We start from the raw sequence: 57,671 nt of genomic DNA on the forward strand, positions 1-57,671 counted from the left end.
AATCGGTGCTGAAGCCAGAATTGAAGCGCGGTTTCGAATATTCTGACTGCTGGGTCGACGATGCTCGCCTGGTGGTACTCAACGCCCAGGAAGTCGAAAAACGTGGCGGTGAAGTCCGTACCCGTACCAAGGTGACCCGCGCATGGCGTGAAAACGGGCTGTGGATGGTGGAAGCGGTTGACGTCGACAGCGGTAAAACCTTCACCTGGCGTGCCAAGGGCCTGGTGAATGCCACTGGCCCATGGGTGAAACACTTCTTCGATGATGGCCTGAAGCTGAAATCCCCTTACGGTATCCGCTTGATCAAAGGCAGTCACATCGTGGTACCGCGTGTGCATGACCAGCCGCAGTCCTATATTCTGCAGAACGAAGACCACCGTATCGTCTTTGTCATCCCATGGAACGATGAGTTCTCCATCATCGGTACCACCGACGTGGAATATCATGGCGATCCAAAAGACGTGAAGATCGACGATAACGAAATCAACTATCTGCTGAAAGTGTATAACGACCACTTTAAGAAGCAGTTGGGCCGTGACGATATCGTCTGGACCTACTCCGGCGTGCGCCCGCTGTGCGATGACGAGTCAGACTCGCCACAGGCCGTTACCCGTGACTACACGCTGGACGTGCATGACGAACAAGGTAAAGCCCCACTGCTGTCCGTGTTCGGTGGCAAGCTGACGACCTACCGCAAGCTGGCAGAGCATGCGATGGAAAAACTGGCACACTACTACCCTGGCTGCGGCCCGGCATGGACCAAAAACGGTTCACTGCCAGGTGGCGACATCGGTGGCGATCGCGACAGCTACGCGGCGAAACTGCGTCGTGAACACAGCTGGTTACCTGAGTCATTGGCTCGCCGCTATGCACGCACCTACGGCAGCCACAGCGAGCTGATTTTGGCCGATGCCAAGAGCCTCAGCGATCTGGGGGAAGAATTCGGCCACGGCTTGTACGAAGCTGAACTGCGCTACCTGATCGACAAAGAGTGGGTGGTAGAGTTGGAAGATGCTATCTGGCGTCGTACCAAATTAGGTATGTGGTTGAATGAAGCACAGCAGGCACGGGTCAAAACCTGGCTGGCGGAACACGCGAAAGCGAAAACGCTGTCTCTGGCATCGTAAATCGCTAAACGTAAAAAGGGCCGGATATCCGGCCCTTTTGCATTACAGCTTGATGGGTTTGATGTTCCAGATTTCGTCTGCGTATTCCTGAATGGTACGGTCGGACGAGAAGTAGCCCATATTGGCAATATTCAATATCGCTCGCCGCGTCCAGTCATCCTGATTGCGATACACCTCATCCACCTTATCCTGCGTATCGACATAGCTGCGGTAATCGGCCAGCAGTTGGTAGTGATCGCCCAGGTTCACCAGCGAATCAAACAGATTACTGTAGCGCTTTGGCTCTTCCGGGCTGAAAGCCCCGGTGGCAATCTGGGTCAACGCCTGATGCAACTCGGGATCCTGCTCATAGTAAAGATGCGGGTTGTAACCGTTGCGTCGCAGCTCCTCGACCTGCTCGGCGGTGTTGCCGAAGATAAAGATATTCTCCTCACCCACGTGCTCCAGCATCTCGACATTGGCACCGTCCAGCGTACCTATGGTCAGCGCACCATTGAGAGCGAACTTCATATTACTGGTGCCTGACGCCTCGGTGCCCGCCAGCGAGATCTGTTCAGAAAGATCCGCCGCCGGAATGATCATCTGCGCCAAACTGACACCGTAGTTCGGGATAAACACCACTTTCAGTTGGGCATGCACCCGCGGATCGTTGTTGATCACCTTGGCCACGTCGTTGATCAGGCGGATGATCTGTTTGGCGGCGTAATAAGCCGACGCCGCCTTACCGGCAAAGATCACCACCCTCGGTACCCGTTCAGTTTCCGGATCCTCCAGCAGCCGGTTATACAGCGTGATCACATGCAACACGTTGAGCAGTTGCCGTTTGTATTCGTGAATGCGCTTAATCTGTACATCGAATAACGCATCTGGGTTGACCACCACATTCAGCGTTTTAGCGATGTAAGTCGCCAGTCGCTCCTTGTTCTTTCTCTTGGCAGCCTGCACCGCCTGCAAGAAGCTCGGGTAATCAACATTCGCCTTGATCTCACTCAGCTGGCTGAGATCGGTGCGCCAGGTCTGGCCAATGCTGTCATCCAGCACGGCGGACAGCGGCGGGTTAGCCAACCCAAGCCAACGGCGTGGCGTTACCCCATTGGTTTTATTGCAGAAGCGATCGGGGAAGATACGGGCGAAGTCGGCAAACAGTGACTGCACCATCAGTTCGGAATGCAGCGCGGACACACCGTTAACCTTATGGCTGGCCACCACCGCCAGCCAAGCCATGCGCACCCGGCGGCCATTGGTTTCATCAATGATCGACACGCGTGCCAGTAATTCATTGTCGTCCGGTATCACCTCCTGCACGTGTTTAAGGAAGTGATCGTTGATCTCGAAAATCAGCTGCAGGTGACGCGGCAAAATCCGGCCGATCATATCCAGCGGCCAGGTTTCCAGTGCTTCGCTCATCAGCGTGTGGTTGGTATAGGAGAATACCTGCTCCACCACCGCCCAAGCATCAAGCCAGCTAAATTTATGCTCGTCGATTAACCGGTGCATCAGTTCCGGGATAGACAACACCGGGTGAGTGTCATTCAGGTGAATGGCAATCTTATCGACCAGGTTATCGAAGGTTTTGTGCATCAACCAGTGGCGGTTGAGAATATCCTGCACCGTGGCCGACACCAGGAAATACTCCTGTCGCAGGCGAAGCTCGCGCCCGGAAGAGGTTGAGTCGTCCGGGTACAGTACACGTGATACGTTTTCCGAGTGGTTTTTATCCTCCACCGCCGCAAAGTAATCGCCCTGATTAAATTTGCCCAGGTTGATTTCATTACTGGCCTGCGCACTCCACAGCCGCAGGGTGTTGGTAGCATCGGTATCAAAACCGGGGATCACCTGATCGTAAGCGGTAGCAATGATCTCTTCGGTTTCCACCCACCGCGCCTTGGCACCCTCTTGTTGGATCCGACCGCCAAAACGCACCTTATAACGGGTATTATGGCGTGGGAATTCCCATGGATTACCGTATTCCAGCCAATAGTCTGGCGATTCCATTTGCTGGCCATTGACGATATTTTGTTTGAACATCCCATATTCATAACGAATGCCGTAGCCACGCCCCGGCAATGCCAACGTTGCCAGCGAATCAAGAAAACACGCGGCCAGACGCCCCAGCCCACCGTTGCCCAGACCCGGATCGTTCTCTTCCTCCAGTAAGTCACTCAGACTCAGCCCCATCTCATTGAGTGCATCGTCGATATCCTGATAAATTCCCATCGACAGCAGGGCGTTGGACAACGTGCGGCCAATCAGAAATTCCATCGACAGGTAATACACCTGACGCACATCCTGTGAAAGTTGTGCACGGTTAGAGCGTAACCAACGTTCCACCATGCGGTCGCGCACCGCGAACAGCACGGCGTTCAGCCAATCATGCTGATTGGCGATAGCCGGGTCCTTGCCGACAATAAACATCAACTTATAAGCGATGGAGTGTTTCAGCGCTTCAACACTGACCGTGGGTGAGGTGTAACTAATCGGTGAAGTCATAGCTTTTCGATCCCAAGTTCGTGACTGCCCGTCGCCTTTCAAACCACAGCCGTGTTACCTGCACTCAGTTACGTGGCCCATCCGTGGGCCACACCCCTTAAGGGGCCGCTGCAAGCAGCGTTCAAATCTGTTCCCGACAGATTTGACACCCCAGTGACTGACTAAAGTAAGCGTCTGGGGATGAGTAAGCTGGCCACCTGGCTGCAACTTGAAATTCATAGGGCATTACAATAGGTGTTGATATACCCAAAATAATTGGCGCTGCATCAAGGCGGCAAGGGAACTTATCCCGAATCACTTACACAGGTAAGTGATTCGGGTAAGTGAATGCAGCCAACACTGAGGTAGCGTCAAATATGACGGGAATAAAGCGACAAATATTCCTTTGCCGCGACTTGCCAGCCAAAATCCACGCTCATCGCGTGGCGCTGGACGTGACGCCAATGCTTAGGTCTACTCCACAGCACCATGGCGCGCCGAATGGCGTTGCCCAGTGCGGCGGCATCACAATCATCAAAGACAAATCCGCTGGCGCTGCCATCGGCCAGATTCTCCAGCGCGCAATCGACCACCGTGTCCGCCAATCCACCGGTGCGGCGCACCAGCGGCAGCGTGCCGTATTTCAGGCCATAGAGTTGGGTCAGCCCACAGGGTTCGAAGCGGCTGGGCACCATGATCACATCCGCTCCGCCGATAATGCGATGTGAAAAGGCCTCATGGTAGCCAATCTGAACGCCGACCTGTTCCGGGTAGTCCGCGGCGGCAGCCAGAAACGCCTGCTGCAACACCGCATCACCGGCCCCTAACAGCGCCAATTGGCCGCCTTGCTCCAGCAGTGCAGGCAGCGCTTCCAATACCAGATCCAGCCCTTTTTGGCTGGTGAGACGGCTCACCACCGCAAACACCGGCAGCGACTCGTCCACCTTCAGGCCCATGGCTTTTTGCAGGTGCAGCTTGTTCTTGGCTTTGTTTTTCAAATTGTCGGCGTCATAGCGGGCGGTCAGGCGCGGATCGTGGGACGGGTCCCAAATCTTGTCATCCACGCCATTGAGAATGCCGCTCAACCGCCCTTGCCGCTGGCGTTCTTGTAATAACCCTTCCATGCCGTAGCCGAACTCCGGTCGGGTAATCTCACGCGCGTACGTTGGGCTAACGGCAGTGATGTGGTCGGCGTAATACAAGCCCGCTTTCAGGAATGACATCTGGCCGTAAAACTCCAGACCGTAAACATTGTAGAACGAAGGCGGTAGCCACAATTCCGGTACGTGGTGGGCGGAAAACAGCCCCTGATAGGCCAGATTGTGCACGGTAAAAATGGAACGTGCAGGGTGGCCGTTAGCCGCCAGATAGGCGCAGGCCAGCCCGGCGTGCCAGTCATGAGCATGCACCACCTGCGGGCGCCAGTAGCGATCCAGCCCCTTAGCCAGTTCACAGGCTATCCAGCCCAGCAGGGCAAAACGCCGATGGTTATCGGAATAGGCATTCATGGATTGGTCGTGATATGGGCTGCCTGGCCGCTCGTACAGCCAAGGGGCATCAATCAGGTAGATGCCCACACCGTGGTAGGTACCGTAACGCAGGCCAACGCGACCGGCGAACGAATCGATCTCCGCCACCAGCACCGAATCCGGTATGCCGTTGCGCACGTCAGGAAAAGCGGGCAATAACACCCGAACATCGCCACCTTCGGCGATCTGAGCCGCCGGTAATGCGCCAACCACGTCTGCGAGCCCTCCGGTTTTCAACAGGGGGAACATTTCAGAACATACGTGTAAAACCTGCATTATCACTCCTGAGAATCGGCTAAATTACTCTGGAAAAGCAGGCTTGCCGCTGTTATTAATCCCGCGTTGTGCAAGCCATCAGTCCGTTTATATATGGCGGCAGGTCTACCCTTCGCCTTTAAAACCGCTGTGTTGTTGGCTGTGTTGACTCGCCCCAGTCGCTTACCTGAGTAAACTCCCGGGGCTTCTCGTCCTGGCCACCTAGCCGCGACTAAAAATTCGTTGGGTCGTTATTGCTGCCGACTACCTTAACTCACAACTTTGACAACATTTCGCGCGTGACCAGCACGATGCCGCCTTCTGAACGATAAAAGCGTTTGCTGTCTTCGTCGGCGTTTTCGCCAATCACCATGCCCTCGGGAATATGACAGGCACGGTCGATGATGCAGCGCCGCAGACGGCAGGAACGGCCGACGTTAACGTCGGGCAGCAATACGGTAGAGTCGATGGTGCAGAACGAGTTCACCCGCACTCGCGGGAATAGCACCGAATGCACCACCACCGATCCGGAGACGATGCAGCCACCGGATACCAGCGAGTTCATGGTCATACCGTGGCTACCGGAACGATCTTGTACGAACTTGGCAGGTGGCAACGGCTCCATATGGGTGCGGATTGGCCAGGCGCGATCGTACATATCCAACTCCGGCGTCACGGAAGCCAGATCGAGGTTGGCACGCCAGTAAGCTTCCAGCGTGCCCACATCGCGCCAGTATGGCGGCAGATCGGGGTTGGACGTGACGCAGGACAACGTGAACGGATGTGCCCATGCCGCCTTTTGGGCCGTGATTTTCGGGATCAGATCCTTGCCGAAGTCATGGGTGGAGCCCGGCGTAGACATGTCCTCCTCCAGCAATTGGAACAGGTAATCGGCGTTGAAGATGTAGATCCCCATGCTGGCGAGCGACATATCCGGGTTACCCGGCATCGGCGGTGGATTACTGGGTTTCTCCAGAAACTCGAGGATCAGGTCGTTTTCGTCTACTTCCATCACACCAAACTCGCTGGCCTCCTCGCGCGGCACCGGCAAACAGGCCACGGTACATTGCGCCCCCTTTTCCACATGGTCGATCAGCATGCGCGAGTAATCCATCTTGTAGATGTGATCGCCTGCCAGGATCACCACATACTCGGCCTCGTAACGACGGATGATATCCAGGTTCTGGTATACCGCGTCCGCCGTGCCCTTATACCAGTGCTCGGTACTGAGGCGTTGTTGTGCCGGCAACAGATCGACAAACTCGTTCATCTCTTCATTGAGGAACGACCAGCCGCGCTGAATATGCTGTACCAAAGTATGGGACTGGTATTGGGTGATCACGCCAATGCGGCGGATCCCCGAATTCAGGCAGTTCGACAGGGCAAAATCGATGATGCGGAATTTACCGCCAAAATGAACGGCTGGCTTGGCCCGGGTTGAGGTTAAATCTTTCAAACGCGAACCGCGGCCCCCCGCCAGAATCAGGGCGACAGACTTAATCGGCAGTTGGCGTGCCAACATCAGGGGGTCTTTATTTTCAAACCTAACCATAGCTGACTCCTTTTATTATTTCTTTACCAGCACGCAAATCGAGTGCGCAGCCTGGTTCCAGGCGGGTAAAACCGCCCGCGAATCTTCCTGAGTAAAAGGGGCGACAAGCTGCCAATCGCCGTCGGGCAACGTCATCTCCGCGGCTTGCTGCGTGGCGTTTACCACCACCAGCCAGCGTTGCGACAAGCGGATCTGCAACTGCAGAGCCCCTTGCTCCCACTGTTGTGCGCCGAGCGGTTGCCCCTGCGCGTTCAGCCACTGCACGTTACCGTCGCCTTCCTGCCACCAGCGGTCATGCTGCAGAGCGGGGATTTGTTGACGCAGACGGATCAATGCAGCGGTGTACGTGGTGAGTGAGTCATCTGCCGTGGCCCAGTCGAGCCAGGTGATAGCATTGTCCTGACAATAAGCATTGTTGTTGCCCTGCTGGCTGTGTCCATGCTCGTCGCCGGCCAGCAGCATCGGCGTACCCTGGGACAGTAACAGCGTGGCAAGCAGTGCCCGCTGGCTAGCCCTACGGCGTTGCAAAATGGCGTCGTCGGCAATCGGGCCTTCAACACCGTGGTTATTGCTAAAGTTACGATCACTGCCGTCACGGTTGCCTTCACCGTTCAGTTGGTTGTGTTTGCGGTTAAAACTGACCAGATCCTGCAGGGTAAACCCGTCATGAGCGGTCAGCATGTTGATGCTGGCGTACGGCGCACGCCCGCGTTGGTTAAAATGATCGCTGGAAGCAGCGAAACGTTGGGCGAATTGCCCCAGCGATACGCCGTCCTGCAACCAAAAACGGCGTATATCGTCGCGATAATGATCGTTCCACTCGGCGAAGCGCCCTGGGAATTGGCCTACCTGATACCCACCGGGGCCAATATCCCACGGCTCGGCAATCAGTTTGCAGCGCGACAGCAGATCGTCCGCCAGCATCGCCTGGAACAGCGGTGCATCACGATCAAACGCCGGCGTGCGACCGAGTACGCTGCCCAGATCAAAGCGGAAACCATCAACATGGCATTCGCCGACCCAGAAACGCAGGCAGTCCATCACCCAAGCCACACCTTGCGGCTGATCCAATCGCAGGGTGTTACCACAACCGGTATCGTTCACGTAGCCGCCATCCGGTGTCAGCCAGTAGTAGCCCGGGTTATCAATGCCGCGTAACGACAGCGTTGGCCCGTCGATATCAAGCTCGGCGCTATGGTTGAACACCACGTCGAGGATCATTTCAATGCCGGCTTTGTGCAGCGCTTTAACCGCATCGCGAAACTCACGCAGCGGCGTCATCTCTGTCCGCAAACTGGAATAACGGTTGTCCGGCGCAAAAGGCGCCAGCACGTTATAGCCCCAGTAGTTAATCAACCCGAGGCGCTGCAAACGTGGCTCAGAGCTGTGCTGCTGCACCGGCAGCAGTTCCAGCGCGGTGATGCCAAGGCGCTTGAAATAGGCGATCATTACCGGATGGCCGAGCGCAGCGAAACTGCCGCGCAACACCGGCGGAATATCCGGGTGCTGCAGGGTCAGACCGCGCACATGCGCTTCGTAGATCACCGTTTTCCCCCACGGCGTGGCCGGGGGACGATCATCTTGCCAGTCGTAAACCTCGTCGATCACCACGCATTTCGGCATCAATTCAGCGCTGTCATGCTTATCCGGCCGATCATAACCCCCATGCAGGTAAGGATCGTCCGCCACGGGTCCCTCTACCGCACGGGCCGCGGGATCCAACAACAGTTTATTGGGATTAAAACGCAACCCGTGCGCAGGATCGAACGGGCCATGCACCCGGTAACCGTAACGCTGACCCGGCTTGCCACCCGGTAAGTAACCGTGCCAGATATCGCCGCTCCGCGTCGTCAGCGGCAGGCGGATTTCGCGCTGCTGTTCGTCGAACAGGCACAGTTCCACGCCCGTGGCATGGGAGGAATACAGGCTAAAGTTGATGCCATTACCGTCATAATGCGCCCCGAGAGGCGCGGCGATACCCGGCGTCAGCTCAGTCATGGCGCCTCCCGCAGCAGGTAGATGGTCGCCAGCGGCGGTACGGTCACGCTAATAGAATGCTCGCGGCCGTGATGGCCAGTTTGCTCGGACACTACGCGGCCCTGGTTGCCGGTATTGCTGCCGTGATAATGGTGTGAATCGGTATTGAGAATTTCTCGGTATTCACCGGCGCGTGAAATACCGATGCGATAATGATGGCGCGGGACTGGGGTAAAGTTGCTGACGGCGATCAGTTCATTGCCATGTGCGTCATAGCGGGCAAAGGCAAAAACCGAGTTATCGTGATCATCCACCACCAGCCACTCGAAGCCGTCTGGGCGGTAATCCCGCTCATACAACGGGGCGTGTTGCTGGTAGCAATGGTTCAGATCTCGCACCAGCCGCTGCACACCGTGATGCCAGTTATCTAAGCCTTCCAGCAGATGCCAGTCGAGGCTGCTATCAAAATTCCACTCGCGCCCTTGGGCAAACTCACACCCCATAAACAGCAGTTTCTTGCCTGGGTGCGCCCACATAAAGCCGTAATAGGCGCGCAGGTTAGCGAACTTTTGCCAGGCATCGCCGGGCATGCGATCGAGAATGGATTTTTTACCGTGCACCACTTCATCGTGAGAGATTGGCAGCACAAAGTTTTCGGTGTAGGCGTACAACATGCCGAAGGTCATCTGATTGTGATGATACTTGCGGTGCACCGGGTCACACTGCATGTAGGTGAGCGTGTCGTGCATCCAGCCCAGATTCCATTTGTAGTGGAATCCCAACCCGTTGGATTCCGGCGGCAGCGTTACGCCCGGATAGTCAGTGGACTCCTCCGCCAACGTGACTGCACCGGGGCGCTCCTTACCAAGGGTATGGTTGGTGTAACGCAAGAAGGCGATGGCCTCCAAATTCTCGTTACCACCGTAATAATTTGGCACCCACTCACCGTCGGCGCGGCTGTAGTCACGGTAGATCATTGACGCCACCGCATCGACACGCAACGCATCTATGCCATAACGCTCAAGCCAATAAAGCGCATTGCCCGCCAAATAGTTGCGAACCTCATGCCGGCCATAGTTATAGATCAGGGTATTCCAGTCTTGATGGAAACCTTCGCGCGGATCGGCGTATTCATACAATGCAGTACCGTCGAAGTTCGCCAGACCATAGGTATCGCTGGGGAAATGCCCCGGCACCCAATCCAGGATCACGTTAATCCCTGCCTGGTGTGCGGCCGCCACAAACGCCTTGAAGTCGGCCGGGGTACCGAAACGCCGGGTCGGGGCATACAGCCCCAATGGCTGATAACCCCAGCTGCCGTCAAACGGGTGCTCGTTAATCGGCAGCAACTCAATATGGGTGAACCCCATATATTTAACGTAATCGATCAGCTGTACGGCCAGTTCGCCATAGCTGAGCCAGAAGTTATCGTCGGTGTGACGACGCCACGAGCCAAGATGTACCTCGTAGATCGAAATCGGTCGGTCAAAATCATTCGCACGCCGCCGTTCTGGCGCGTTTTCCACCACCGCAGGTAACGGCGCCACCAGCGACGCGGTATCCGGTCGCATCTGCGCTTCAAAAGCGTAGGGATCGGCCTTCAACTGGGTATTGCCATAGCAATCAATGATTTCGTACTTGTACAACTGCCCGGCTTTCACCCCCGGCAGGAACAGCTCCCAAATGCCGTTTTCACGGCGCAGTCGCATTGGGTGACGTCGGCCATCCCAGAAGTTGAACTCACCGACTACCGACACACGCTGGGCGTTCGGTGCCCAGACCGCAAAGCTGACACCGTCAACGTCATCAAGCGTAGCGAGATGCGCACCCAAGCGTTCATAAGGACGTAAGTGGGTACCTTCGGCCAACAGCCAGCTATCGATATCTTGCAGCAGCGTGCCAAAACGGTAGGGATCGTCGACGATCTGCTGGTGATCGTGCCAGCGGACGTCGAGTTGATAGCGGAACGGGGTTTTGCGGCGTGGGACCGTGGCGCTGAAAAAGCCGCGCTCATCGTCGCAGTTGAGCTGTACCAACCGGCGGCCTGTTTGCTGTTCCAGCAACCAGACTTCACTGGCGTCAGGCAATAGTGCACGTACCTGCAGGCCGTTATCAGCCGCATGCATGCCTAGCAGAGAAAAGGGATCGGCAGAGTTGCCGGAGAAAAGCTGATCAATCACGTCACGATCGGGAAGTACAGGCATAGTCTTCTTCCTAAGATTAAGAGCATGATTTATAAGAGGCCGCGCAAGCCCATCGCCTTTCAGGTTACAACGAAGACGCTGTACCTTGAGATCCACAGGGCATAACGCTTAATCCATAGCCGTTTTGGTTATCATGCAATTCATTCGGTATCTAAAGCGTGATTGCGGTCGGTTATTGATCAATTCTCACCTTCCCGGTCCGAATTCCGCTCTTTATGCTTATTTTTAGCGCTGGTTGAAATTTATCCGCCAGTCCTTTAAGCATAGCTAATGTCAGTTAAAAACATTGCCCATTACCAAGGAAAACTCTTCATTAAGAAAACTGCCAGCCTGACAACGTCTTTGCGCTGCTGCCCGCATGGAGATGTATCGATGTCTGGTGCGCTTTATCTCCTTTACAACGGCATAGACCATAGCGCGCCGAAACGGAGAAAAAGGAAGAAAATAAGGCTTTTGGGGGCTGAAAGAGGCCAGCCCCCGGGAAGTACGGTTCAGGTTACAGCAGGATGCGCAGCATACGGCGCAGCGGTTCAGCCGCGCCCCATAGCAACTGGTCACCCACGGTGAACGCAGACAGATATTCCGGCCCCATATTCAGCTTACGCAGACGGCCGACCGGCGTATTCAACGTCCCGGTTACCGCTGCTGGCGTCAATTCACGCATAGTCAGTTCGCGGTCATTCGGGATCACGCGTACCCAGTCATTGTGCGTCGCCAGCATCTGTTCGATTTCCGGCAGTGAAACGTCTTTTTTCAGCTTCAGGGTGAACGCCTGGCTATGGCAGCGCAGCGCACCAACACGCACGCACAAGCCGTCGACAGGGATCAGGCTACCGCTGTTCAGGATTTTGTTGGTTTCCGCCTGGCCTTTCCACTCCTCGCGGCTCTGGCCGTTATCGAGTTGCTTGTCGATCCACGGAATCAGGCTACCGGCCAGCGGCACACCGAAATTATCGGTGGGTAATTTACCGCTGCGGGTCGCGGCGGTGACTTTACGTTCGATATCCAAAATGGCCGAAGCCGGGTCCTGCAGCTCCTTCGCCACATCGGCGTGCAGCATGCCCATTTGGGTCAACAGCTCACGCATATGGCGCGCGCCGCCGCCGGAAGCCGCCTGGTAAGTCGCCACTGACGCCCACTCAACCAGATCATTGGCAAACAGGCCACCCAGAGACATCAGCATCAGGCTAACGGTACAGTTGCCGCCAACAAAGGTCTTGATGCCTTTATCCAGACCCTGCTGAATCAACGCACGGTTGACCGGATCCAGGATAATAATCGCGTCGTCTTGCATACGCAGAGAAGAAGCTGCGTCGATCCAATACCCTTGCCAGCCAGTTGCACGCAGCTTCGGGTAAATTTCGTTGGTATAATCGCCGCCCTGGCAGGTAATAATAATGTCGAGCGCGCTCAACGCCTCAACATCGTAAGCATCTTGCAGCGTGCCCTGCTGGCCGCCAAATACCGGCGCCGCTGAACCGTGTTGCGAGGTAGAGAAGAAGACCGGGCGAATGGCGTCAAAATCGCGCTCTTCCGTCATGCGTTGCATGAGTACGGAGCCGACCATTCCGCGCCAACCGATGAAACCAACGTTTTTCATAATGACTGTCCTGCCTTGGAGGATGACTGCTATAAGTTGTGTGCAATATCTCTCCACCTTACAAAATGTCGGCGCAGGCGCAAAGTGAATTTATTCGATGGGTGAGCGATTCTCAGCAATCCTTCTTATAGGCAAGGACGCCGTCGGGATGACCGAGGTGTTTTTCAGATCCAGAGGTAATGATGACAGAGATGATTTCAGTCACAGTTTTGCTGTTTTTAATCATGGACCCGTTGGGCAATTTGCCCATTTTCATGTCGGTGCTCAAGCACCTGGAGCCGCGCCGTCGGCGGATGGTGCTGATCCGCGAGCTGCTGATCGCCCTGTTGCTGATGCTGATTTTCCTGTTTGCCGGCGAGAAAATATTGGCGTTCCTCAACCTGCGTACCGAGACCGTGTCGATTTCCGGCGGGATTATCTTGTTCCTGATCGCCATCAAGATGATTTTCCCCTCGCAAGAGGGCGATAGCAGCGGGCTTTCCGCCGGTGAAGAACCTTTCCTGGTGCCGCTGGCCATCCCACTGGTTGCGGGGCCTTCGATTCTGGCATCGTTGATGCTGCTTTCGCACCAGTATCCAAACCACATTTCGTATCTGGTGGGGGCCCTGCTGATTGCCTGGGGGATTTCCGCCGCTATCCTGCTGATGTCTAACCTGTTCCTGCGCCTGCTGGGCAGCAAGGGGGTCAGCGCGCTGGAACGGCTGATGGGGCTGATTTTGGTGATGTTGTCGACCCAGATGTTCCTGGACGGCGTGCGGGCTTATATGAAGTTGTAATGAGGGTACTGGCGCCAGCTCGGCGCCGGTACAAAATGGCAGCCCGGTTTACTGGGCTGCAACACGCCGAATATAAGCGAGCGTATCCGCGACCACAGCGTCCAGCGGTTGATCTATCTCGATCGCCTGCACGTCTTGTTCTTGCTCGTTAGGCTCTTCTAACGTGGCAAACTGGGAAACCAACATCTGTGGCTTGAAGAAATGGCCCTTACGCTGTTTCAAACGCTCCTCAATGACCGCCTTGTCACCCTTCAAATAGATGAAATGCAGGTTGCGGTTGCCTTCACGCAGGCGGTCACGATAGCTTTTTTTCAGCGCGGAACACACTAACAGGGAAACGTCGTTGGTACGCTCCATGGCAAAGATCGCGTCATTTAATGCCGCCAACCAGGGGGCACGATCGTTATCGTCCAGCGCATGCCCGGCCGCCATTTTGTTGATGTTGGCACGCGGGTGCAGGTAGTCGCCGTCCAGCATCGCGGCATTGGCTTCATGAGCGACGGCGTTGGCCACTGCGGATTTACCGCTGCCTGAAACCCCCATCAGAATAAATACGTGGTGCTGTGAATTACTCATATGTCATGCCCTTATGGGATCAGATGTACGTTCCGGCGGCGGGTTACGCCCCCTGCGCCATCAAATGCGCCCCAAACTCCAAAGAATGTCCGACACCCTGGGGGTGCCGGATAACCTCGCTATATACCGACTTGAAAGGCAGCGGATATATTAAACGACCGTCGCCAGCAGCAAACAGCCCACCAGGCCGCAGACTGAGATGATGGTTTCCAACACCGACCAGGACTTGATGGTTTCCATGATGCTCAGGTTGAAGTACTCCTTGAACAACCAGAAACCAGGATCGTTGACGTGAGAGAAAATCACGCTGCCCGACCCAACGGCAATCACCATCAGTTCCGGGCTGACTCCGGTAGTCGCGATCAGCGGTGCGACAATTCCCCCCGCGGTTATTGCTGCCACGGTAGCAGACCCCAACGCCAGACGCAGTGCGGCGGCAATGGACCAGGCCATCAGTATCGGCGAGACGTTGCTGCCTTCCATCAGAGCGGCGATGTATTTCTCTACGCCGCTGTCGACCAGTACCTGCTTGAATGCACCGCCACCGCCGATGATCAACAGCATCATGGCGATAATTTTGATTGAGTCGGTGATGGTACCCATCACTTCATCCATGGTACGACCGCGGTTCAGACCAAAGGTGAAGATAGCGATCAGTACTGCAATCAGCGTCGCCATGACCGGATCGCCGAAGAACTCGGCAAAGCGCAACAGGCTATGGCCCTTCGGCAGCACCATTTCCGCTACCGCACGCAGTGCCATCAGGATCACCGGCACCAAAGAGGTGGCAACGCTGATGCCAAAGCTTGGCATTTCTGCTTCGGTGAAGATTTTTGGGTTATACAGGCCTTCAGGTACGGGCTTGTCGATGCCTTTCAGGAAACGGGCATAGACCGGGCCTGCCAGGATCACCGTTGGAATAGCCAACAGCGTGCCGTACAACAGCGTTTTGCCCATATCCGCATGGAAGATGGTGGCGATCGCCGTTGGGCCTGGGTGCGGCGGCAAGAAACCGTGGGTCACAGACAGCGCAGCCGCCATCGGCACGCCGACATACAGCAACGGCACGCGTGCAGAAGCGGCGATACTGAAGACCAGCGGCAGCAACAGCACAAAACCGACTTCATAGAACAGAGCAAAACCGACGGTAAACCCGGTCAGTACCACTGCCCATTGAATATATTTTTGGCCGAACTTCTCGATAAGCGTAGTGGCAATGCGCTGAGCACCACCGCAGTCCGCCAGCAGCTTGCCGAGCATGGCGCCAAAGCCCATGATCAACGCCAGGCTGCCCAACGTGCCGCCCACGCCGGCCTTGATGGAACCGATCACTTTATCGACTGGCATTCCCTGAGCGATACCTACCGCCAGAGCAACCAGAACCAGAGAGATAAAGCCGTTCAGCTTAAAGCGGATCATCAGCAGCAACAGCAGCGCTACCCCGCCTGCAACAATCACTAATGGCATAATTTTTCTCCAACCTTTTTTATCGCAGACCCTCTTTACGATAGGCCGTAAAGCGCGCGTTTGTTGTATTTTTAGGCTCTTCCCGGTGTTAGAAGACGAGCTGTAGGTGGTGCTGAGGTAAAGGTTCTATCTTGAGCAAGATAACCGCACACTCATTGTTACCGGTATCATGATACCGGTAACAGCATGATTGCCGGAACCGGGGGGCGGGCTAAAATTCGCGTTCTGGGATAGAGATCAAACTTATGAAGGTAACGGGCGGCAAACTTACAGGCAGGAACGAAAACGCGCCAAACGGCGCGCTTTCATCATTAAAATCGTTCAAACATCGGGTTAAACCCGATCAGATGCTGCCGCCGGGGATCACGGTAAAACCGACATCCACCATGCGTGGGCTGACCGTTTCGCCACGCAGGCGAGCCAGCAGGCGTTCAGCGCCGATTTGGCCCATGCGTTCACGCGGCGTCAATACGCTCGCCAGTTTTGGCACCATCACCTGGCCGATATCGTGGCCGTGGAAACCGGCAATAGCCATGTCATTGGGGATCGACAGCCCTTGTCGCTGGCACTCAAAGGTCGCACCGATCGCCAGGTCATCGTTTGTGCAAAAGATACTGTCAATCTGCGGATAATCGCGCTGCGCCTGGCGCAACAGCTCACCACCGGCAGAATAGGACGACGATCGTGCCGTCATGACGCTGTAGGGTTCCAGACCGGATTCGCGCATCGCCTGCTCATAGCCCTGCTGTTTGATAAGGGTACGTTCATCCTGGCGTGCACCGAAGTACACCACGTGCCGATGGCCGTGTGCGATGATTTGCTGGGTCATCTGGCGTGCCGCCTCAAAGTTATTGAAGCCTACGGCCAGATCAATACAAGGTGATACGCAGTCCATCAGTTCGACGACCGGGATCCCCGCAACCTCAATCATCTTCATGGTACGGGGTGTATGGTGCCGCTCAGACAGGATCAAGCCATCAATATTGTAAGACAGCAACGAGGTCAGGCGCTGTTCTTCGCGCTCCGGCAAATAGCCGTAGTGCGCCAGCATGGTTTGATAATTGTGCGCATCAGTGACGCTCTCAATGCCGCGTAGCACTTCGGCGAACACCTGGTTGGTCAACGACGGCAACAATACGCCAATAGCACGGCTGGTTGAGTTGGAAAGGATATCCGGCGCACGGTTGGGGATGTAGCCCAGCTCATCAAGCGCGACGGCAATTTTTTGCTGCAAGGCGACAGAAACCTGATCGGGATTACGCAGATAACGGCTCACCGTCATCTTGGTCACGCCTACCTTGTCTGCGACATCTTGGAGTACCGGCCGTTTTTTCTTCATTATCAATGAACTGGCTAACCGTGAATGGGCGCTCATTTTAGCAAAAAAAAACCGGGGCCGATATTGTTGGTTACTGGGAAGCGGAACGCAAAAAGGGCTCACCTTGTGAGCCCTTGATATTTACCGCTTAATCAGACGGGTGGCAGATCAAACAGCAGGATTTCACTGTCTTCATCGGCATGAATCGACAACTCGGCTTCATCCCACACCGCGAAAGCATCGCTGGTGCCGGCCTGCTGGCCATTAACCACAACCTTGCCACGTACCACCTGGATCCAGACACGACGCCCTGCTTCAATTGGGCACGCCGCCTGTTCGTCTTTATTCAACGCCCAGCGGGACAGTGTCATATCCTGGAACACCTTCAGCGAACCTTCACGCGCATCCGGTGACAACACCAACTGACGGCCCTGTGGCGCATCAAACATGCGTTGTTCATAGCGTGGCTCCAGCCCGACCTGATCAGGGATGATCCAAATCTGGTACAGGTGCAACGGACGATCGTTGTTACCGTTGTACTCAGAATGACGCACTCCGGTACCCGCGCTCATGATCTGGAATTCACCGGCCTGGATCTGCTCTTTGTTGCCCATGCTGTCCTGATGCTCGACCGTGCCGCTCAGCACGTAGGTCAGGATTTCCATGTCTTTATGCGGGTGAGTACCAAACCCCTGCCCTGCATCGATCATGTCTTCGTTGATCACTCGCAGCGCCGAGAACCCCATAAAATCAGCATCGTAATAGTTGGCAAATGAGAAGGTGTGCCAGCTGTCCAGCCAACCATGATTGGCATGACCACGATCTTCTGCCTTACGTAAATAAATCATATTCAACTCTCCTCAATGTTTTTTACAGTCTAGTCCTGGCAGCAGAATAAGAAAGCGTAAAAAACTCATCCCTCTGTTCAAAAAATTAGATGGAGTGGTGAAACCATTGGCAGAGAATTTGTTGAGGGCATGCCGGGCTGAAAACGGGCAAAAAAAAAGCCAGCACCCGAGCTGGCTAAGTAATACTTGGAAGCAATGTGAGCAATGTCGTGCCTTCGCAGTGAGGATATCAAAGGTTGATACTCTCCCCGGAACGCATCGCAATAATAATCATTATCATTCGCACCTGTAAAGCGTTTTTTTAACCAACACGTAATAATATTGACTCGACACAATAAACGGATAAATTCAGAGGTTATTCAACCGGTAAGCCAAAGGAGCAGCGTAATGAGTGAAATCGTAGTTCGTCACGTGGAAACAACAGATGCACAAGCCCTGCATCAGCTTTACTCTCAACCGCAGGCCTACCGTGACACGCTACAACTTCCACTACCGTCAATCGAGCTGTGGCACAAGCGCCTCGCCAATCTCGAACCGGGCACCCACAACCTGGTGGCTTGTATTGATGGGCAAGTCGTCGGCCAACTGAGCGTGATGCTGAACCAGCGCGTGCGCCGCCGCCATGTGGCGACCTTTGGCATTGGTGTCGATAGCCGCCACCACGGCAAGGGCGTTGGCAGCAGCCTGATGAAGGCAATGATCGATCTTTGCGACAATTGGGCGGATATCGAACGCATTGAACTGACAGTATTCACCGACAATCAGGCCGCGATTGCGCTCTACCGCAAGTTCGGCTTTGACATTGAAGGCACCAGCCGCGCCTATGCGATGCGCGACGGCAAACTGGTAGACTCCTATCACATGGCACGCTTTCGCGGTGAACAACAGAAAAACGCATCATCATGAAGGATGCCAAAAGTAGATCAGGGGCGGTATACCGCCCCTTAGCCGTCAGCCGCCGCACCTTTGTACAAACGCTGGCCTGCGTAACGGGTGCTATTGGCATCCTTTCTCCTACTGCACTCTTGGGGGCTGCCATGCCAACCTCTCCTGCCGTACGTACCGGCACCCGTAACCTGATTACCGACGTGCCTGGCCTACGGGTCGGCATCGCCCAAGACAGCCGCGTACGAACCGGCACGACGGTGATCCTGCCGGATCACCCGGCGTTCGCCGCGGTCGACGTGCGCGGTGGTGGCCCTGCCACCCGAGAAACCGATGCGCTGGGAGAGGATAATCTGGTGCAGACCATCGATGCCTTAGTGCTTAGCGGTGGCTCGGTATATGGCCTGGCGGCAGCGGATGGGGTGGCCGCCTGGCTGGGGCAGCAAGGCAGGGGTTACGCCCTTCGTCCAGCACCGGGTGTGCCGGTGTCCCCAATCGTCCCCACCGCCTGCCTATACGATTTAAGCAACGCAGGTGATAAAGACTGGCAGCTCACCCCGCCTTATCGCCAACTGGGGATAGAGGCCGTCGGCAAAGTGGGTCTCGACTTCCCGCTAGGTACCGTTGGCGCTGGCTATGGTGCCATGACCGGCATGGGTAAGCTGAAAGGCGGCCTGGGTTCAGCTTCTATCGTTGCTGCGAATGGTGCTACCGTCGGTGCACTGGTGGCGGTAAACAGCCTGGGCTCCGTCGTTGCCCCGGGCACTCGCGCGTTCTGGGCCACACCTTATGAAATCAACGGTGAGTTTGGCAACGGGGGTGCAGCCGCGCTCGCGCAATTGCACGGTCAGGGCGAAGACTGGATGCCGGAAGCGCCGACAGGCGGTAGAAAGAACACCACTTTGGCCTGTATCGCCACCGATCTGGCCCTCACTCGGGTAGAACTTAAACGCGTCGCGATCATGGCACAGGATGGCATGGCCCGCGCTATCCGCCCACTGCACAGCCCGTTCGACGGCGACGTGGTATTCGCCTTATCCACCGGGCAGCGCAACGTCGAGGGCAGCCGAGAACTGGCGGTGCTGCAAATTGGCGCACTGGCAGCGGATACGTTGGCACGAGCGATAGCCCGTGGCGTTTACGCAGCCACCCCCTGGCCTGGTGAACACGTCACTACCTGGAAAACGCTGAGCTGATACCCATTAAAAAGGGCGCATTGATTGCTCAAGCGCCCCTCGACATTCTCAACCCGGTTAAATACCGGCTGTCTCTTTGATATAACGACGCGCTTTCACCGCATATTCAAACGGGTTAGCCAACGCCGGATCCTGCTCAGCCTCGACCACCATCCACCCTTTGTAACCGCGCTCATCGAGTAATTTAAAGACCGGCAGGAAGTCGATCACCCCATCCCCCGGCACGGTGAAGGTGCCTTTCTTCACGCCGTCGAGGAAGCTCAATTTGTTGGCCTTCACCTCTGCAACAACCTCATCACGCACGTCCTTCAGGTGTACGTGATTAATACGCGGCAGGTATTTTTCCAGTATCGCCATCATCGCCTGCTGGCTGCCTTCCGAATAGTAAGCATGCCCAGTATCAAACAGCAGGTAGACGTCGTCGTTCACCATACTCATGTAACGATCGATCTCTGCGGTCGTCTGGATGCCGGTGCCCATATGGTGGTGCAGGCAGACCTGCATCCCCTTGTCGGCGGCAATTTTTGCCAGTTCATTGTACCCGTCGGCCACCCGCTGCCACTCTTCATCGCTGAAATACGGCTTCTCTTCAAACACCCCTTTGGTGGTGCCCTGAATACTCTTGCTCTGCTCGGAGCAGCCAATCACCTTTGCCCCCATCGCATGCAGGAAATTCATATGGTTAATGAATTCATCGACAGTTTTGTCTTTCAGGCCATCGGCAAAGAAGGTGCTGAACCAGGCATTGCAGATTTGAATGCCGCGAATGTCCAACATCGGCTTCAACACGGCCGGATCGCGCGGGTACTTGCTGCCCACTTCGCTACCGGTGAACCCGGCCAGTGCCATTTCACTGACGCACTGCTGGAAGGTGTTCTCTTTGCCTAACTCGGGCATGTCGTCATTGGTCCAGCCGATCGGGGCGATGGCCAGTTTTACGTTGTCTTTATTCATTTTCAGCCTCAGTAATATACCGTCGTCTTTTAAGCCGCAGGGTATAGAGCCCGTCTGTAGGCTATTTTCACCCGCGCAGCCGGGAAATTATTTACCCAACAGCTCTTTTTCGATGCGCTCTCGGGTCGCTACAGCCTGAGTTTTCATTCTTTCCGGGTAACCAAACAGTGACGTGCAGATAATCGACTCGCCGCCGACCTTAAAGTTGCGGGTCGCAAACGCCATATCACGCAAGGTCTGGAACAAGGTTTCGAAGTCCACCTCCCCTTCGCCGATACCCATATGCTGATGTACGGCAGCGTCTACACCCGGCGGGTTGACGATATAGCGACAGTGTTTGGTATGGTTCATGGTGTCGGCAATCAGCACATGCGAGAGATCCTCACCGGCATATTGCAACATGCCAGCCACGTCACCCTGGCCTTTGTCGTAGTAGAAGGTATGGGGAACGCTGTAGAGGTATTTAACGTGATCGCTACGCAGCGACTTGACGATATCCGCGGTTTCGTTGCTCAGCTCGCAGAAGTCCCATGGGTGTGACTGGATCTCCATGCGGATACCTTCCCGCTCGATAATCGGCAACAGTTCCTCCATTGAGCGATACCACAACTCTTCACAGATTTCCGGCTCATTGGGATTGCCGGCCAGCTCGGTATTGATCACCTGCACACCCATTTCTACCGCGATTTCGATCATCCGACGCCAATTTTTGACTGCCGCCTGACGGCGATCTTCACCCGGGCCAGACCAGCGATAAACGACGATAAACGAGGAGATCTCCACGCCGGTAGCCTTCAGGACGTTTTTGTACTCCGTCATGACCTCACGCCCGGCTTTCGGATGCTTATAGAAAGGATTGATCTGCGGGTGCGGTGACTGCTCAATATATTGATAGCCCCAGTCCGCCACCTGCTGAACCATTTTCGTGATGCCCAGGTCCCTGATGACATCAACATCAAAAGCGATCTTCATGGTCATTCCTCGTTAAACGTGGATACGGCGGTCAGCACACTATTTGTTATAAAACGACGGACGTGGTGGCAAGGTCACAGGGACAATCTCACCGCTGAGCTGCGCGGCTATGCAAGCATCAGCCGTCACCGCCGCCGCATAACCGTCCCAAGCGGAGGGGCCTGTCAGCGAACCTGCCAGGACGTCATTGATAAAGCCTTGTAACTCAACGTCGTAAGCATCAATGAAGCGATCTTTCCAGTCGGTCAGAATTTCGGTCGACAGTTTGGCACCGCTGCGCATCTGCACTGATGAAGGTTCTGGCAGCTTGGCAATACCACTTTCACCCACGACCTCGCACTGGATGTCGTAACCGTATTGGCAGTTAACGAAGATTTCGACATCAATACGCGTGCCCTTCGCGGTTTCAAACAGCACAATTTGCGGATCTTTCAGGTGCGGGAACGCCTTGGGGCTTTTACGCGGGAACACGACCTGTACCGAAACATAGTCGTCATCCAGCAGCCAACGCAGGACGTCAATTTCGTGGATCAGGGTGTCCGTGATCGCCATATCCGTGGTGTAAGCTTCGCCAACGGTCGGGTTGCGGTGCGCGCAATGCAGCATCAACGGCTCACCAATTTGTCCACTGGTCAGCACCTGCTTGAGCGCTCGGTAGCCCTGATCGTAAGGACGCATAAAGCCCACTTGCACCAGACGTTTGCCGTGTTTTGCTTCAGCCTCAACGATGTTTTTGCATCCCTGAGCCGTCACCGCCAATGGCTTCTCGCAGAACACCGGCTTGCCGGCAGCAATGGCTGCCAGTACAAACTCTTCGTGGCTTGGGCCCCAGGATGTGACCAACACCGCCTGCACGTCCGACGCGTTGATCAGGTCGTGACCCTTGTCATAAACCTTGGCGTCCAGTTTCAGATCGCTCACCACCTTAGCGGCGTTGTCACGGTTGATATCGTTGACGGCCACGATACGACTGCCCTGCAACACTTTGCTGCAGCGACGAATGTGATCCCGACCGATTGCGCCGGTGCCAATAACCCCAATGTTCAGTGTCATTTTCGTTATCCTCTTCAAATAGTTGCGGCAGACGCAAGGTCTGGGTAATCAAGCAATGCGTAAATCAGTAGTCGCGGGCCTTGTCGATGTTCTCTTGCAGCTTGCGAGCCACGGCGACAATTTTTTCATTGTCGGCAACCTGGGCTCCCCCCACGCGCCACCAGCTGAGATATTTGTGCACCATGGTTTTTGGCAGCACCTTGATATCCAGCAGGGTAGATAGGGTCTGCTGACGGGCATCGGCCAAAGCGTCGATCAGCTGCTGTTCGGTCGTTATGCTGTAGGTTTTACAGCCGTAGGCTGCCGCCAGCATGGCGAAGTTGACCGGTACTAACTTGCCGTCAAGCTTGCCCCCCTGCGGGTTTCGGAAGCGGAACTCGGTGGTATAGCTGTCCATGCCATGTTCCATCTGCAGGTTATTGATGCACCCGTTGGTCATGTTGTCGAACAGCACGACGTTGATTTTGCACCCTTCCTGAATCGACGTGACCAGTTCGGAATGCAGCATCATAAAGGCACCATCGCCCACCATGGCGTACACCTCACGCTGCGGCTCGGCCAGTTTGACCCCCAGTGCTGCATTCACTTCGTAACCCATGCACGAATAGCCATACTCCACGTGGTAGCCATGCTCACCATGGTTCTGCCACACGCGTTGTAAATCGCCCGGCAAGCTGCCCGCGGCGGCCACGATCACGCTGTCCTGCGGCAAATGCTGATTCAGTACCCCCAGAACCCGGCTTTGGGTCAGCAGCGAGTCGGTTTTCTCGATGAACTCGGCAAATACGCTGTCGCGATCGAGATGATCGTCAATTTCCGGCACAAAACCCTCTCCGGTGTATTCCACCGCGTAAACGCGGGCTGTTTCTTGTTGCTGAGCGCGACGCGCGTCGCTAATCGCATTGCCCCAACCCGCACGGTAATCGGAGGGTGCCAACAGCGCAGCCAACGCGGACAGCGCTTCCCGGGCATCGGCCAGTACCTGCACGCCGTCGAGCTTGCCGGCATCAAAGGCACTGACGTTAATATTGAGAAAATCGACGTCGGCATTTTGGAACAGCCATTTTGACGAGGTGGTGAAGTCGGTATAACGGGTGCCCACGCCAATCACCAAATCGGCCTGCCGGGCAAGGGTATTGGCCGCCAGGCAGCCGGTTTCGCCAACGCCCCCCAGGTTAAAGGGATGGTTGGACGGCACGGTCCCCTTACCCGCTTGTGTTTCCACAAACGGAATCTGGAAACGTTCGGCAAACTCGCGCAGCGCCTGACCAGCCTGTGAGTATTTCACCCCACCGCCGCACACCAGTAACGGTTGGCGTTTGGTCGCCAGCAGCGCCAGGGCATCGGCCAACATACCTTCCGTTGCCGGTCGGCGATCGAGCCGGTGCACTCGCTTCTGGAAGAAATAGTCAGGGTAGTCGTAGGCTTCGCCCTGCACGTCCTGCGGCAAACTCAGCGTCACCGCCCCCGTTTCCGCCGGGTCGGTCAACACACGCATCGCGTTGATACAGGCGCTCATCAGCTGTTCTGGCCGTACAATACGATCCCAGTACTTGCTCACCGCGCGGAAGGCATCGTTGGTGCTAATGCTGAGATCGTAAGTTTGTTCAATTTGCTGCAACACCGGATCTGGCTGACGCGACGCGTAAACATCGCCGGGTAGCAGCAATAAAGGAATACGGTTGGCGGTGGCGGTGGCAGCGGCGGTGATCATATTGGCGGCACCCGGACCGACGGAAGAGGTACAGGCGTAGATCTGCTGGCGCAGTTTCTGCTTGGCAAACCCCGTGGCTGCGTGAGCCATGCCCTGCTCGTTTCGCCCCTGGTGCACGATCAGGTCGCCGCTGTCTTGTTCCAGCGCTTGCCCAAGACCGAGAACGTTGCCGTGGCCAAAAATCGCAAAGATGCCTTTAACGAATTTGGTTTCCACACCGTCGACCAGCAGATACTGGTTGTCGAGGAACCTGACGAGTGCCTGTGCCATGGTTAACCGAATCTTGCCCATTTACTCACCCTTTTAGATTAGTCACGCCCGCTCCGACACCACCCGCGTGCCGAACCCTGGAAACTCTGTGATGCCTGTCGTTTTCACGCAAATTGTTCAACTTAAGCGACGATGTGAAACGTGAAGCGATTATAAACAAATATATTTTTCATAAAATCACATTACAGAAGAAACATTTCATTTTGCGATAAAGATCGCATTATGATGAAAACCCCATTTCATCCATGCCTTTATAATTCACTGACTTAGCCGTCCTTTCCTCCGTTGCAACCGACGCCCCGTCGTCGCTGAAATCACCGCAACCCTTGATAGGGTCTGGCTGTCATGCAAGGTCTGTCTCCGCCGTTGGCGGAGGCTTTCCCGGCAAGCAGGGCGCTGTTTTACGCTGATTTAACCGCGATAGTGAGGCTGTTTTAAATGCATCACATTTCCGGGGTATAAATTTCATTCAATCTTGAAATTGAAATTTTTATTCCTCATACTTCGAAATATGCTTTGCAGTCGGGGTTTGGCTTAATACAGAAGGAAACGGGTATGGCTACACAAGAAAAACAGCTTGATGTCATTTGTCTCGGGCGTATTGCCGTCGATTTCTATGCACAACAGATCGGCGCACGCTTGGAAGATGCCAGCACATTCTCAAAATATCTCGGCGGCTCTTCCGGCAACGTGGCCTATGGCACCGCAATCCAGGGCCTGAAGTCCAGCATGTTGGCCCGCGTCGGCGATGAACATATGGGCCGTTTTCTGCGCGAAGAATTGCAACGCGTCGGTGCCGACACACAAAGCCTGATCACTGACCCACACCGTCTGACCGGGCTCGTGATCCTCGGTATCAAAGATCAGGAAACCTTCCCGCTGATTTTCTACCGCGAAAACTGTGCCGATATGGCGCTGACGCCGGACGACATCGACGAATCCTATATCGCGTCATCACGCGCGCTGGCGATTACCGGCACGCACCTGTCACACCCAAATACCCGCGCCGCGGTATTAAAAGCACTGGAATACGCCCGCCGCCACGGACTGCGCACCGCACTGGATATCGATTATCGGCCAGTACTGTGGGGCCTGACGTCCCTGGGCGACGGAGAAACCCGCTTTGTCGAGTCAGAAAAAGTGACCCGCGAGCTGCAGGAAGTGCTGCACCACTTTGATCTGGTCGTCGGCACCGAAGAGGAATTTCATATTGCCGGTGGCAGTACCGATACCCTGACCGCCCTGAAAAACGTGCGCAAGGCAACACAGGCGACATTGGTCTGTAAGCGAGGCGCACAAGGCTGTTCAGTGTTCGAAGGCGAGATCGCCGCCGACTGGCAACAGGTAAAACTGCATTCCGGCGTGCGGGTTGAAGTCCTGAACGTGTTAGGTGCAGGTGATGCCTTTATGTCGGGTTTGCTACGTGGCTATTTGAATGATGAAGGCTGGGATCAGGCCTGCCGTTATGCCAATGCCTGTGGCGCACTGGTGGTTTCACGCCACGGTTGCGCACCTGCGATGCCCAGCAAACAGGAACTGGATGATTATCTGCAACGCGAACAGGAAGTGAAACGCCCTGACCGTGATGAGCGACTTAACCATCTTCACCGGGTCACCACGCGTAAACAGCAGTGGCCCGAACTGTGCGTGTTCGCCTTTGATCATCGCAAACAATTGGCGGATATGGCGCGAGAAGCCAACGTCAGTGAAGAACGCATCCCTAAACTGAAGACCCTGCTGCTGACCGCGGCACAACAGGCCGCTGAAGTGGCCGGGCTACGGGGTAATAGCGGGATTTTGGCCGATACCACCTATGGCCAGGCCGCACTGAACGAGATTACCGGTCAGGGATGGTGGATCGGTCGGCCAGTCGAACTGCCAGGTTCACGCCCGCTGCGGCTGGAACACGGTAGCATTGGATCTCAACTGATCGATTGGCCACAGGAACACGTGGTGAAATGTCTGGTGTTTTACCACCCACATGACGCCGTTGAGCTGCGTCGCGAACAGGATGAGCTGATTAGCGATGTGTATCGCGGTTGCTGCAAGTCTGGCCATGAACTGCTGCTGGAAGTGATCCTGCCGGAAAGCAACGCCGACAAGAACGAAACCTATTATCTGGACATGCTGCAACATTTCTACGCGCTGGGCATTAAGCCGGACTGGTGGAAATTGCCGCCGTTGAGTGCAGAGAACTGGCAGCAGGTCGGCGCCTTGATCGACGCTAACGATCCTTTCTGCCGTGGCGTACTTATCCTGGGTCTGGACTCACCGGAAGAAACGCTGAAGGCCGGCTTCGCTGCGGCTGCCGACGCACGCTGGGTGAAAGGTTTTGCCGTTGGCCGCACCATCTTCGGCCAACCTTCACGACGTTGGTTGCAGGGTGAACTCGATGACGCGGCGTTAATTGAGCAGGTGAAACAAAAATACCTGACGCTGATCGGTTTCTGGCGCCAATATCGCCCAACCTCCCACCAGCCTTAAGCGCAGAACCCGCCCCTTAAACGGATTTTCGCCGCTTTAAGGGGATTTTTTTGCCTGTTTTCTGTGAAGTCACGCAACTTGCAATCGAATAAATCGCTTTTTGGTGAAATGAAATTTCCACTCCATCTGTTAGAATGTCATGTCAATAATTCAGGCGTCAGGCCGATACGCCTTAGCCCACACTGCGAGCCGAATGGATGAACAACCCAACTCAACTTTCGCTGTTACAGGACGAAATCCGCCACCGCTATGAAACGCTGAGCAAGCGTTTAAAGCAAGTGGCGCGTTACATTTTGGATAACAGTAACAGCATTGCTTTCGATACCGTCGCCTCCATTGCCGCACAGGCCAGCGTCCCGCCTTCCACCCTGATCCGCTTCGCCAATGCCTTTGGCTTCAGCGGGTTCAACGAAATGAAACAGGTTTTTCGCCAGCACCTGATGGAAGAAACCGTCAACTATACCGAGCGGGCGCGCCTGTTCCGTCAGACCTCGACCGACGATAACGTCGCACCGGAAAAGCCGGCGGAAATCCTTAACGTTTTCACCATGGTCAACGCCCAGGCGTTACAACAGTTGGCAATGCAAACCAGCCCAGAGCAGTTGGATAGGGCGGTTGAGTTACTGAACAACGCCGAGAATATTTACGTGATTGGTTTGCGCCGCTCATTCAGCGTCGCCTCCTACCTCACCTATGCGTTGCGCCACCTGGAACGCAGGGCATTTCTGATCGACGGATTGGGCGGCATGTTTACCGAGCAGCTCAGCATGGTGAAACCTAATGACGTCGTGATCGCCATCAGTTACTCGCCTTATGCTCAAGAAGCGCTGGAACTGGTTGAATTGGGTGCCAAGAGCGGCGCACAACAAATCGCGATTACCGACAGCCAGGTTAGCCCGCTGGCCGCCTTCAGCGACGTGTGCTTTGTCGTGCGTGAAGCACAGGTGGACGGTTTCCGTTCCCAGGTCGCGTCAATGTGTCTGGCGCAGACGCTGGCGGTATCGCTGGCATTGAATAACGCCAAAGAAGAGTAATATACCCGTCATACTTGAAGCTGCCTCTGTGTTGGCTGCACTCACTTACCCGAATCACTGACCAGTGTAAGCTCATCGGGATAAGCTCCCTTGCCGCCTGGAGGCAACTCCAATTATTTTGGGTATAGCCAAGCCCGGAAAACCGGGCCTGATAAGGATTATTTAGCCGCCGGGTAACCGTCGGTATTGATCCAGGCGTGGTCTTTTTCCCAAGTGAATTTCCACAGCCGCACCGGCCCTGCCATCACATTGAGATAATAGTTGTCGTACCCGGCCAACGTCGCCACCGGATGATAGCCGCGCGGAACCTTGACCACGTCACGGTTATACACCGGCATGCACTCGTCCAGTGAGCGATCGTCGGTATACACCCGTTGCATACAAAAACCCTGTTCCGGCTGAATCCGGTGATAGTAGGTCTCTTCCAGATAGGTTTCATCCGGCGAGTCTTCCTGATCGTGCTTGTGGCTAGGGTACGAACTGGTATTGCCTTCATCCGTATACACCTCTACCACCAGCAAACTGTCTGCCGGTTCGCTATCAGGCAGAATATTGTGTACCAGACGCTGATTGCGTCCCTTGCCTCGACGTTCGACGCCGACCTCCGCTGGCGTGATCAAGCGCGATGGCAGGTGGCCATGACCCGGTGCGCTGCAGACCGCCAATTCCAGGGCGCTTTCCGCCCGCACTTCAATCTTGTCGTGATGCGGCACGTATACCGCATAAGGCGGTGTGCGTTCGAACGGGCTCATGCGTTTGCCGATGCTCGGGTATTCCGCCCGCAGGGTGGAAACGGACGCGATGCCCGCGACTAACACCAGGCACAGTTCTTTGTCGCCACTTTCCAGGCGCAGCGATTGGCCAGCCTCTAGGCGATAAACATCGAACCCGACAAAGCGCCAGCCGGCATTCTCTGGGGTGACATGCTGAATGCGGCCCTGATCGTCCGGCTGCTGACACTTGGCAAGTAGTGAAGACATGGAAATCCTCCCTTTTGAGAATAAATATACCCAAAATAATTGGAGTTGCATCATCGTAGGGGCGCTGCATGCTGCGCCCGCATTCATCGGGGCGAATTTATTCGCCCCCTACAGGGTGACTGTGAAGGGTATAAGGACGTTAACCCAACGTCGGCATACTGTATTCAGACACCGTTTGTTGCCCCGCCGGCCAGCGGGCAGTGGCCGTTTTCATGCGTGTGTAAAAACGCACGCCGTCAGTGCCATGGACGTTCAATGCCCCAAACACCGAGCGCTTCCAGCCACCGAAGCTGTGAAATGCCATCGGAACCGGAACCGGGACGTTAACCCCGACCATGCCAGCCTGCACTTCGTGCACAAACTGACGCGCGTAGTGGCCGTTACTGGTAAAGATGGCGCTGCCGTTGCCAAACTCATGGCTATTTACCGTATCGATCGCCGTCTGGTAATCCGGTACGCGGACAATGCCCAGCACCGGTCCGAAGATCTCTTCACGGTAGATACGCATGTGCGGTTTGACGTGGTCGAACAGCGTGCCGCCAACATAGTAGCCGTCCGGGTAACCCGGCACCTGATAATTGCGCCCATCGGCGACCAGCGTTGCGCCCTCTTCGACGCCCAGATCGATATAACCCAGTACCTTCTTCTGGTGAGCAGAGGAAACCAATGGCCCCATTTCGTTTTCTTCACCGCCCTGCTGGATCCCAGGACCCACGCGCAATTGGGCGATCAAGGGCTTCAACCTGGCAATCAGTTTATCCGCCGTGTCATCACCGACGACCACGGCAACGGGCAACGCCATACAACGCTCACCGGCAGAGCCAAACGCGCCGCCCATCAGGGCATTGACTGTTGCATCCAAGTCGGCGTCCGGCATAATGATGGCCTGGTTTTTTGCCGCGCCGAAAGCCTGCACCCGTTTGCCGTGGGCACTGGCCGTCGTATAGATATGCTCCGCCACGGCCGACGACCCCACAAAGCTCACCGCCTGAATGTACGGGTCGGTACACAGCTGCGCGGCGTCTTCGTTAGCGCAATGCACCACGTTGAATACGCCGTCCGGCAGGCCAGCCTCTTTCAGCAGTTCCGCCATCCGTACCGATGCCGAAGGCACCAATGCCGGTGGTTTAAGTACGAAAGTGTTACCGCAGGCCAACGCGATAGGGAACATCCACATCGGTACCATTGCCGGGAAATTGAACGGGGTGATGCCCGCCACCACACCTAATGGCTGCATCAACGAAAAACTGTCTACGCCGCTGCCTACATCCGCTGAATATTCGCCTTTGATCAAATGCGGAATGCCGCAGGCAAACTCAACCACTTCAATCCCGCGGGTCAGCTCGCCCAAGGCATCAGAGTAAACCTTGCCGTGTTCACTGACGATTAACGCCGCCAGCTCATCGCGATGCTGTTCCAGCAGTGCCTTAAAATTGAACATGATGCGCGCACGGCGCAGCGGTGTGGTGCGTGACCAATCGGCAAACGCCTGGTGCGCCACATCGATGGCCTGCTTTACCTCGGCGGCGGTGCTTTGCGTGACCCGACGCTCAACCTGCCCAGTGGCCGGGTTGTGCACGTCGACGGTTTGATTGCTGCTGCTCAGGCACACCTGCCCGCCAATAAAGTTACCCACGGTTTTCATGTCTCGCCCTCTTTTAAGTCTGCTGTCGCCGAACGCTGTGCGCAGTGCCGCACACCCTGGCGTTTTCATCACACCGCTTACCGGGTTAACCCCATAAGCAGGCTAAATCCTGACCTGATGAAGCAAACTCTATTTCATTGAAAAAAAAGTTTCAAATAAATTATTTTAGAAAATTTGTTTTTAGTGAGAGAGGTAGCAGTTTTGCCAGGACATCAGGCACGCCGGTTACATTTGAGGAAAAAACCTGTGATGTCGGCCCGCCGTAGGGCCGTGGGGATTAGCCCTGACTTCTATACAGAAATAGGCGATCCGCTCGGGAATACGTTGAAAAGGGTTGATCAAGGATAGTGCTGCCGTGCTTGTGGGATGTGCGCGTTTTTTTTTGAACTGGATCTAAAAATCAATATTTCATTATTCACTAATTATGGAATAAATGTTCTTGTTTAGAGAAGACCTATTCCAATATCACCGCCTAATGACAGGCACGGTTCACACCCTTCCGCCTCCCTCTTACCGACAACCTACTGCGCGGGTGGAAGCCAGGATAAAAATCGGAGCAACACATGTCATCTCAGCGTAAACACAACACCGGGTATATATTGCGAATTTGCGGCATTGCGGCACTCGGCGGCATTCTGTTCGGTTACGATACTGCCGTGATCTCCGGCGCAATCGAAGCCCTAAAAGTCTATTTTAATCTCAGCCCGGTCGAAACCGGCTGGGCCGTCTCTAACGTGGTAATAGGTTGTGTGGTCGGGGCTTTTGGCGCCGGGCCGCTGGCCGCGCGCTACGGCCGGAAAAAAGCGTTGATGCTGGCAGCCTTGCTGTTCACCATCTCGGCCATTGGTGCGGCCCTGGCTAACACCTTCAGCTGGTTTGTGATTTACCGCATTATCGGGGGGTTGGCCGTCGGTATTGCCGCCACCGTTTCCCCAATGTACATGTCGGAAGTCTCACCAAAAGACATGCGTGGCCGTGCGCTCAGCATGCAGCAATTTGCCATCGTGTTTGGCCAGATCGTGATTTTCTACGTTAACTTCAAAATCGCCAGCATCGCCAGTGAAGCCTGGCTGGTCGAAATGGGCTGGCGCTGGATGATCGGTTCAGAAGTCATCCCCTGCATTTTGTTCTTGATGTTGGTATTCATCATCCCGGAATCACCGCGCTGGAGCGTCATGGTCGGTCGCGACGATCAGGCTTTGGCAATGTTGACCAAAATATCCAACGCAACGCATGCGCAAAGATTGCTGCAGGAAATCAAAGACTCACTGCATCAAGACCAGAAACAACACCAGCAGAAGCTGAACTACGGTGACATACGGGTACGTTTCATTCTGTTTGTCGGCTGCATGATCGCCATGTTGCAACAGGTTACCGGTGTTAACGTGATGATGTACTACGCGCCGATGGTGCTGAAAACCGTCACCGAAAATGCCCAGGAAGCACTCTTCCAAACGATTTGGATCGGCGTGCTGCAATTGGTGGGCTCTGTGATCGGCGCCATGCTGATGGATCGCATCGGTCGTATTCCGCTGATGCGTTACGGCACGCTCGGCGCTATCGCCGGGTTGCTGATCACCTCTTATGCGCTCTACACCCAGGCCACTGGCTATTTCGCCTTGTTCGGCATGCTGTTCTTTATGGTGTTCTACGCGCTGTCATGGGGGGTCGGAGCATGGGTTTTGGTATCAGAAATCTTCCCTAACCGCATGCGGGCACAGGGTATGAGCATCGCCGTCGGCTGCATGTGGCTGGCCAACTTTGTCGTGTCGCAAACCTTCCCGATGATCAACGACAACCCTTACCTGTTCTCCAGTTTCCACGGGGCCTTCCCAATGTGGATTTTCGCCGCCTGCTGCCTGTTCAGCTACTGGTTTATCGGCCGCTATATTCCCGAAACCAAAGGCGTATCGCTGGAGAAAATGGAAGACGTGGTGATGGCCAAACGCTATCGCCAGCCACGGCCCGAAACACAACGCACGCCGCTGTAAGTCGGTAAATCTTAGGTTTTCGCCCCTATCTCAGGAGTCATGCACCATGACCATTGCGCCAGACCGCTTTTGCATCAACCGTAAGATCGCGCCAAATCTCGATATAGAACACTTTTTCGCGCTGGTGAAAAAGTGCGGGCTCAGCAAAGTTGAGCTGCGCAACGATATGCCGAGCGGCAAGGTGACCGATAACCTGAGCAACGATCAAGTCAATGCGTTAGCAGCACAATACGGTATCGACATTATCACGATCAACGCCCTCGGTATGTTTAACCTCTTGGACGATCAGACTCGGTTGTTAGCCAACACCGAGGCGCTGTTGTCGCAAGCTCGGGCCATTCATAGTCAGGCGGTGGTATTGTGCCCATATTGCAGCGCAGGCGATTCACGCAGCGAAGAGCAGAAAAAAACCGATACATTGGCCGCCCTGAAGCTACTGGCGCCCCTGTTCAAACAATACGGTGTGCAGGCCTATGTTGAGCCTCTGGGGTTCGGTATCAGTTCGCTGCGCTCATCGTTACTGACACAGTCTCTGATCCGCGATTCCGGCGCACCCTATAAAATCGTGCTGGATACCTTCCACCATTATTTGAGCGGTGTCGCACAGCCTGAGTTTGATGCGCAGATTCAGATAGAGGGTATTGGTTTGGTGCACCTTTCCGGGGTGGAAGATCCACGGACAAAAAATGCGTTAAGCGATGAAGAACGCATCATGCTGAGTGACAAAGACAGACTGGAGAGCAAAGCACAGGTGCAGAATCTGGAGCGCCTCGGTTACACCGGCATTTACGCCTTCGAGCCGTTCTCTTCACAGTTGGACACCTGGACAGAAGCCGATATAGCACGTGAGATCCGCCAGAGTATCGCCCTGCTGCAAGGGTAATGCGCACGTCAGTGTCAAAGGGGTAGGGGTCGAGCATGCTCGACCCGATTTAACCTGGCGCAGCATGCAGCCCCTCCCCTTCCCTCTGGCCGTTCGGGGTTATTTCAAGTGGCTAATCACCAATTGGTGACGCGTATTGTAGAACTTACGGTACGCCAGATAGCAGGCAATAATCGTCGACAGGCTAGCGGTAGAAAGCAACATAAAGGTGACCATTATCTGGTACTTAATTGCTTTGACGGGATCAATGCCGGCGAAGATCAAGCCTGACATCATGCCCGGCAGGCTGACCAGACCCACGGTCTTGGCCGAATCGACCGTAGGGATCAACGACGCGCGGATGCTGTCACGGATCAACGCCGCCGAGGCAAACTTCGGCGAGGCCCCCAGGCTGAGCATCTCCTGAATCTTTTGCTGATCGCTTTTAAAACGCTGCCCAAGGTTGTTGTAGCACAACCCGACGGCGACCATCGCGTTGCCGGCTACCATGCCGGATATAGGGATCACCTGCATGGGGGTAAATTCTATCGAGCCGGTCAGCACCAACACCACCAAGGTCAATACGGCCCCGGTAGTGATGGCAATAAACGACGTCACAAAGGCATGATCGATATATTTACTGCGTTTTTTCGCGTTGTAAGCGGCGTTAACACAGATGAACAGCACCATCAGCACCGTAAGAATGGCGTTATTCACATCAAAAATATATTTCAGTACATAGCCGACAATAATCAGCTGCACCACCGCCCGGCAAATGCTCCAGATAATGTCTTTTTCCAGTGCCAGCTTTTCTTTATGGCTGATTAAAATGGCAATAATCACCAACACCATCGACAGGGCTAAGGATTCATTGCTGATGTTATGCTGATTCATCGGTTTTCTCCTGTGCCCGAGCGCCGTGTGCACGCAAGGTAATCACATCGTCCGCATGGGTGATTTCATCTTTATCGTGTGTCACCCACAGCACGGCGACGCCCTGCTGCACGACCAACTGATGAATAATTTCATTGACGTTGCGTTTGTTATCTTCATCTAACGCGCTGGTAATCTCATCCAATAACAACACTTTGGGCATAAACTGCAGATTACGGATCAATGAAATACGCTGCTTCTCTCCACCCGATAATTCGTTAACGCTTTTTTTCAGCATATTCTCCGGCAAGCCGAAACGCGCCAGGTCGGACCGCATTTTTTGCTCGTCCGGCCTTTGCTTACGAATCTGGTAAGGCAATGCAATATTGTCATACACGCTGTCGCCAAAAAGCGCGGGGGTTTGAAAACAGTAAGAGACCTGTTGGCGGTATTCTTCTGGCGATATATCGGTAATGGGCTTACCGGCAAAAATAATGTGTCCCCGGGTCGGGTCGATCAGAGAGGAGACGATTTTAAGCAGGGTACTTTTTCCACAGCCAGAGGGGCCGGTAATCAGTTTAAATTCCCCCTGATTCAAGCCGAAAGAGACAGAATCCAGAATAACCTGCTCGCCTATTTGATAATGAATATCATCCAATAACAGTATTTCTTTGCTTTCCTTCATTATTAGCCCGTATCCCTCATAGCAATATTTTCACTCAGGCGGCCAGTATAGGGCTTCGAAAAACACACTGGCAATGGCTGGTCATGAGTCGTAACAAAGGATTCGGGCTGAGGAGCGTGTCGCCCCACAGCCCTCTATTAATCTAATCCGCTGTGAAAGATAGTCAAAAACACAAGGCAGGAAAGGAATTACACTTTTTTTGGCGATACGCAAATATACCAGCGTAACGAGTTATTGATACTGCGATGGGTACAGCTCACTTTACCCTCTTTTTCCAATGCCAATAATAATGTGCGCGTGGTGTAAATATTCTCGCCACATTTATCCGCCAGTTCCCGGGTTTTAGGCCAGTGTTCCGGCGCGGGTGGATGGTGCCCTCCCGCCCCGGCGGCACGTTCCATACACAGTTTTCGTAACACGTTTAGCATATGTGACTTCCTGATTTCATATGTTACCGGCACCTTGGCCATCGCGTTCTCCTTGAGTTACTTTCGCCTACTCCTGTCCTGCGGTAACGCGTCGGCTACGCGCAGGGTGTAAATCATGGTTGCTCCCGGTGGAATAGCAGGTGGACTTCCCTTATCGCCATACGCCAGCGCAGGGGGGACCACCAGCGTAATGGATCCGTGTTTGTTCAGTTTGCTGATGGCTGCGCGAAACAACGGCGGGTATTTTGCTAACGGCTGTGAAATCACCGTGCCAGCGACGTCCATATCCTTAATCACTTGCCCACCCGGCAGGCTCTCGCGCACCACAATATCGACGTTGTCATCTGCGGCTATCTCACCACTGCCGGCATAATCCACGCGGTAATAGAAGCCGAGTGGATCCTTTTGCACCCCAGGTTGTTTGGCGAAATCGGCAAGGTAAGCCTTGCCATCCTGCCCAATGGCCTGCTGCCGTTTCTGCTGAACCTGTTGCAGTACCTCGTCTGCCGCCTGCAACGCGCTGTCAACGGCCGCATCATCCAGCCGCGGCTTGCCCGTCAGCGTATCGGCGATGCCCGCCAGCAAACGTGATCGATCGACATCGATACCCAGCAGGCGGTTCTCTTCTTGCAGCTGCACGATGTCACGCCCAAGCGAAACGCCAGCGGCATAGGCCTGTTTATCCACATCGCTGGCCAGAGATGGCGGTTGCCGCAGGGTTGCCAACTGATGGCGAAGCCGCTGCAACTGCCGATCTTGCTCTGTGGCGACCCGTTGTTGCCGTGCCAAGGATGCCGCCATGGCGACCAGCGCCGGGGGAGGTGCGATGGCCCGACGGATCCCCTTCAGCGCCGCCACCAGTGGTTGAATATCAACCACGGGTTCCTCGATGACTGGCATAGGTAGCGCATTCTGAGCCGCCAATTTCTGCTCCAGCAGACGGATAGTGTCAGCCTGTTGCTGTAAGGTCTGATTCAACGCTGCCAACCGAGCCCTCTCCGCCCCCATTGACGTGGCAAGTTTGGGCTTGGCGATAGCCGGCTTCTGCGTCGCAGGTGGGGCTTTTTCCGCCACCGGCGCCGCCTGCTGCTCGGCAAATTTCAACAGCGCGGGAATACCGTCATCCCCCGCAAACGCCGTCTGTCCCGCCAATAACAACAGCAAAGCAGCGGCTCCTTCCGCGCACTTTCTCATCGCTATAAGCTCTCTACCCGGCTGGACAGATCGGACATCAGCTCATGTTCAACGTCAGCGCAGAATTTCTCGGTTTTATACTTATAAAGCGCGTCTATCGCCTTACGCGTACTTTCATCAACATTGCTGCGAATACCGGCATATCCAGAAGCGTTGGTGAGTAATCCATTAAAATAAGCAATCCGTTTCTGATAGCTTTGCGGATTAATATTCTTAAGTGAATTAACCCGCTGCTGACAGAGCGCGATACGTTGCTCATCGGTTTTTTCCTTAGGATTGTTCTGTGAAACATTTTTCACAGCAACAGTACCAACACTGTTTTTCCCTGCACAACCTGACAGCAGTAAGAAAGACATTATCAGTACAGATGTAGTGACTGCAGAACGGCGCATTGAATCATTAATTATGGTAATCATTCCGTTTATCATCTCTTAATTATCACTTAGGTCATTATTATGTCGCGAAGCCCTGCGGGATCTGACCGTTTCTGATTAATCCTAACGAGTTAAATAACAAAAAATCGCAATAACGGCAGGGAATGGGTAATAATCCCGCCCCACTGACATTGTTATAATTTTGTTAAGCACCGAAAAGAAGTTATCGTCGCAACGATGAATAAAAGCCGCATTTCAAGCCAGTATTACTGACCTGCTTACCTTTCAAAACAAAGAGTTAACTTTTACCCCATGATTAACAGCCAGAATTCATCATCTGCTGTCTGATGGCGATATTATCAAAACAATATTGTTAATTGTAGTGTGAACGCTAATTCTGGCGATCTAATATCTCGCATATTGCCATTTATATAGTCATTTATTCTGGATAATATTTGTATACGATCTATTGATTTTCAATCATATATATTTCTTTTTCCTTTTGGTTTTATATTCTGTATTTGACTTAAATTAATAAAAGCTATTCCCAATCACGCCTATTATTTGCAAGAATAATCCCAGCAAGACGCTATGGTGATATACCTATTTTTCTTTTAAGGATTTCGATTTTACGAATTCTGAAAACTTTCGTTATTCACTCATGAATAATGGAGGGTGGCGTATTGCCCAGAGCAAAAGGATCTGGCTCCAACTACGGCGTCGGCGACATGACGTTGCTGCTGTTGTGGGGGATTTAGATGTGCTGTTCTTTTTATTTAAATACTCTCTACAGGAACTTGAGAAATGAAACTGAATAAATTAATGCTGGCAACTGTGATTGCTTTCGCTTCCGCATCTGTTGCTCATGCCGCATCTAACCAGGGTAGCGGTAAAGTCACTTTTACCGGTGAAATTATTGATGCGCCATGCAGCGTAGCACCGGAATCTGTTGATCAGACTGTACCTATGGGCCAAATCAGCAGCCGTCTGCTGGCTAAAGAAGGTAAATCCAGCTCCGAGCCATTCAGCATCGAACTGAAAGACTGCTCCATCGCGACGATGAAGAACGTCCAAGTGACCTTTACAGGTACCCCGGATCCAGATAACAACAAACTTCTGGCTCTGAGCGGCACCGCAACCGGCGCTGGCATCATGATCTATGACAACCTGCATTCCAAAGATGTTGAGCTGGGTACAGCAACCGACGGCCAGGGCCTGACCGAAGGCAACAACTCCCTGAAATTCGCCGCCTATCTGCAAGGCAGCAGCGCTTCTGGCGCCGTGGTTCCAGGCGAATTCACCAGCGTTGCAAACTTCACTCTGGCATACCTGTAATCCCCTCGGGGACGCCGTATTGGTGTCCCCGTTTTACCTGTACGGATAGTGGGTAACGGGACCAAAGGCAACAGGGAGACGCCAGCATGACAAACCCAATTTTGGGCGTACTGCTTATCACGCTCAGCGTGTGTAGCGCAGAAGCGGCGGCAAAAAATCAGGGCCACGGCACGCTCAGTCTGGGCGGCGAAATCGTCGAAACCCCGTGCGGCATTGCCAGTGAGAGCCTGGATCAGACCGTCGATTTCGGGCTGGTATCCATGACCGATGCCTCCTTGGGTTCACAGCCGGTCCTGATCGGCAGCCGACGCAATTTTGAGATCAAGCTGGTGAATTGCGAACTGGCCAGCATTGTAAAACCCGACTTTATCTATCGCGCCGCCACCGTCACTTTCGACGGTACCGCAGACAGCCGGGATCCCGCGTTATTGGGTGTTTATGGTGAAGCACAGGGCGTAGCCATTGAGCTGCTGACTGCAGCCGGTACCCCGATCCCCTTAGGTAGCACCACCGCGGATTACCAGATCGTTGCCGGCGACAATACGCTGCGCTTTGGCGCCCAGCTACGCATTCAGCCTGACAGGGCCCGAGCCGGCGGATTCAACTCACTGGCAAAATTTACCCTGTCTTATCTGTAACGCCTTGATAGGCGAGTGCCGATTTTTGGCACTGAATGACATCACGTATTACGTATTCAGGTCGTACAGGATGACCTGCTATTGGGCGCGGATTTGCCATGAGTGATTATTCTATGACGTCATTACTGACACGGAAAAAAATACCCCTCACCGTCATTCTATCTTTCCTCTGGGTGCATTCGGCATTTTCCGCCACGGAATTTAATACCGACGTATTAGATATTGGCGAACGCAGTAAAGTGGATTTATCACGCTTTTCCGACGCCGATTACGTCATGCCCGGCGCCTATCTGCTGGATATTAAAATCAACCAGAAAACCCTGCCCCAGCGCAGCATTCACTATTATCCGTCGTCGGATAAACAGGATCGCTCCCGTGTCTGCCTGCCGCCGGATCTGGTCGAAAAAATGGCGCTGAAAGAAGAGGCCGCCAAGAAAATCACCCTGTGGCACGACAACAGCTGCGCCGATATCAGTGGCATCAAAGGGGCGACGATTTCCGATCGTATCGGCGGCGGCGTACTGGCGATCACTATCCCCCAGGCCTGGATGAAATATTCCGATCCGGATTGGACGCCACCGGAACAATGGGATGACGGCATCCCCGGATTGCTCCTGGATTACAGCATCAGCGGCCAGGTCGGTAAACAGAGCCACAATAACAACACCGCAGAAAATCTCAGCAGTTACGGGACCGTAGGTGCCAACCTGGGTGCCTGGCGCCTGCGCGCTGATTATCAGGCCAATTACAACCAGCAGGCCGGCGAACGCGACAGTCATTTCGACTGGAACCAGATCTACGCCTACCGCGCGCTGCCGATGCAGGCCGCCAAACTGACCCTTGGCGAAATTTTCCTCGACTCGGGCGTGTTCGATTCCTACCGTTTTACCGGCCTGAATCTGGCCAGCGACGAACGTATGCTGCCGCCAAACTTGCAGGGCTATGCGCCGGAAGTTCGCGGTATTGCCAAAAGCAATGCCAAGATTACCGTGTCGCAAGAAGGCCGCACCTTGTATGAAACGACCGTGCCCGCCGGGCCGTTCGCCATCCAGGATCTCAACAGCTCGGTACGTGGCCGACTGGACGTGAAAGTGGAAGAGCAGGACGGCAGCGTGTCCACTTTCCAGGTAGATACCGCGACCATCCCTTACCTGACTCGCCCTGGCTATGTGCGCTACAACGTCGCCGTGGGCAAACCCTCAGCTTACGATCATCGCATGCAGGGGTCGTTATTCTCCGCCAGTGATTTCTCCTGGGGGCTGACCAGCGCCTGGTCACTGTACGGCGGGGCACTGATTGGGGGTGATTACAACGCCTGGGCTCTCGGCCTGGGCCGTGACCTGAACGTGTTTGGCGCCATGTCGGTGGATGTGACTCAGTCCATCGCCCGCCTGCCCAACGAACCGACCGCCAGTGGCCTGTCATTCAAGGTCAACTACGCCAAACGTTTCGATGAGTTGAACAGCCAGATTACCTTCGCCGGCTACCGCTTCTCACAGCGTAAATTCATGAACATGTCGCAGTATCTGCAAGAACGCTACAGCGACTACGATGAACGCTACGACGGGCGCCAGAAAGAGCTGTACACCATTACCGCCAGCAAAACCTTTATGGCGGAAGACAGCGCCAAAGCGATCACCGCTTACCTGACCTATTCGCACCAAACCTATTGGGACGCGAGGGCACAGGATCGTTACGGATTGTCCGCCAGCAAATTATTCAACGTCGGCAATGTCAGCAACATCACCGCATCGCTGTCGGCGTATCGCACGACCTACCACGGCCGTACCGATGACAGCGTGATGGTGAACTTCAGCGTGCCCATTGGCGATCGCCGCCGAGTGGGTTACTCGCTGCAAACCAGCAACAGCGACGTTACACAGATGGCGTCCTACAACGACTACACCGATCCGAACAACACCTGGCAGGTCAGCGGCGGCTTTAACCAATCCGGTAAATCACTGGCCCGTGGCTACTACAGCCATAACGCGTCATTTGGCTCGCTCAACGCCAGCGCGTCTTACCAGCAGGACAGCTACTCGTCGATTGGCGGTACTTTCCGCAGTGGCATTACCGCTACCCGACATGGCGTTGCCGCGCACCAAAACTCCAGCAACGGCGGCAGCCGGATGATGCTGGATACCGACGGTATTGCCGGGGTGCCAATCAACAACGGCCGCGCCTACAGCAACCGCTTCGGCCTGGCGGTGATCTCCGACATCACCAGTTACTACAACACCGACACCCGTATCGACGTCAATACGCTGGCAGACGATGTTGAAGCCACCCGCGCGGTGGTGCAAGGCACGCTGACCGAAGGTGCCATCGGTTACCGCCACTTTGAGGTCGTGAAAGGCAGCAAACTGCTGGCCACCATCAAACTGGCCGACGGCAGCGAGCCGCCGTTTGGTGCCACGGTGCTGAGCGAGCGTGGCCGCGAAGTGGCGGTAGTGAACGACGGTGGCTCGGTCTATCTGACCGGTGTACAGCCGCAAGAGCAACTGGATGTCGCCTGGGAAGGCCAGCGCCAGTGCCGCATTGTCATACCGGGCGCCGCCAAGCCGCTGGACCAGCTGTTGCTGCCGTGCGCCAAACTGTAATCCGTAACACAGAGAATTGATGACTATGAATAACTCACCGTTAGCAAAAATGGCCGCGCTGGGCCTGGCATTGGCCGCTGCAGCCCCTGTCGCCAATGCGGCAATATCGCTGGATCGTACGCGTGCCGTCTACCTTAGCGACGCGAAATCCATCAGCCTGAATATTGTCAACGAGAACAAGGAACTGCCTTTCCTGGCCCAGTCTTGGCTGGAAAACGAACAGCACCAGAAAATCACGTCGCCTCTGGTGGTGTTGCCGCCATTGCAGCGGGTTGAGGCCAACGAACGCAGCGTAGTGCGTATCACCAAGACCCCGGAGGCCGATCGCCTGCCGCAGGATCGCGAATCGGTGTTCTATTTCAACCTGCGTGAAATTCCGCCAAAAAGCAGCAAAACCAATGTGATGCAGTTGGCGCTGCAAACCCAGATCAAACTGTTTTACCGGCCAAAGGCTATCGTCGCGCCAAAAGGTGACGTGTGGCAGGAAAAGCTGGTGTTCCACAAAAGCGCTGGCGGCTTCACCGTTGAAAACCCTACGCCGTTTTATATCACCCTGACCGGCATGACCCGTCAGACGCAGAAACAAGGTGGCGGCGCACTGAGCGATTTCCAGCCCGTCATGCTGAAACCGAAATCCAGCGAAACCCTCAAGCTGCGCGACAACGGCCTCAACAGCTTTGTCATCACCTATATCAATGACTACGGCGGCCACCCTGAGCTGCGCTTTGCCTGTAACGGCAGCGTCTGCAACGCCGTGCCCGATGCGAAAAAATAAGGAGATCCCACATGGCTGAATTCACCGGCGGCCGTCTGCGGCCCCTGCTGCTCGGCGTGTTGCTGTTCACCGGCAGCGCAACGGCGGCGACGCCACTGGGCGTAATCCAAGGCACCACGGGCACCGTCAGCTTTCATGGCGGCCTGCTCAGTTCCCCCTGCAGCCTGACGCCGGACAGCCAGGATCAGGCCATTGATTTGGGCGACGTCAACGCACGTGACTTCCAAAATGCCGGCGACCAGAGCACGCCGGTGCGTTTTCGCCTCTCGTTCCGCAACTGTCTGCTGGGAGCCAAGGCTCTCGCGGATAACCCGGCAGGCCAGCGAAACGGCGATGCCGGACAGCTTTATTTAAAAGGTGAGCAAGCGGCCACGCTGGTGTTTCTCGGCGACAGCGATATCAACAACCCGGATCTGCTGAAACTTAACGGCGGCGTGCAAGGTATTGGCCTGCGGTTGAAGGATCAGCAGGGGCGTGCGCTGTCACTCAACCAACAGAGCCAGCCCTACATTCTGCAACCCGGCAGCAATACGTTGTGGTTCAGCGCCAGCGTGGAATCAACGCAGCGGGCAGTGATGGCGGCCGGCTTTTCCGGCGTGGCGCACATTCAGGTGATTTACCTGTGAGGTTCAAAAACGCGATGAAAAAAACCTACCTGAACGTTTGCCTGCCGCTGGCACTGGCGCTGTCGGCCCCTGTAGTTTGGGCTAACGGCTATGTGACGCCAGACGGCGGCCCGAAGCCGTTTTATATCGATCTGAACGAAACCAACATTACCAATACCGTCGGTTTTACCAAAGAGTTCACCTACTCATTAGGCGGTCAATATACCGGCAAAGCCTATTGTGATACGCCAATCCCCCGCAGCCCACACTTTTATAAGTCGGATTCGGCGTTGCCGCCTTCCGAATACGGCAACGGTTATTTAAAACTGAATGACTACCTGGATTTAAAAGCCGAGGTGTGGATTGCCGGTAATAAAAAGGCCTATGTCACCGTGCCTTTTTACAACGTCTCCAATGAATACACCAACCACTCATGTAATCCGCCTTATGCGCAGATCAATAACTATGAAAGCGGATCCAAGGGCAAGGTCACCTTCCGGGTGCGCAAAAAAATCATCAACGGCGTGCAGATTAATGACCGGCAAATCATCGAGATGTATGGCCGGTTAGGATCAACCGACGCAGGGTTCGGCCCTAACCCGATGGCGCAGGTGTTTATTCAGTCCGCCATTTTGTATGTGCCGGATAAATGCGTGGTGAATGAGGGCCAGCTGATCAACGTCGAATTCGGTGAAATCAGCGGCAGCAACCTGAACGGCACCAGCTATCCACAAAGCATACCGGTGCGTTTTCAGTGTGAAGGCGGCAGCTTCGAAGACGGCACGCTGAATATCAAACTGGCGGTTTCCGGCACCCCCGCGTCCTTCAGCAACAACGCGTTTAAAACCGATAAAACCGATCTCGGTATCGAGATCAAACATAACGGTAGCCTGGTGATCCCCAATGAGTTTTACCCGGTGCCCAACATCGGTAACGGCGGCAGTTGGAATTTGGTTGCCGCACCGTTGGCCAACGGCGGTAAGGAAATCGCGGAAGGGGAATTTAACGCCTCAGCCACCATAGTGGCAGCCTTCGAGTAGCCCAGGGAGAAAAGACGATGCGTTTGCGTGCCTTAGCACTATTGAGTTGCACACCCTTATTGTTTGCAACGCTGCCCACCCTGGCAGATACCGAACTGGTCGGTTCGCCATTACAGTTTCACGGCACCGTCGTGAGCCGGCCGTGCAATATTGAGCCGCAATCGGCCGATCAGGTGGTGGAGATGGACACCGTGATCGTCAAAACCCTGTATCGCTACGGTCACAGCAACCCGGTGCCGTTCAACATCAAGCTGACCGACTGTAAAACGTCGGTGTTCAAATCGGTCAATGTCACCTTCAGCGGCACCGAAGACAGCGAACTGCCGGGCAAACTGGCGATCAATAACGGTACCAACGGTGCCGCCATCGCCCTGTTTGACAGCAAGGGGGCCGACATTGATTTGAACCAGGCCACCAGCGCAGTGGCATTGCAGGACGGTGCCAATATCCTGAATTTCACCGCCTATGTGCAAGGCCACCCCAGCGCGATACAGAATAAAACCATTACCGAGGGTGAATTCAGCTCGGTGGCCAACTTCGTACTGGCTTACCAGTAAGCCCGGCGGTTGCAGGAAAACGTCATGATGTCCAAACCCAAAGCGGCCTGGTTATTCGGGCTGGCGGCATTTTATTGCCTGATCGCCATGCACATTTACTGGCCCAATCGCGGCGGCAGCGGGTTTTACCTGCCGTGGAATCTGGTCGGTGGGATTTTCATCGCCCTGACAGTTATCGGCGCGATGTTGTTCAGCCGCCCGCCGTTAATGACCTCGGCCTTTTTTAACCGGCTGGCGCTGGGCGGCCTGATTCTATTATTGCCGTTGTTATGGGCACAGCAGCCCTGGCTCAGTGAAGCCCTGCCGCGTCTGATGGGGCTGGTACTCGGCGTGCTCGCTTACTTTGCACTGCTGCAAATTCCGCTCGACCGCGTACGCAGGCGCAACCTGCTGATGCTGTTATTGGCAGCAACGGTGATCGAGGCCGTGTTCGGCCTGGTGCAATACGCGCTGCTGCAACCTGGTAACTGGATCGGTTACAACAGCCTGAAAAATCGCCCTTACGGCATCTTCCAACAATGGAACCTGATGGCCAGTTTTATGGCCACCGGCCTGGCGTTGGCGCTGTATCTGTTGAGCACCCGTCGCCCTTTGCCGCGCCACCTGCAATGGCTGGCAGCAAGCATGCTGGTGCTGGCACCGCTGTTGTTGATCGTTATTGCCTCACGCGTTGGGGTGCTGGCGGCCATATTGCTGTCGCCGTTCCAGCTGTGGGTGCTATACCGCCTTCATCGCCGCCGTGCCGCCGTCGCCGTGCTTTTACTGATTGCCGGGATAGCCGCTGGACTGCTGCTGGTAATGCTTAACGGTGCCACAAGGGCAATCACCGTGGCGGAGCCGATTGTTTATCGACTGGCCTACTGGCTGGAAGCGTTGCGCATGATCGCCGAGCGCCCCTGGTTCGGTTGGGGCTATGGGCATTTCCAGCACGATTTCCTGCATCACTTTTACACCACCCATAGCACGGGTATGGAAACTGTCGCTATCAGCCACCCGCACAACGAAATATTGCTGTGGGGCGTCGAAGGCGGCTTGTTGAGCCTGGGCGGTGTCGCCGTGATCTGCTGGGGGTTTTGGCGCTTGCTGCAACGCACGCGCGCGCTGCCTTTGCGCCCTGCCCCCTGGATGGCGGCGCTGCCCATCCTGCTACATATGATGGTGGAGTACCCACTTTACCTTTCTGCTGCCCATGCGGTGCTGCTGCTGGCGATCCTGCGCGCCGCCGACGTGCCCCGCCGTTTGCCGCTGCGCTCCCGTGCTCAAACCCCGCTGCGGCTGGCCGCCGCAGGCATCGCGGCATTGATGGTGCCTTATCTGCTCAATGGCCTGCACAGCGCGTTGATTATTACCGCCGTGGAAAAAAGTGGCCTGCGGCAATTCGACCCTATGGGCCGGGTCATCACGCCGACGCCCTGGCAGGTGCGTTACGACTACGACGTGCAGTTACAACGGCTGCTGCAATACCCGCAAACCCGTGATACGGCGACGTTGCTGAGCTACCAACAGTGGGCGGAAAACGAAATCCGCGTGCGTCCGGACGCCAATATTTACATCAACCTGATGGCCGTCAGCCGATTGCTGCAACACCCCGAGCGAGCCGCCAGTCTGCAACGTCAAGCCAAGCGACTGTTTCCGCACGATCTGCGCTTTGAGGAGTAACTATGCTTAATATTCGGTTCACCCTGTTGGGTAACGATAAATTTTATCAGCTTGGTCTGCGCCTGTTGGTCGAAGATTACCTTAATGGTCTCAATGCAAGCCGTCGTGGTTATTCGGCTGATTTGCAGGAACTGGAGCCGATAGAAATTATCTTCCGCACGCTGGAAGAGGGTTGCGGCTGTGCCCGCTGTTATCAAAGCCCTTATCAGACGCCACGCCACCGGCAAATGACCGTACTGATCCTCAACGATCGCGAAGCTCACTATGCGCATAAGCATCCGGCGCTGTTTTGCATTAATCGGCGCGACGATGACGCCGTCATCCGTAGCAAGCTACAACTGGCATTGGAACGTTTCTGCCAGCAACCCTGGGTCGCCTTGCACGCCAGCGGCATCTGGAAATGCCGGCAGTGCCGCATCGCCGCCCTGAGCCACTGCGAAAAAAAAGTGCTGAGGCTGATGAGCACCGGCATGTCTGCCTGCACCATCGCTGGCATGTTGCACCGCAGCCAAAAGACAATCAGCGCCCATAAACGCTCGGCAATGCGCAAGCTCAACGTCAACAAGAGCACCGAGCTGAACAAAATGTTGCTCAATCAATTGGGATTAGGCTGAGTACGGGCCGGCTCAGGCCAGCGAGAGCTTCTTTGGCAGGAAAATCTCCGCCAACATGCAGCGCGCCCCGCCGCCGCCGAGATCTTCAATGATATCGATCGGCCCTAACGCCAGGCGGGCATAGCCGCCGATCAGCGCTTGCTGCTGTGGCGTGAAGCTGGCCCACGCCCGGGTCGACATGGCGTAAACCGGGTGGCCGTCTTTGGCTCGCAGTTCCAGCACGTTGCAGGCAAAGGCCTCCATCTGAGCGAAGCTGACGTCAATAACGGTTTTTCCACTGCGCTTCAGCGTGGCGATCAGCACGCTTTTTTGCGCTTGGTCGCGGATGCTGGCAAGGCAAACAACGGCATATTGCGCGCCGACGCTCAGCATCACGTTGGTGTGATAAATGGGCCGCTCGAGGCGGTCTGCAGCGTCGAACCAGATAATCCGGTAGCCGGAGTGGTGCTCAAATTCGCGCCCTACGTCCGGCGAACTTCGTGACGACAGACAGGCGTAAGCCAGCTTGTGAACGTGATCCAGGATCAGCGAGCCGGTGCCTTCCAAAAAACGCCCTGTCAGCTCGTAGGCCGAAAGATCAATCTGTCGTTCAACCTTAAAATCGTTGGCGAGCTGCTCAATAATGTCCTCGCGACGCTCCCGTCGTCGGTTGTTGGCTTCCATCGGAAAGGTGTACAGGCTGCCGTCAGCCAGCAGTGCAATCCAATTATTGGGGAATAACGCATCCGGCGTTTCCTGTCCGCCAGTATCCTCTATCACCGTCACCTCGATGCCAGCTTGCGTCAGCGCGTCGACATAACCGTTAAAGGCAGCTAAGGCTCCCACCGCGTGATCTTCATGATTCACCGCGTTTTTCTGGAAGAAATTACTGTGCCGGGTTTCTTGATTGGCGGCAAAGCCAGATGGCCGAACCATAAAAACGGATTGGGTGGTTTGCATGCTGTTTCTCACTGGGATCGGGGATGAAAATGCGCCCCCATTATGGAAAATCAATTTGACGCCAAACAGTGTGATAACTGGCTAAATTGCTCTATATTTTTACAAACCGACACCAACCTGTGACACTTTGACAACATGAATGACACCGACCGCCAGATCCTCGCCCTGCTGCGTGAAAATGCCCGCGCTTCGATCACCGAGATCGCCAATAAGGTGCGAGTTTCGCGCGCTACGGTACAAAAAAGAGTTGAGGCGCTGGAAGCGCAGGGAATCATTACCGGCTACACCATCCGCATAAAGCCAGGCGTGGAACATAACCGCATTCGCGCCTGGATGTCTGTGGCCGTTGAAGGCACCCGTGCACAAAGTGTGTTGCAGCAATTACGTATCGAACCGTCGGTCTTCACCCTGCATACGACCAACGGTAAATGGGATATTTTGGTGGAAATCCGCACCGACAGCCTGGAGAATTTCGATAAAATTTTGGGCCGCATCCGCCGCATCGATGGCATTTCCAACACCGAAACCAGCATTCTTCTCTCGACGCACAAGGCTTAACGGCTCGCGGCAGGTTTGACTACCCCACATTTTAGACAGGCAATACCACAGATAATGAATAAAAAACCCAATAGCTTGAGGGGCGATACCGAATCATGAAACAGCAGATAACTCAAAGAAACGATCAGTATAATGCCAATGCCTTCCCATAGGGCATAAGCAATGCCCAGAGGAATGGTTCTGATTGCTTTGGCAAAGAAAAAATAGGAAATGCATATCGCTATTAATGTAATAAGGTAAAGTTTATCGCACTGATAGACCTGCGCGTATTTAATGCAAATGGTTCCCATCACCTCAAATAATATGGCCAGCAACAGCATAATCCATTGCATTATCCTTCCCGGTATTTTGTCTATAAATTAAGGAGGGGTTAACTTTAGATCTGCTGGGCGTGCACAAAACCTGTCTTTATTATGTTCACTCCAGTCAGGGTCTATCAGGCTTAACTTCCCTTCGGTTATTTTCATAATGCTTTCACCCGCGACCGCCGTACCATAGACCGATGACAATGCATCGGCCATGCCTCTGCCGTATTTCTGGATAAAAGCCACCGCCAGACGAGGCGTTTCCGTCCCCTGATTGATGTCGCAAATTCGCCCCTGAATAAAACGAGTCAGTTCTCTCTCACAAATGACGATCGCTATTGTCATATCTTTCATGATTTCATAACCTGGAAAATTAAACGGCGGGATTAGTCGTGGATACGATGCTGCATCTCCAACTCAAAGATAATCGCTTCTGCCTGGCAGGAAAACGTCATGTCGATCCTGGCAATATACTTTTTATTCAATATCTTGACGGTATGAGACAAATGGCAGGGGTACTTTTCAGATGCCACGTTGTTGGCACGGATCTCCATCTCCTCAAAGTGTGCCATGGCCTGCTCATAGGTATCGAAATGGTTAGTGACGGTCACCGTGCAATTCTCGTTGTCCAGTACCGAGCCCATATCAATGGAACACCCTTTATCACTGCATTTATCCAGCAAATCTTTCATCTTATTTCCTCTTCAGTATGTTGTTGGCATCATGTTAATAATAAATTTTATCGTTAAAAAAATGAGGGAGCAAAAGTCGGAAGTCATCACTCCCCCAAAACCAGAAAATTGGATTCACAAATTGCATACTTAACGCCAGCTACCTAGGATTAACGGATAATCGCCTCCTTTGATGTTACGCTTCTCGATGACTTTGCTTTCGACGATTGATAATAAACATTGTTAACCTTTAAATTCAACGACCACATTAATATAAAAAAGTCGTTACCCTGACCGGTTATTCAGGTTTGATTTAAAACCCTTCTGGGTAGACGCTATTATCAAGACAATCAGAATAGAAAAGGAGAGCCGTATGCTTTATAAAAATATACTTGTGGCATTGGACTTAAAAGACAACAACAAGAAACTGCTCGACCGCGCCCTTTCTCTCAGCCATGCCACTCAGGCGAAGTTGTATGTCGTGCATGTCGGCGTCGATGTCAGTGAGCTGTATTCTGGCGTGGTTATCGATCCTCTGGATAGCTTTCAAACTCGGGTGATTAACGATGACGTTAACCTGTTAAAGAAATTTCTACTCGATGGCGGCTATGATACGTCCTCGATTGTCGAAGCACTGGAGGTCGTCGGTGACTTTAATCGGGAAATCGAAAAAATCCTGTTTGAAAAACATATCGAGCTGCTGATCTGCGGGCATCGGCATAATTTCCTGAGCCGACTCATGCCGACATCCCGTCATTTGATTAACAATGCCAAAACCGATGTCTTGCTGGTGTCACTGCCCGAGAAAATCGATAGCTGAGCGTCCGTTGCACAAGGGCGAAATACCTACTTAGCCCCCGGATAAGCTATCAAAAATTAACTTAGCCTATCCGGTAATACTGAAGTATTAGATGAGTCTTTTTTAAAGACACCTTTGAATGACGCCTGATCGATCGGCATTTTTGAAGTGTCCAGGCCGTTCTCAAACTGATCGCGATCATACTTACGCATTTGTGAAGAAAACATCACGCCATAACCACGTTTATCACAGGGGGAATGTAGTAGTGCCTGATTATCAGCCTTCATGCTCCGTACGGCTTTGTTGTCGCTGCACCGCCGCCAGCGCCTGAGCGCAGGCCCAGGCCGAGCTCCAGGCCCACTGGAAGTTATATCCCCCCAGCCACCCTGTCACATCCACCACTTCACCAATGAAATACAGACCCGGCACCTTGGCAGCTTCCATGGTCTTGGAAGAGAGCGCTTTGGTGTCTACGCCACCGAGCGTCACTTCCGCCGTGCGATAACCTTCGGTGCCGTTAGGCTGTACACGCCAGTTTTGTAATGTTTCCACCAGCGCAGCCTGCTGCGTCGGGTTTAGCTGTTTAAGCGTGGCTTCCGGCAGTTGCCCCAACGTCTGTAAACACTCCACCAAGCGCTTTGGCAGGTGCAGCGCCAGGGTATTCTTCAGGCTTTGGTTAGGATGAGCCTGACGTTGCTCATTGAGGAAGCCCGCCAAATCAAGCGTAGGAAGTAAGTTAACGCTCACAAACTCACCAGGTTGCCAGTAGCTGGACAGCTGCAGCACCGCCGGGCCAGACAGGCCGCGATGGGTAAACAGAATGCTTTCTCGGAAGCTGACGCCGTTTTCTGCGGTGATCACCGCCGGCACAGACACACCGGACAAGGTCTGTAGGTGCTCCAGCAGCGGTTTATGCAGCGTGAAAGGCACCAGCGCGGCGCGCGTTGGCAGCACCTTCAGGCCAAACTGTTCGGCCAACTTGTAGCCAAAGGGTGAAGCGCCCAGGCCCGGCATCGACAGACCGCCGCTGGCCACTACAAGTGAGCGAGCACTTACTTTATCGCCATTCAGCGTCAACTCGAAGCCATCCGCGGTTTTTTCCACGCTCAGCACTTCGCTGCGCAGACGGGTCGTCACCTGGCCCAACTCACATTCTTTGACCAGCAGTTCGACCACTTGCTGTGCCGAGTCATCGCAGAACAGTTGCCCCAGCGTTTTCTCGTGATAGGCGATGCCATAGCGGTTGATCAGATCGATAAAATCCCACTGGGTGTAACGCGCCAATGCCGACTTACAGAAATGTGGGTTATTCGACAGGTAAGCGGCCGGTTCCGTGTACATATTGGTAAAGTTACAGCGCCCGCCGCCGGACATCAGGATTTTACGCCCCGGTTTTTTGCCGTTGTCGAGCAGCAGCACCCGGCAACCCAGTTGCCCTGCCTGAGCCGCGCAAAACATACCCGCTGCGCCCGCACCTATTACCACGACATCAAACTGTTCCACCTGCGCCTCTCTGAATATCCCCTGCATACTTGAAGCTGCCGCTCCAATTATTTTGGGTGTAAAAACCACAATCGCGACAAAAGGCCGCCATATTACGCCGTTTCGCCACCGGTAACCGGCAACTTTACGGCGGCAGATTGTAAAGCCATGACGCCGGCAACGCCATAGTAAGAAAATATTACAACGAGCCAGACAGCATAACGCGCTGATATTTCATATCTTTGTCATATCGGTGCCATCGTTTCGTCATATCTAAATCAAAAAAACGTCATATTTTCCTTTTCCCCGGCCCCGGTTGTCACTGATAATGCGCGGCGTTCATGTCCACAAACTGGCGTAACGCTTATGCTGCATTTGTTCGCTGGCCTGGATTTCCATACCGGCCTGATGTTAATTCTCGCATTGTTGTTCGTGTTGTTTTATGAAGCCATCAATGGTTTTCATGACACGGCCAATGCGGTTGCTACAGTAATCTATACCCGTGCCATGCGCTCGCAACTTGCGGTCGTGATGGCTGGTTTGTTTAACTTTCTTGGCGTTATGCTCGGCGGTTTGAGTGTTGCTTACGCCATTGTTCATCTGTTGCCAACAGATCTGTTGTTGAACGTCAGTTCAGCACACGGATTAGCCATGGTGTTCTCCATGCTGCTGGCGGCTATCATCTGGAACCTCGGCACCTGGTATTTCGGTCTGCCGGCCTCCAGCTCCCATACGCTGATTGGCGCAATTATTGGTGTGGGTTTGACCAACGCACTGATGACACACACTTCGGTGGTGGATGCGCTTAACGTCCCGAAAATGATTGGTATTTTCCTGTCATTGCTCATCTCGCCGCTGGTCGGCATGATGGTCGCCGGGTTGATGGTGTTTGCCTTGCGCCGCTATTGGAGTGGCACCAAGAAACGCCAGCGTATCCACATGACCCCTGCGGAACGTGAAAAGGTCGACGGCAAACGTAAGCCGCCGTTCTGGACGCGCATCGCATTGATCCTGTCGGCTATTGGCGTCAGCTTCTCGCATGGCGCTAACGACGGCCAGAAAGGTATCGGCCTGATTATGCTGGTGCTGATCGGCGTGGCGCCAGCGGGTTTCGTGCTCAATATGAATGCAACCGGCTATGACATCACCCGTACACGTGATGCCGTTGCCCACCTGCAGCAATATTACCAACAGCACGGTGATGCCTTGTCGCACGTGGTCGCTCTCACTCCGTTGGTGCCAAGCCCGGACGAGGACGTATCGTCGGATAAACCCGCCGAGTTCCACTGTGACAGTGCCCGCGCTATGCCGGCGATTCAGCTTGCTTCCGGCTTGCTGAACAACCTGCAAAGTTACGATCAACTGACGGTAGATCAGCGCAGCCATCTGCGTCGCCTGCTGATGTGCGTAACGGATACTGCAGACAAGATCGCTAAGCTGCCTGAAACCTCAAGCCAGGACCAACGTTTCCTGAAAAACCTGCGTCAGGATCTGCTGCAAACCGTTGAGTATGCACCGATCTGGATTATCGTCGCGGTTGCTCTGGCGTTGTCACTCGGCACCATGGTGGGTTGGCAGCGTGTGGCGACCACCATTGGCGAGAAAATCGGTAAGAAAGGCATGACTTACGCCCAAGGCGTGTCGGCTCAGATGACCGCAGCCTTGTCGATTGGTGTTGCCAGCTATACCGGCATGCCCGTGTCCACTACCCACGTACTCTCTTCGGCGGTTGCCGGGACGATGATCGTGGACGGCGGCGGCGTGCAAAGCAAAACCGTGAAGAACATCCTGTTGGCCTGGTTACTGACCTTGCCGATCTCGATACTGCTTTCCGGTTCACTGTATTGGTTGGCACTTAAGCTGATCTAAGCAGTTTGCTCCATGAGAAAGGCGGCCCTGGTGGCCGCCTTTTCTTTGTCTGCTACGCGGAAAACAAACGGCCTTAATACCAGATCATCAGCGCGATAAGGCTGATAAACACCAGCCCGCTCAGGGCGGACGTCAACATAAACTGCCCGCGCACCCGCTCACAGCGGCGAATAAATTCCGGATCATGATGCTCGACATAGCGCTGCGAGAAGATATAGCGCACCAACCTTATCTGTTTGCTCGGCTGGCCATGAGCGGTAAAGAAGCCGCCGCCGTCGACATATTGGTACAGCAGCGGGTCGCAGCCGCGCAGAACCACCAGCAGCGCACGCAGAGAAGAGTAATACCGCACCATGTTTAACACACACACCACACACAGAGCCCAAAACAGCGCGACGGTACTGATCATGATTGCCTCCTCAAGGCGTTGTTATCCACGGCGCTCCGCCGGGTCCAACTGCCCTACCTCTATACACGCATTACTGCTGGAGCCTACCGCTCCGATCCCCTTGTCACCGCACAGGCCGCGCATAACCCACCGCCTCTGGAGACAGCCTATCGCCATGCGGATACCTATCGCGCAGCTTTAGCTCAGAGGGGAAATGATAAGGCCCATAGTCATTATTGTAGGTTAACGAAACACAAACTGGCCTGAGCAGTAGATAAAATTTACCGCAACCCGCCATTTTGTCATCTGCCGATGGGTTATAACTCATAACCGCCCTGACAGACGCTGACGGTCTTTTCTTCTGCCCAAAGGGGTATTTAGGGCTATACTCTGTTCAAGAATGCTTATATTTCAATCGGTCAACCTTCACGCAGCCCTATAGGCGATAGGATTTCCTGCCTGGTGGGTGTACAACTGACTGAGTAGAGATAAAGAGATTTTTTGATGCGATGCAGTGTGATCGCCCCAACATATCATTACGTTATCTGAATGATAAAATGCAGGTAAACCTGAAGCGCCAGGCTGGTACGCTGAATGCCTGCTAACCTTTTAATCGGCATTATATGGAAGGAGTATTCTCATGGCTTACAAACACATTCTGATCGCGGTAGACCTATCACCAGAGAGCAAAATCCTGGTGGAAAAAGCCGTATCTATGGCGCGTCCGTACAACGCCAAAGTTTCCCTGATCCACGTAGATGTTAACTATTCCGACCTGTACACCGGCCTGATCGACGTTAATCTCGGCGACATGCAGAAACGTATCTCGGAAGAAACGCACCACGCGTTGACCGAGTTGTCACAAAATGCCGGCTATCCGATTACTGAAACCCTGAGCGGCAGTGGCGATTTGGCGCAGGTGCTGGTCGATGCCATCAAGAAATACGATATGGACCTGGTACTCTGTGGCCACCATCAGGATTTCTGGAGCAAGCTGATGTCCTCCGCACGTCAGTTGATCAACACCGTGCACATCGACATGCTGATTGTGCCGTTGCGTGACGAAGACGAAAAAGCCGAAGATTAAGTAAGCACACACTAACATAATTAGCCTACGCCCGCTTTCGCGGGCGTTTTTTGTTCCGCTGCCATCATTAATCGCTTGATAATCAACCGCCCTCCAGTGATATAGTCGCTAAAGACACAACATCCTCCCCCAGAGGTTATCCATACCCATATTTATAAAAATAATGGGGGAAAAATCACGCTATACCCAATCGCTTACAGGTTACAGCCAGGCGGCAAACGCATGAATCCCCAATAACTTGGCTATATCAAGTGGCTGGGGTGAGGGCGGGAAGCCAACCACGCTGTAGTGTGGAAGACGAAGGGTAAAAAGGAGTTATCCATGGAAAATGCTTCATCGGTAGAATCATTCCTGTCTTCGTTACAACAGCATAATCCCCATCAGCCGGAATATTTGCAGGCAGTCAGAGAGGTTTTCACCTCGCTGTGGCCGTTTATCGAGCGCAACCCGCGCTATCGCGAATATGCACTGCTGGAACGCTTGGTGGAGCCAGAGCGCACCATCCAGTTCCGCGTCAGTTGGGTAGATGATCGCGGCCAAGTGCAGGTCAACCGTGCCTGGCGCGTGCAGTTCAACTCCGCCATCGGCCCCTACAAAGGCGGTATGCGCTTCCACCCATCGGTGAATTTGTCGATTCTGAAATTCCTTGGCTTTGAGCAGACGTTTAAAAATGCGCTGACCACCCTGCCAATGGGCGGCGGAAAAGGCGGTTCGGACTTTGATCCCAAAGGCAAAAGCCAGGCAGAGATCATGCGTTGCTGCCAGGCACTGATGACAGAGCTGTATCGCCATCTGGGGCCAGATACCGACGTGCCTGCCGGGGATATCGGCGTTGGCGGCCGGGAGGTCGGCTTTATGAGCGGCATGATGAAAAAACTGTCCAACAACACTGCCTGCGTGTTTACCGGCAAAGGGCTTTCATTTGGCGGCAGTCTGATTCGCCCAGAGGCTACCGGCTATGGGTTGGTGTACTTTACCGATGCCATGCTGCAACGCCATGGGCTAGGTTTTGAAGGCATGCGAGTCGCCGTTTCCGGTTCAGGTAACGTGGCGCAGTACACCATTGAGAAGGCGCTGGAGCTGGATGCGCGTGTGATCACCGTGTCAGACTCCGGTGGCACGCTGGTCGATGAGGCCGGTTTCACTACCGAAAAACTGGCCCATTTGGCGGAGATCAAGAACCAGCGCTATGGCCGGGTGGAAGATTACGCCCGCGAGCGCGGTCTGACGTATCTGGCCGGTCAGCAGCCGTGGAGCGTGCCGGTGGATATCGCCCTACCTTGCGCCACCCAAAATGAGCTGGATCTGGACGCCGCGCAGATGCTGATCCGCAACGGCGTGAAAGCCGTGGCTGAAGGCGCCAATATGCCAACCACCATTCAGGCAACCGATGCATTCCTGGACGCCGGCGTGCTGTTTGCGCCAGGCAAGGCCGCCAACGCCGGTGGCGTGGCGACGTCTGGTTTAGAGATGGCGCAGAATGCCGCACGCATTGGCTGGCGGGCGGAGAAAGTGGATGTACGTTTACAACATATCATGGCGGATATTCATCAATCCTGTGTGGAATATGGCGGTGAAGGGAAGCAAACTCACTACGTACACGGCGCCAATATCGCTGGATTCGTCAAAGTCGCCGACGCCATGCTGGCACAGGGCGTGCTCTAACATCGCCGTAAGGTGATCTTGTTCACACAACAGATAAATGCTTCAATGCCGGCCCCCAGGCCGGCGTTTTTACCCCCTCAACACCCCCGCATCGACACTCATTTTGTTTCTTATTTGTTATTTTTAGTTTAATTAATTGTTAATTTTATGGTGTTTTTACGTGGTAAAATTACCACCCCTAAATTATTAAACATTTAATTAACATTAAAACCGTCATAATTTTACCTAAATGTGTGCAGATCACACTTCCCTAACTCTCGTTACGCGCCCTCTTCCATTCCTTTGTAATCTGCTCCGGTGGAATAAAACCACCCCTACAGATAAAAAAGGTACAGCGAATGAAATTTAACCTCGCATTATTAAATGCATGTGTGGTTTCTGCGTGCATGTTATCGACAACACCTGCCTTAGCGGCTGAAAAGTACGAGATTGCCGTGGTCGCCAAAGTGACCGGCATTCCCTGGTTTAACCGTATGGAAGTCGGCGTCAATGACGCGGCGAAAAAGCTCGATGTGAATGCCTATCAGACCGGGCCTTCTACCCCAGATCCTGCCGCACAGGTCAAAGTGATTGAAGACCTGATCGCCAAGAACGTTAACGCCATCATCGTCGTACCCAACGACGCCAAGGTACTGGAGCCGGTGCTGAAGAAGGCACGTGAAAAAGGCATCGTGGTGCTGACGCATGAATCACCGGATCAGCAGATTGGCCAGTGGGACATTGAAACCATCGACAGCGAGAAGTATGCACAGGCCAACGTCGATGAGCTGGCAAAAGACATGGGCGGCAAAGG

At 54.4% G+C, this 57,671-nt stretch carries 50 protein-coding genes (2 of these 50 cut by a window edge); 23 read left to right on the forward strand and 27 right to left on the reverse strand.

What is annotated here, in order from left to right:
- Window positions 1-1,127, forward strand: partial view of a glycerol-3-phosphate dehydrogenase gene (gene glpD / locus AC2FCQ_RS15610; protein WP_490308673.1) — the 3' portion only. 382 nt of this gene lie to the left of the window's left edge; only the last 1,127 of its 1,509 coding nucleotides appear in the window; its start codon lies beyond the left edge, outside the window; it ends in the stop codon at window positions 1,125-1,127.
- Window positions 1,128-1,169: 42 nt separating this feature from the next.
- On the opposite strand, the gene glgP is transcribed toward glpD, so the two are convergent.
- The 6 genes from glgP to asd all read right to left on the reverse strand — a co-directional run bounded on the left by glgP (window position 1,170) and on the right by asd (window position 12,713).
- Window positions 1,170-3,617, reverse strand: coding sequence for a glycogen phosphorylase (gene glgP, locus AC2FCQ_RS15615; RefSeq protein ID WP_490308675.1), 2,448 nt, complete (start codon window positions 3,615-3,617; stop codon window positions 1,170-1,172).
- Window positions 3,618-3,967: 350 nt separating this feature from the next.
- A complete protein-coding gene (gene glgA, locus AC2FCQ_RS15620) occupies window positions 3,968-5,401 on the reverse strand; it encodes a glycogen synthase GlgA (RefSeq protein WP_209639192.1) in 1,434 nt (477 codons plus the stop codon).
- A gap of 253 nt (window positions 5,402-5,654) precedes the next feature.
- The gene (glgC, locus tag AC2FCQ_RS15625; protein ID WP_209639194.1) at window positions 5,655-6,932 is read right to left on the reverse strand and encodes a glucose-1-phosphate adenylyltransferase; all 1,278 of its coding nucleotides are present in this window, start codon (window positions 6,930-6,932) and stop codon (window positions 5,655-5,657) included.
- A gap of 15 nt (window positions 6,933-6,947) precedes the next feature.
- Window positions 6,948-8,930 carry a glycogen debranching protein GlgX gene (gene glgX, locus AC2FCQ_RS15630; RefSeq protein WP_490308676.1) on the reverse strand — a complete coding sequence of 661 codons (1,983 nt, stop codon included), beginning with the start codon at window positions 8,928-8,930 and terminating at the stop codon, window positions 6,948-6,950.
- Window positions 8,927-11,113, reverse strand: a complete 2,187-nt coding sequence (gene glgB, locus AC2FCQ_RS15635) for a 1,4-alpha-glucan branching protein GlgB (RefSeq protein ID WP_209639196.1) — start codon at window positions 11,111-11,113, stop codon at window positions 8,927-8,929. The genes glgX and glgB overlap by 4 nt, the downstream gene beginning before the upstream one ends.
- A 496-nt stretch (window positions 11,114-11,609) precedes the next feature.
- Window positions 11,610-12,713, reverse strand: a complete 1,104-nt coding sequence (gene asd / locus AC2FCQ_RS15640; protein WP_209639197.1) for an aspartate-semialdehyde dehydrogenase — start codon at window positions 12,711-12,713, stop codon at window positions 11,610-11,612.
- Between the two features lie 182 nt (window positions 12,714-12,895).
- On the opposite strand from asd, the gene AC2FCQ_RS15645 reads away from it, so the two are divergent.
- Window positions 12,896-13,489: a YhgN family NAAT transporter gene (locus AC2FCQ_RS15645; protein ID WP_209639198.1), complete on the forward strand. Its 594-nt coding sequence runs from the start codon at window positions 12,896-12,898 to the stop codon at window positions 13,487-13,489.
- Between the two features lie 48 nt (window positions 13,490-13,537).
- On the opposite strand, the gene gntK is transcribed toward AC2FCQ_RS15645, so the two are convergent.
- The 4 genes from gntK to AC2FCQ_RS15665 form a co-directional block, all read right to left on the reverse strand.
- Window positions 13,538-14,065: a gluconokinase gene (gene gntK / locus AC2FCQ_RS15650; protein ID WP_209639199.1), complete on the reverse strand. Its 528-nt coding sequence runs from the start codon at window positions 14,063-14,065 to the stop codon at window positions 13,538-13,540.
- Between the two features lie 150 nt (window positions 14,066-14,215).
- On the reverse strand, window positions 14,216-15,532 hold the full coding sequence (gene gntT / locus AC2FCQ_RS15655; RefSeq protein WP_037425035.1) for a gluconate transporter: 1,317 nt from the start codon (window positions 15,530-15,532) through the stop codon (window positions 14,216-14,218).
- Between the two features lie 343 nt (window positions 15,533-15,875).
- Entirely contained in the window at window positions 15,876-16,871 is a 996-nt protein-coding gene (gene gntR, locus AC2FCQ_RS15660) for a gluconate operon transcriptional repressor GntR (RefSeq protein WP_209639200.1), read from the reverse strand.
- Between the two features lie 131 nt (window positions 16,872-17,002).
- Entirely contained in the window at window positions 17,003-17,698 is a 696-nt protein-coding gene (locus AC2FCQ_RS15665; protein ID WP_209639201.1) for a pirin family protein, read from the reverse strand.
- Between the two features lie 387 nt (window positions 17,699-18,085).
- On the opposite strand from AC2FCQ_RS15665, the gene AC2FCQ_RS15670 reads away from it, so the two are divergent.
- Entirely contained in the window at window positions 18,086-18,604 is a 519-nt protein-coding gene (locus tag AC2FCQ_RS15670; RefSeq protein ID WP_404760825.1) for a GNAT family N-acetyltransferase, read from the forward strand.
- Window positions 18,601-19,779 (forward strand): P1 family peptidase, encoded by a 1,179-nt coding sequence (locus tag AC2FCQ_RS15675; protein ID WP_490308679.1) that lies wholly within the window; start codon window positions 18,601-18,603, stop codon window positions 19,777-19,779. Before AC2FCQ_RS15670 ends, AC2FCQ_RS15675 begins: the two co-directional genes overlap by 4 nt.
- 57 nt (window positions 19,780-19,836) lie before the next feature.
- Here the strand turns inward: AC2FCQ_RS15675 and iolE are convergent, their stop codons facing one another.
- The 4 genes from iolE to iolD all read right to left on the reverse strand — a co-directional run bounded on the left by iolE (window position 19,837) and on the right by iolD (window position 24,763).
- Window positions 19,837-20,733: a myo-inosose-2 dehydratase gene (iolE, locus tag AC2FCQ_RS15680; RefSeq protein ID WP_209639206.1), complete on the reverse strand. Its 897-nt coding sequence runs from the start codon at window positions 20,731-20,733 to the stop codon at window positions 19,837-19,839.
- An 87-nt stretch (window positions 20,734-20,820) separates the two neighbouring features.
- Entirely contained in the window at window positions 20,821-21,705 is an 885-nt protein-coding gene (locus tag AC2FCQ_RS15685) for a sugar phosphate isomerase/epimerase family protein (RefSeq protein WP_209639209.1), read from the reverse strand.
- A gap of 39 nt (window positions 21,706-21,744) precedes the next feature.
- Window positions 21,745-22,758, reverse strand: a complete 1,014-nt coding sequence (iolG, locus tag AC2FCQ_RS15690; protein ID WP_209639211.1) for a bifunctional inositol 2-dehydrogenase/D-chiro-inositol 1-dehydrogenase — start codon at window positions 22,756-22,758, stop codon at window positions 21,745-21,747.
- A gap of 64 nt (window positions 22,759-22,822) precedes the next feature.
- Window positions 22,823-24,763 (reverse strand): 3D-(3,5/4)-trihydroxycyclohexane-1,2-dione acylhydrolase (decyclizing), encoded by a 1,941-nt coding sequence (gene iolD / locus AC2FCQ_RS15695; protein WP_209639213.1) that lies wholly within the window; start codon window positions 24,761-24,763, stop codon window positions 22,823-22,825.
- A gap of 534 nt (window positions 24,764-25,297) precedes the next feature.
- On the opposite strand from iolD, the gene AC2FCQ_RS15700 reads away from it, so the two are divergent.
- Together AC2FCQ_RS15700 and AC2FCQ_RS15705 are read left to right on the forward strand one after the other, a co-directional pair.
- The gene (locus tag AC2FCQ_RS15700; RefSeq protein WP_209639215.1) at window positions 25,298-27,226 is read left to right on the forward strand and encodes a bifunctional 5-dehydro-2-deoxygluconokinase/5-dehydro-2-deoxyphosphogluconate aldolase; all 1,929 of its coding nucleotides are present in this window, start codon (window positions 25,298-25,300) and stop codon (window positions 27,224-27,226) included.
- Between the two features lie 197 nt (window positions 27,227-27,423).
- Complete coding sequence (locus tag AC2FCQ_RS15705) at window positions 27,424-28,260, forward strand: MurR/RpiR family transcriptional regulator (RefSeq protein ID WP_209639217.1); 837 nt, start codon at window positions 27,424-27,426, stop codon at window positions 28,258-28,260.
- Window positions 28,261-28,418: 158 nt separating this feature from the next.
- On the opposite strand, the gene iolB is transcribed toward AC2FCQ_RS15705, so the two are convergent.
- Together iolB and AC2FCQ_RS15715 are read right to left on the reverse strand one after the other, a co-directional pair.
- The gene (gene iolB / locus AC2FCQ_RS15710; protein ID WP_404760822.1) at window positions 28,419-29,240 is read right to left on the reverse strand and encodes a 5-deoxy-glucuronate isomerase; all 822 of its coding nucleotides are present in this window, start codon (window positions 29,238-29,240) and stop codon (window positions 28,419-28,421) included.
- Between the two features lie 139 nt (window positions 29,241-29,379).
- Window positions 29,380-30,885: a CoA-acylating methylmalonate-semialdehyde dehydrogenase gene (locus AC2FCQ_RS15715; RefSeq protein WP_265556053.1), complete on the reverse strand. Its 1,506-nt coding sequence runs from the start codon at window positions 30,883-30,885 to the stop codon at window positions 29,380-29,382.
- A 563-nt stretch (window positions 30,886-31,448) separates the two neighbouring features.
- Here AC2FCQ_RS15715 and AC2FCQ_RS15720 point away from each other — a divergent pair.
- Complete coding sequence (locus AC2FCQ_RS15720) at window positions 31,449-32,876, forward strand: sugar porter family MFS transporter (protein WP_209639224.1); 1,428 nt, start codon at window positions 31,449-31,451, stop codon at window positions 32,874-32,876.
- Window positions 32,877-32,922: 46 nt separating this feature from the next.
- Entirely contained in the window at window positions 32,923-33,759 is an 837-nt protein-coding gene (locus tag AC2FCQ_RS15725; RefSeq protein ID WP_490308682.1) for a TIM barrel protein, read from the forward strand.
- 99 nt (window positions 33,760-33,858) lie between these two features.
- Here AC2FCQ_RS15725 and fetB read toward each other — a convergent pair whose 3' ends face one another.
- The 5 genes from fetB to AC2FCQ_RS15750 all read right to left on the reverse strand — a co-directional run bounded on the left by fetB (window position 33,859) and on the right by AC2FCQ_RS15750 (window position 37,334).
- On the reverse strand, window positions 33,859-34,632 hold the full coding sequence (gene fetB, locus AC2FCQ_RS15730; RefSeq protein ID WP_209639230.1) for an iron efflux ABC transporter permease subunit FetB: 774 nt from the start codon (window positions 34,630-34,632) through the stop codon (window positions 33,859-33,861).
- Window positions 34,619-35,296 (reverse strand): iron efflux ABC transporter ATP-binding subunit FetA, encoded by a 678-nt coding sequence (gene fetA, locus AC2FCQ_RS15735; protein WP_490308683.1) that lies wholly within the window; start codon window positions 35,294-35,296, stop codon window positions 34,619-34,621. The genes fetB and fetA overlap by 14 nt, the downstream gene beginning before the upstream one ends.
- Before the next feature lie 188 nt (window positions 35,297-35,484).
- Window positions 35,485-35,766, reverse strand: coding sequence for a FaeA/PapI family transcriptional regulator (locus tag AC2FCQ_RS15740; protein ID WP_209639236.1), 282 nt, complete (start codon window positions 35,764-35,766; stop codon window positions 35,485-35,487).
- A gap of 15 nt (window positions 35,767-35,781) precedes the next feature.
- Window positions 35,782-36,918: an FKBP-type peptidyl-prolyl cis-trans isomerase N-terminal domain-containing protein gene (locus AC2FCQ_RS15745; protein WP_490308684.1), complete on the reverse strand. Its 1,137-nt coding sequence runs from the start codon at window positions 36,916-36,918 to the stop codon at window positions 35,782-35,784.
- 2 nt (window positions 36,919-36,920) lie between these two features.
- The gene (locus AC2FCQ_RS15750; protein WP_209639242.1) at window positions 36,921-37,334 is read right to left on the reverse strand and encodes a YuaE family lipoprotein; all 414 of its coding nucleotides are present in this window, start codon (window positions 37,332-37,334) and stop codon (window positions 36,921-36,923) included.
- A 762-nt stretch (window positions 37,335-38,096) separates the two neighbouring features.
- Between AC2FCQ_RS15750 and AC2FCQ_RS15755 the strand changes: the two genes are divergently transcribed.
- The 9 genes from AC2FCQ_RS15755 (at window position 38,097) to AC2FCQ_RS15795 (ending at window position 47,115) form a co-directional block, all read left to right on the forward strand.
- The gene (locus tag AC2FCQ_RS15755) at window positions 38,097-38,627 is read left to right on the forward strand and encodes a fimbrial protein (RefSeq protein WP_209639245.1); all 531 of its coding nucleotides are present in this window, start codon (window positions 38,097-38,099) and stop codon (window positions 38,625-38,627) included.
- An 86-nt stretch (window positions 38,628-38,713) separates the two neighbouring features.
- Window positions 38,714-39,265, forward strand: a complete 552-nt coding sequence (locus tag AC2FCQ_RS15760; protein ID WP_404760819.1) for a fimbrial protein — start codon at window positions 38,714-38,716, stop codon at window positions 39,263-39,265.
- A 98-nt stretch (window positions 39,266-39,363) separates the two neighbouring features.
- Entirely contained in the window at window positions 39,364-41,865 is a 2,502-nt protein-coding gene (locus AC2FCQ_RS15765; protein WP_265556058.1) for a fimbria/pilus outer membrane usher protein, read from the forward strand.
- Window positions 41,866-41,884: 19 nt separating this feature from the next.
- The gene (locus AC2FCQ_RS15770) at window positions 41,885-42,640 is read left to right on the forward strand and encodes a fimbrial biogenesis chaperone (RefSeq protein WP_416221889.1); all 756 of its coding nucleotides are present in this window, start codon (window positions 41,885-41,887) and stop codon (window positions 42,638-42,640) included.
- 11 nt (window positions 42,641-42,651) lie between these two features.
- Window positions 42,652-43,266, forward strand: a complete 615-nt coding sequence (locus tag AC2FCQ_RS15775) for a fimbrial protein (protein ID WP_061808539.1) — start codon at window positions 42,652-42,654, stop codon at window positions 43,264-43,266.
- A 14-nt stretch (window positions 43,267-43,280) separates the two neighbouring features.
- Window positions 43,281-44,285, forward strand: coding sequence for a fimbrial protein (locus AC2FCQ_RS15780; RefSeq protein ID WP_490308708.1), 1,005 nt, complete (start codon window positions 43,281-43,283; stop codon window positions 44,283-44,285).
- Window positions 44,286-44,302: 17 nt separating this feature from the next.
- Window positions 44,303-44,842 (forward strand): fimbrial protein, encoded by a 540-nt coding sequence (locus AC2FCQ_RS15785; protein WP_209639253.1) that lies wholly within the window; start codon window positions 44,303-44,305, stop codon window positions 44,840-44,842.
- Between the two features lie 24 nt (window positions 44,843-44,866).
- Window positions 44,867-46,501 (forward strand): PglL family O-oligosaccharyltransferase, encoded by a 1,635-nt coding sequence (locus tag AC2FCQ_RS15790; RefSeq protein ID WP_490308685.1) that lies wholly within the window; start codon window positions 44,867-44,869, stop codon window positions 46,499-46,501.
- 2 nt (window positions 46,502-46,503) lie between these two features.
- Window positions 46,504-47,115 carry a helix-turn-helix transcriptional regulator gene (locus AC2FCQ_RS15795; RefSeq protein WP_209639258.1) on the forward strand — a complete coding sequence of 204 codons (612 nt, stop codon included), beginning with the start codon at window positions 46,504-46,506 and terminating at the stop codon, window positions 47,113-47,115.
- A gap of 12 nt (window positions 47,116-47,127) precedes the next feature.
- On the opposite strand, the gene ctlX is transcribed toward AC2FCQ_RS15795, so the two are convergent.
- Window positions 47,128-48,054 carry a citrulline utilization hydrolase CtlX gene (gene ctlX / locus AC2FCQ_RS15800; protein WP_490308686.1) on the reverse strand — a complete coding sequence of 309 codons (927 nt, stop codon included), beginning with the start codon at window positions 48,052-48,054 and terminating at the stop codon, window positions 47,128-47,130.
- Window positions 48,055-48,189: 135 nt separating this feature from the next.
- On the opposite strand from ctlX, the gene AC2FCQ_RS15805 reads away from it, so the two are divergent.
- A complete protein-coding gene (locus tag AC2FCQ_RS15805; RefSeq protein WP_404760816.1) occupies window positions 48,190-48,612 on the forward strand; it encodes an Lrp/AsnC family transcriptional regulator in 423 nt (140 codons plus the stop codon).
- Here AC2FCQ_RS15805 and AC2FCQ_RS15810 read toward each other — a convergent pair.
- Genes AC2FCQ_RS15810 through AC2FCQ_RS15820 form a run of 3 tightly spaced genes read right to left on the reverse strand, consistent with a single transcriptional unit; the run spans window position 48,609 to window position 49,609 of the window.
- The gene (locus AC2FCQ_RS15810; protein WP_265556063.1) at window positions 48,609-48,944 is read right to left on the reverse strand and encodes a DMT family transporter; all 336 of its coding nucleotides are present in this window, start codon (window positions 48,942-48,944) and stop codon (window positions 48,609-48,611) included. The genes AC2FCQ_RS15805 and AC2FCQ_RS15810 overlap by 4 nt on opposite strands.
- 27 nt (window positions 48,945-48,971) lie before the next feature.
- On the reverse strand, window positions 48,972-49,271 hold the full coding sequence (locus AC2FCQ_RS15815; protein WP_490308687.1) for a hypothetical protein: 300 nt from the start codon (window positions 49,269-49,271) through the stop codon (window positions 48,972-48,974).
- Window positions 49,272-49,303: 32 nt separating this feature from the next.
- Window positions 49,304-49,609, reverse strand: a complete 306-nt coding sequence (locus AC2FCQ_RS15820) for a DUF406 family protein (RefSeq protein ID WP_265556064.1) — start codon at window positions 49,607-49,609, stop codon at window positions 49,304-49,306.
- Window positions 49,610-49,961: 352 nt separating this feature from the next.
- On the opposite strand from AC2FCQ_RS15820, the gene AC2FCQ_RS15825 reads away from it, so the two are divergent.
- On the forward strand, window positions 49,962-50,408 hold the full coding sequence (locus AC2FCQ_RS15825; RefSeq protein ID WP_265556065.1) for a universal stress protein: 447 nt from the start codon (window positions 49,962-49,964) through the stop codon (window positions 50,406-50,408).
- A gap of 255 nt (window positions 50,409-50,663) precedes the next feature.
- On the opposite strand, the gene AC2FCQ_RS15830 is transcribed toward AC2FCQ_RS15825, so the two are convergent.
- Complete coding sequence (locus tag AC2FCQ_RS15830; protein ID WP_490308688.1) at window positions 50,664-51,890, reverse strand: BaiN/RdsA family NAD(P)/FAD-dependent oxidoreductase; 1,227 nt, start codon at window positions 51,888-51,890, stop codon at window positions 50,664-50,666.
- Between the two features lie 345 nt (window positions 51,891-52,235).
- On the opposite strand from AC2FCQ_RS15830, the gene pitA reads away from it, so the two are divergent.
- On the forward strand, window positions 52,236-53,738 hold the full coding sequence (gene pitA / locus AC2FCQ_RS15835; RefSeq protein WP_209639313.1) for an inorganic phosphate transporter PitA: 1,503 nt from the start codon (window positions 52,236-52,238) through the stop codon (window positions 53,736-53,738).
- 73 nt (window positions 53,739-53,811) lie between these two features.
- Here the strand turns inward: pitA and uspB are convergent, their stop codons facing one another.
- Window positions 53,812-54,147, reverse strand: coding sequence for a universal stress protein UspB (gene uspB / locus AC2FCQ_RS15840; protein WP_061808549.1), 336 nt, complete (start codon window positions 54,145-54,147; stop codon window positions 53,812-53,814).
- Between the two features lie 619 nt (window positions 54,148-54,766).
- Between uspB and uspA the strand changes: the two genes are divergently transcribed.
- The 3 genes from uspA to AC2FCQ_RS15855 all read left to right on the forward strand — a co-directional run.
- Window positions 54,767-55,213 (forward strand): universal stress protein UspA, encoded by a 447-nt coding sequence (uspA, locus tag AC2FCQ_RS15845; RefSeq protein ID WP_012147365.1) that lies wholly within the window; start codon window positions 54,767-54,769, stop codon window positions 55,211-55,213.
- Between the two features lie 321 nt (window positions 55,214-55,534).
- A complete protein-coding gene (gene gdhA / locus AC2FCQ_RS15850) occupies window positions 55,535-56,878 on the forward strand; it encodes an NADP-specific glutamate dehydrogenase (RefSeq protein WP_490308690.1) in 1,344 nt (447 codons plus the stop codon).
- A gap of 338 nt (window positions 56,879-57,216) precedes the next feature.
- On the forward strand, window positions 57,217-57,671 hold the 5' portion of the coding sequence (locus tag AC2FCQ_RS15855; RefSeq protein ID WP_209639318.1) for an autoinducer 2 ABC transporter substrate-binding protein. 532 nt of this gene lie beyond the right edge of the window; the window shows 455 of its 987 coding nt (coding positions 1-455); the start codon lies at window positions 57,217-57,219; its stop codon lies off the right edge, out of view.

This window comes from Serratia sp. CoH_134_PS_4 (assembly GCF_058190535.1).

Coding starts and splice junctions, on each gene's coding strand:
- glgP (WP_490308675.1), bottom strand. CDS start 3,617: ATGACTTCACCGATTAGTTACACCTCACCCACGGTCAGTGTTGAAGCG.
- glgA (WP_209639192.1), bottom strand. CDS start 5,401: ATGCAGGTTTTACACGTATGTTCTGAAATGTTCCCCCTGTTGAAAACC.
- glgC (WP_209639194.1), bottom strand. CDS start 6,932: ATGGTTAGGTTTGAAAATAAAGACCCCCTGATGTTGGCACGCCAACTG.
- glgX (WP_490308676.1), bottom strand. CDS start 8,930: ATGACTGAGCTGACGCCGGGTATCGCCGCGCCTCTCGGGGCGCATTAT.
- glgB (WP_209639196.1), bottom strand. CDS start 11,113: ATGCCTGTACTTCCCGATCGTGACGTGATTGATCAGCTTTTCTCCGGC.
- asd (WP_209639197.1), bottom strand. CDS start 12,713: ATGAAAAACGTTGGTTTCATCGGTTGGCGCGGAATGGTCGGCTCCGTA.
- AC2FCQ_RS15645 (WP_209639198.1), top strand. CDS start 12,896: ATGACAGAGATGATTTCAGTCACAGTTTTGCTGTTTTTAATCATGGAC.
- gntK (WP_209639199.1), bottom strand. CDS start 14,065: ATGAGTAATTCACAGCACCACGTATTTATTCTGATGGGGGTTTCAGGC.
- gntT (WP_037425035.1), bottom strand. CDS start 15,532: ATGCCATTAGTGATTGTTGCAGGCGGGGTAGCGCTGCTGTTGCTGCTG.
- gntR (WP_209639200.1), bottom strand. CDS start 16,871: ATGAAGAAAAAACGGCCGGTACTCCAAGATGTCGCAGACAAGGTAGGC.
- AC2FCQ_RS15665 (WP_209639201.1), bottom strand. CDS start 17,698: ATGATTTATTTACGTAAGGCAGAAGATCGTGGTCATGCCAATCATGGT.
- AC2FCQ_RS15670 (WP_404760825.1), top strand. CDS start 18,086: ATGAGTGAAATCGTAGTTCGTCACGTGGAAACAACAGATGCACAAGCC.
- AC2FCQ_RS15675 (WP_490308679.1), top strand. CDS start 18,601: ATGAAGGATGCCAAAAGTAGATCAGGGGCGGTATACCGCCCCTTAGCC.
- iolE (WP_209639206.1), bottom strand. CDS start 20,733: ATGAATAAAGACAACGTAAAACTGGCCATCGCCCCGATCGGCTGGACC.
- AC2FCQ_RS15685 (WP_209639209.1), bottom strand. CDS start 21,705: ATGAAGATCGCTTTTGATGTTGATGTCATCAGGGACCTGGGCATCACG.
- iolG (WP_209639211.1), bottom strand. CDS start 22,758: ATGACACTGAACATTGGGGTTATTGGCACCGGCGCAATCGGTCGGGAT.
- iolD (WP_209639213.1), bottom strand. CDS start 24,763: ATGGGCAAGATTCGGTTAACCATGGCACAGGCACTCGTCAGGTTCCTC.
- AC2FCQ_RS15700 (WP_209639215.1), top strand. CDS start 25,298: ATGGCTACACAAGAAAAACAGCTTGATGTCATTTGTCTCGGGCGTATT.
- AC2FCQ_RS15705 (WP_209639217.1), top strand. CDS start 27,424: ATGAACAACCCAACTCAACTTTCGCTGTTACAGGACGAAATCCGCCAC.
- iolB (WP_404760822.1), bottom strand. CDS start 29,240: ATGTCTTCACTACTTGCCAAGTGTCAGCAGCCGGACGATCAGGGCCGC.
- AC2FCQ_RS15715 (WP_265556053.1), bottom strand. CDS start 30,885: ATGAAAACCGTGGGTAACTTTATTGGCGGGCAGGTGTGCCTGAGCAGC.
- AC2FCQ_RS15720 (WP_209639224.1), top strand. CDS start 31,449: ATGTCATCTCAGCGTAAACACAACACCGGGTATATATTGCGAATTTGC.
- AC2FCQ_RS15725 (WP_490308682.1), top strand. CDS start 32,923: ATGACCATTGCGCCAGACCGCTTTTGCATCAACCGTAAGATCGCGCCA.
- fetB (WP_209639230.1), bottom strand. CDS start 34,632: ATGAATCAGCATAACATCAGCAATGAATCCTTAGCCCTGTCGATGGTG.
- fetA (WP_490308683.1), bottom strand. CDS start 35,296: ATGAAGGAAAGCAAAGAAATACTGTTATTGGATGATATTCATTATCAA.
- AC2FCQ_RS15740 (WP_209639236.1), bottom strand. CDS start 35,766: ATGGCCAAGGTGCCGGTAACATATGAAATCAGGAAGTCACATATGCTA.
- AC2FCQ_RS15745 (WP_490308684.1), bottom strand. CDS start 36,918: ATGAGAAAGTGCGCGGAAGGAGCCGCTGCTTTGCTGTTGTTATTGGCG.
- AC2FCQ_RS15750 (WP_209639242.1), bottom strand. CDS start 37,334: ATGATTACCATAATTAATGATTCAATGCGCCGTTCTGCAGTCACTACA.
- AC2FCQ_RS15755 (WP_209639245.1), top strand. CDS start 38,097: ATGAAACTGAATAAATTAATGCTGGCAACTGTGATTGCTTTCGCTTCC.
- AC2FCQ_RS15760 (WP_404760819.1), top strand. CDS start 38,714: ATGACAAACCCAATTTTGGGCGTACTGCTTATCACGCTCAGCGTGTGT.
- AC2FCQ_RS15765 (WP_265556058.1), top strand. CDS start 39,364: ATGAGTGATTATTCTATGACGTCATTACTGACACGGAAAAAAATACCC.
- AC2FCQ_RS15770 (WP_416221889.1), top strand. CDS start 41,885: ATGACTATGAATAACTCACCGTTAGCAAAAATGGCCGCGCTGGGCCTG.
- AC2FCQ_RS15775 (WP_061808539.1), top strand. CDS start 42,652: ATGGCTGAATTCACCGGCGGCCGTCTGCGGCCCCTGCTGCTCGGCGTG.
- AC2FCQ_RS15780 (WP_490308708.1), top strand. CDS start 43,281: ATGAAAAAAACCTACCTGAACGTTTGCCTGCCGCTGGCACTGGCGCTG.
- AC2FCQ_RS15785 (WP_209639253.1), top strand. CDS start 44,303: ATGCGTTTGCGTGCCTTAGCACTATTGAGTTGCACACCCTTATTGTTT.
- AC2FCQ_RS15790 (WP_490308685.1), top strand. CDS start 44,867: ATGATGTCCAAACCCAAAGCGGCCTGGTTATTCGGGCTGGCGGCATTT.
- AC2FCQ_RS15795 (WP_209639258.1), top strand. CDS start 46,504: ATGCTTAATATTCGGTTCACCCTGTTGGGTAACGATAAATTTTATCAG.
- ctlX (WP_490308686.1), bottom strand. CDS start 48,054: ATGCAAACCACCCAATCCGTTTTTATGGTTCGGCCATCTGGCTTTGCC.
- AC2FCQ_RS15805 (WP_404760816.1), top strand. CDS start 48,190: ATGAATGACACCGACCGCCAGATCCTCGCCCTGCTGCGTGAAAATGCC.
- AC2FCQ_RS15810 (WP_265556063.1), bottom strand. CDS start 48,944: ATGCAATGGATTATGCTGTTGCTGGCCATATTATTTGAGGTGATGGGA.
- AC2FCQ_RS15815 (WP_490308687.1), bottom strand. CDS start 49,271: ATGAAAGATATGACAATAGCGATCGTCATTTGTGAGAGAGAACTGACT.
- AC2FCQ_RS15820 (WP_265556064.1), bottom strand. CDS start 49,609: ATGAAAGATTTGCTGGATAAATGCAGTGATAAAGGGTGTTCCATTGAT.
- AC2FCQ_RS15825 (WP_265556065.1), top strand. CDS start 49,962: ATGCTTTATAAAAATATACTTGTGGCATTGGACTTAAAAGACAACAAC.
- pitA (WP_209639313.1), top strand. CDS start 52,236: ATGCTGCATTTGTTCGCTGGCCTGGATTTCCATACCGGCCTGATGTTA.
- uspB (WP_061808549.1), bottom strand. CDS start 54,147: ATGATCAGTACCGTCGCGCTGTTTTGGGCTCTGTGTGTGGTGTGTGTG.
- uspA (WP_012147365.1), top strand. CDS start 54,767: ATGGCTTACAAACACATTCTGATCGCGGTAGACCTATCACCAGAGAGC.
- gdhA (WP_490308690.1), top strand. CDS start 55,535: ATGGAAAATGCTTCATCGGTAGAATCATTCCTGTCTTCGTTACAACAG.